This window comes from Frondihabitans sp. Leaf304 (assembly GCF_001423105.1).
In the GTDB taxonomy this organism is placed as follows: Bacteria; Actinomycetota; Actinomycetes; order Actinomycetales; family Microbacteriaceae; genus Frondihabitans.
Genome location: NZ_LMNV01000002.1, coordinates 1157486 through 1215156, shown reverse-complemented (window position 1 = coordinate 1215156; position 57671 = coordinate 1157486). Strand labels below are relative to the sequence as shown.

Sequence of the window (57671 nt, the reverse complement as noted above, 5' to 3'; positions counted from 1 at the left end):
GACGCCTACACGCTGCACGCGACCCAGACGGTCGGCGGCACGACGTCGGCCGAACTCGACCGCAGCTTCCGGGTCGTTGCCGGCGCCGAGGTCACGATCGCCACGCCTACGGTCGGACAGACCTACACGGTCGCCCGCGACGACTCGACGACCGACGTCGTGGTGCGCGGAACGGCCGAGCCACGATCGACCGTCACGGCCGAGATCGCCGGCGGTACTGCGGCGACGACGACAGCCACCGCAGGGGGTACCTATGAGCTGACGCTCGAGGACGTCCCCACCGGCACACCGACGATTGAGGTCCGCCAGACGATCGGCGGCACCACGTCGACCGATCCCGCGACGGTCCGCATCGTCGTGGCACCGGCTGCGCCCGTCACCATCACCGACCCCGCGACCGGCACGACCCTCCTGGTCGGCACCACCGGCGAAACGGTCGACGTGCCGTTCAGCGGCACCGGCCAGCCCGGCGCCAACCTCACGGTGTCGCTCGGCGGCGGTCTCACCGCCACCACGACGGTCGACGGCGACGGCAACTGGACGACCATCGTCCGCGACGTGACTGTCGGCGACAAGACCGCCACCGTCACGCAGACGATCGACGGAGTCGACTCGACCCCGGCGACCCGCGACCTGACCGTCGCCGTCGCGGATGGCGTGACCATCTCGGATCCTGCCGTCGGAGCCTCGTTCCCCGTCGCGACAGCCACCGGGCTGGTGGATGTGCCGGCCGCCGGCACCGCGCAGCCGAACACCACGGTGCGCGTCACGCTCGACGACGGCACCGCGGTGACCGTGACGTCGAACGACGACGGCCGCTGGAACCACACGTTCCAGGACGTCGCCGTCGGTGACCACACGGTCAGCGCCGTGCAGATCCTCGACAACGGCGCCACCCCGGCAGTCGTCCGCGCCTTCGAGGTGGCCGTCGCTCCGGCCGCGACCATCTCGACGCCCCGCCCCGGGCAGCAGTTCGCCGTGGCTGCGGGTGACACCGCGACGGTTCCCGTCTCGGGCACAGGGCTGCCGGGCGCATCGATCCTGGTGACGCTCGACGGAGGACGCGCGAGGACCGTCACGGTCGACGGCTCCGGATCCTGGTCGACGACCTACGCCGGCGTCGCAGTCGGCACGGGACAGGTGGTCGAGGCCACGCAGACCGTCGGCGGAACAGCGCAGGATCCGATCGATGTCACCTTCGACGTCGTGGTCAGCGCCGCTCCGGCGGCTCCCGTGGCGATCACCAGCCCCGCAGCGGGCGCCGTGATCCCCGACACGACCGGTGACGGCACGGTCGACGTGCCCCTCACCGGAACCGGCGAGCCGGGTTCGACCATCGACGTCGACCTCGGCGGCGGCTCCACCGCCACGACGACCGTCGGTACCGGCGGCGACTGGGCGGTCACCGTCTCGGACGTGCCGGTCGGACCGATCACGGTCGTCGTCACGCAGACGACCGACGGCGTCGTCACGGGCTCCGACAGCCTGGCGATCGTCGGCGAGACCGTCGCGCCGGCCGTCATCACGGTCCCGGATTCGGGGGCTTCGTTCCCCGTGGCGACCGCTGACTCGACCGCCGACATCACCGTAAGGGGTACCGGCGAGCCGGGAGCCCGGGTGACCGTGTCGCTCGGCGCCGGCCTCACCGGCACCGACACCGTGTCTGCCGGCGGCACCTGGTCCGTCATCGTGGCCGACGTCCCCGTGGGTCAGTTCACCGTCACGGTGAGCGAGACCGTCGACGGAGCCACGCTGCCCGATGTGACTCAGCCGCTCGAGGTGGTGGTCGGCGACGCCGTCGCGATCACGACACCGCGCGACGGATCGACCGTCGTCACTCCGGTGGGCAGCACGACGTCGAGCCTGCCGGTCTCCGGGACGGCCGACCCGGGAGCCCTCGTCAGCGTCACGCTCGACGGCGGCACACCGAAGACGGTCAACGCCGACTCGGACGGCGACTGGTCGGTGACCTTCACCGGCGTCGACAACGGCGACCACACGATCGCCGCAAGCGAGACGCTGGCCGACGGAGCCACGACACCGGTCACGAGCACCATCACGACGCGGGCCGCGGCCGCCGCAGCGATCACCTCGCCGCAGCGCAACCAGCAGTACGAGGTCATCGCCGGAACCACTCCCACGATCGTCGTGACCGGAACCGGTGAGCCCGGTGCCACCGTGTCGGTTGCGGTGACGGGTTCGCCAGCCACGACCGTCAGGGTGACCGCGCAGGGCACCTGGTCGGCAACGTTCGCGAACGTCTCGGCCGGAGATCACGTCGCCTCGGCGACGCAGACCTTCGGGGGAGTCGCCGGCGATCCCACGCGGGTGCCGTTCTCGGTCGTCGAAACCGCGACCCCGGTCGTAGGACCGACGATCACCAGCCCGACCACGGGTCAGATCGTCCGCGACGACGACGGTGACGGCTACTTCGACGTCACCGTCCGCGGAACCGGCGACCCCGGCTCGACCATCGAGGTCGACCTCGGCTCCGGGATCACCCGCACGGTCACGGTCGGCACCGACGGAACCTGGGCGACGACGGTCACCGCAGTTCCCGACGGCCCGCAGACGATCGTGGTCACGCAGACGACCGGCGGCGACGTCACCGGCTCGGCGAGCGTCTCGATCGAAGGATCCCAGGCAGCGCCGATCACCATCAGCGCACCGACTGCGGGTCAGCGCATCAACGCCCCGGCGACCGGACCGGCGACGATCACCGTCACGGGTCGGGCCGAACCCGGCGCCGCCATCCGGCTGCGACTCGACAACGGGACGGTCGTCACGACCACCGCCGCCGGCGACGGATCGTGGAGCATCCCGCTCGAGGGGGTCGGCGTAGGCAGTCACAGCGTCTCGGCCACCGAAACCGTCGGGGCCTCGACATCGGCTCCCGTCAGCGTCGCGTTCACGGTGGTCAGCGCGGCTCCGGCCGGCACGATCACGGTTCTCGCCCCGGCGCCTGACGCGCTGATCGTCGACCGCGACGGCAACGGCTCCGAGCCGGTCACCGTCTCGGGCACCGCGACCTCCGGCGCCCTGGTGACCGTGGTCCTCGACGACGGCGTCACCCTGACGACGACTGCGAGCGACGCGGGAGAGTGGAGCGTCCTGTACCCGGGAGTCTCGACCGGTTCGCACTCGTTCGTGGCATCGCAGACCGCTAACGGACTCACCACGAGCGCCCCGAGCCAGGACTTCCTGGTGCGAGCCACCGATCCGATCGTGATCTTGCAGCCGGCACCGGGCTCGACGTTCCTGGCTACCACAGACGGAACGGCCACCATCCGCGTGGCCGGGACGTCGGATCCTGGAGGTCTCGTGACGGTGTCCGTCGACAACGGCCGCAACTTCACGACCACGGCCGATGACAACGGTGCCTGGACGCTGGACATCTCGGGGGTCGCTCCCGGCCAGCACACCGTCACCGCGACGGAGACCGTGCTCGGATCCACCTCCGACCCGGTGTCGACCGTGTTCGGAGTGATGAGCCCGCCGTCCACCGGTGGCGGCCAGCCCGGCACCGGGGGCGGCGAGCCGGGCACCGGAGGCGGCGACCCCGGCACCGGTGGCGGTGACCCCGGCACCGGGGGCGGTGACCCCGGCACCGGGGGCGGCCAGCCGGGAACGGGTGGCGGTCAGCCGGGCACGGGTGGCGGCACAGGCGGCGGTACCGGCACCGGTAACGGCGGGACGGGCTCCGGCTCTGGTGGCACCGGAACGGGCTCCGGCTCGGGAACGGGCTCCAACCAGGATCCGGCTCTCTCGCCGGCAGGCACCGGCGGAACCGGCACCCCCGGGTCGCTGGTCGACGGCGCCCTCGCTTTCACAGGCTCGACCGTCCTCCCATGGGCGGCCGTAGGCGCAGGCATCCTCGCGCTCGGTCTCGGGATGTTGGGTGCATCCCGCGCACTGAGCACATTCAGGTCGAGGAGACGCTAGCGCCGTGAGGAGCGGCCTTCCCCCTTCGGGTGGGGGAGGGCCGCTCCGTTCGTGTTCCCGGGGCTCCGAGTGTCGGTGGCGACGGCTAGTCTTTCTCCGTGGTCACCGCTCTATATCGCCGCTACCGGCCCGAGACTTTTGCCGAACTCATCGGTCAGACTCAGGTGACCGATCCGCTCCGCACAGCGTTACGCACGAACCGCGTCAACCACGCGTATCTCTTCAGCGGCCCCCGGGGCTGCGGTAAGACGACGTCGGCGCGGATCCTTGCTCGCTGTCTTAACTGCGCCGAGGGCCCCACCGACACGCCCTGCGGCGTCTGCCCCAGCTGTGTCGAGCTCGCTCGCGACGGCAGCGGCTCGCTCGACGTAATCGAGATCGACGCCGCGAGCCACGGTGGTGTCGAAGACAGCCGCGACCTTCGCGACCGGGCGATCTTTGCGCCGGCTCGCGACCGCTACAAGATCTTCATCCTCGACGAGGCCCACATGGTCACGAACCAGGGCTTCAACGCCCTGCTCAAGATCATTGAAGAGCCGCCCGAGCACGTGAAGTTCATCTTCGCGACCACCGAGCCAGAAAAGGTCATCGGCACGATCCGGTCGCGCACCCACCACTACCCGTTCCGGCTGGTTCCGCCCGCGCAGATGCTCGACTACATCGGGTCGCTCTCCGAGACCGAGGGTGTCGTGGCCGCACCCGGCGTGCTGCCGCTCGTCGTCCGCGCCGGTGGCGGGTCTGTGCGCGACACGCTCTCGCTGCTCGACCAGCTCATGGCCGGGTCCGAGGCCGGGTCGATCGAATACGAGCGGGCCGTCGCGCTGCTCGGCTACACGCACGCATCGCTCCTCGACGGCGTGATCGACGCTCTCGGTGCCCGCGACGGTGCCGCGACCTTCGCCGCCATCGACCGAGTCGTCCAGACCGGTCAAGATCCGCGCCGGTTCGTCGAAGACCTCCTCGAACGCCTGCGCGACCTCATCGTCGTCGGCGCCACCAACGAGGGCGCCTCCGCCGTACTGCGCGGCATCACCGCCGACGAGCTCGACCATCTCGGCCGCCAGGCCCACTCGTTCGGTCAGGCCGAACTCTCTCGCTCGGCCGACGTGGTCAACCGGGCTCTCACCGACATGACCGGCGCGACCTCGCCGCGACTGCACCTCGAGCTCATGGTCGCGCGCATCCTCGTACCCGAGAGCGACGAGTCCGGCCGCGGCGCCCTCGCGCGGGTCGAGCGGCTCGAGCGTCGGGTCGGGGTGTCTGATTCTTCCGCTCCTGCCGGCTCTGCCGGGGCTTCTGTTGGCGGGGTGCCTGCTAGTGCTGCCCCTGCTGCTTCGGCTCCTGCTTCTCGTGTCGCCTCTGCGGCTGCCGGTTCTGCCTCTCCCGGTGCCACCGCATCCTCGTCCACCCCTGCCTCCGCAGCACCGACTTCGTCGACGCCTACCTCGTCCTCTCCGGCGGCCGCCGCCGACGCCTGGGCCCAGGTCGCGCCTGCTGCTGCGCCTGTCGTCTCTAGTGCCTCTGCTGCTGCTGCTGCTGACGTGCCTGCCGCCTCTGCTGCCGCCGTGCCTGCCGCTGCCGCTGCCGATTCGTCGCCCGCGTCGGCGTCGGCGTCGGCGTCGTCTCCGTCGTCCGCCGCTCAGCCGGATCCCGCCGAACCGTCGCTGCCTGGCTCGTCGCACTCCGCAGCCTGGGCGCAGACGCCCGAGGTCGAGAACGCGGTCGAGAAGCCCGGCGCCGGTGTCGCCGGGGGCACCGTCAGCCTGCAGCAGCTCCGCGACAGCTGGCCCGAGATCCTCGAGATCGTCGAGCGCGACAAGCTGTCCGCCTGGATGGTCGTCATGACCGCCACCGTCCGCGATTTCACCGGCGACGTTCTGACACTGCTGTTCCCGAGCCACAACGACGTCGAGCTGTTCAAGCGACCCGTGGGTGCCGGCGAAGGAGTCAGCGAATTCCTCCGACGTGCCATCCAGCAGGTCCTCGGCATCCGTGTCAAATACATCGCCCGCGTCGAAGAGGCGGGCGGCACCTCGCAATCGACGACACCGGCCCAGCCGTCAGCCCCGGCGGCTACGCCGGCGCCCGTCGAGTCGGCCCGCGCCAGCGACTCGCCCGCATCGGCACCGGCTACGGCCCCATCGGCCTCCGCCGCGTCGGCGTCGGCTCCCTCGGCATCGGCTCAGGCTACGGCGCAGTCCGCACCACGGGCACCGGCACCGGCGCCCAGCCCTTCGACGTCCGTGTCGGCACCGCCCAGCGCGTCCGCACCCACCACGGGCTGGGATGTCGCTGCCATCCCGCAGTCCGCTCCACCCGAGCCTGACGAGCCCATCGGCGACATTCCCGAGCCCGACCTTCCTGAAACGATCACGGAGGAGCCGGCCGGAGGAGTGCCCCCGTTAGGCGCGACACCGCCGATCGAGGGCGGGGCAAGCCAGTCGCAGCCCGACGCGGCGGGGCGGCAGCCGGATCCTTCGGTTTCGACTCCGGCCACGGCACCGCGAAGCGCCGGACGCACCATTCCTCAGACCTCGCGCTATGGCGAGGCGGTCGTGCGGGAGATCCTCGGGGCGCAGTTCATCCAGGAAGAGACGATTGCGCCGCGCGTGAGCCCGCTGTCCGCACCACCGAACGAGAGCAACTGACGTGTACGAAGGCATCGTCCAAGACCTGATCGACGAGTTCGGGCGCCTTCCCGGTATCGGGCCGAAGTCGGCTCAGCGCATCGCCTTCCACATCCTGCAGACCGAAACTTTCGACACGACGCGACTCGCCGAACTGCTGGTCGACGTCAAGACGAAGGTGCGGTTCTGCGAGATCTGCGGCAACGTGACCGAAGAAGAGCGGTGCTCGATCTGCCGCGATCCTCGTCGGTCGCCCGCGACCATCTGCGTCGTCGAAGAGGCGAAAGACGTGCAGGCGATTGAGCGCACCCGCGAGTTCCGCGGCCTGTACCACGTGCTCGGCGGAGCGATCAGCCCCATCGACGGCATCGGGCCCGACGACCTGCGCATCCGCCAGCTCGTGCAGCGCCTCGCCGACGACACCGTCACCGAGGTCATCATCGCGACCGACCCCAACCTCGAGGGCGAGGCCACCGCCACCTATCTGTCGCGGATGCTGTCGCCGTTCGGGCTGCGCGTCACCCGGCTCGCCTCGGGGCTGCCCGTCGGCGGCGACCTCGAATACGCCGACGAGGTCACGCTCGGGCGTGCGTTCGAGGGGCGGCGGGTCGTCAGCGACTAGCTGCGCGCGCGGGTTTGCTCGGGGCTCGGTGCTCGGCAACCTGACGCGAATCGGCCAAACTGACGCGGCGCGCCGCGTCTGGATGGCCGATCCGCGTCGGTTTGCGCAGCGTCTACCGTCACATCGAGTTATCCACAACTTGCTTGCAGGCCCTCCATGCGCATGCTCACTCCGTCATCGTTGATGTATGACATTTTCGCCGGCCGTCTCCCGCCTTATTCGAACGTCTGACCTGCTGCGGGCCGGTCACGACGACCACTCGCTCCGTCGCGCGGCCGATCGGGGCGAGCTCACGCGGATCGTGCCGGGGGTTTTTCTTCCCTCAAGCACCTGGTCCGGCCTCGACCTCAGAGTCCAGCATCTGCTCCGAGCCGAGGCCATCCGGCCAAGCGTGAGCGACAGCAGCGCCTTCTCACATCTCACGGCCGCGGCCTTTCATGGTTGGGCGTCACTCCAGCCGTGGCCCGATAGGCCGGCGGTGACCGATCCCGTCGTAGCTCGATCTCGCAAAGGGGCGACGCGGTTGGTGCACGCGTCTCCTTTGGCATCGAGCGACACGGAATGGCGCTACGGCTACCGCGTGACGGAGCCCGGTCGAACGGCGCTCGACTTGGCCACGAACCTTCCGTTTGCAGAAGCCGTCGTCTCACTCGACAGCGCTCTCCGCGATCCTCAGGAGCACGGTCCCGTGGTTCCCGACAGCGATGAAGCCGATAAAACCGTTCTGACTCTCGATCAGCTCGATGCGGCATCTCGTCGACGAGGCGCGATTCGAGCCCACCGCCGATTCAGAACCGTTCGATCGTTCGTGGATGGGCGGTCGGGGTCGCCAGGAGAATCGCTGAGTCGAGTGGTTCTCAACGAGCGTGGATGGCCGCCACCTGTGCTGCAGCAGCCTTTCGTCGATAAGTGGGGCCTGATCGGGTACGCCGATTTTTGGTGGCCGCAATTTGGCGTGATCGGCGAATTCGACGGCTATGTCAAGTACTCACAGGGGAACTACCTCAAAGGGGCGGCCCCTGCCGACGCTGTCGTTGCTGAAAAGCGGCGAGAAGATCGACTCCGGGCGCTCCCCGAAGTTCGTACCGTCGTGCGCTGGATGTGGAGTGACGTCACCCGTGCTGAACGCCTCGACGGGTTGCTCGCGGCCGCAGGCGTGCGAAAGGCAAGGTGATGTGACGCATTTCGGCCAAACCGTCGCGGCGAGCCAGGTCAGATTGGCCGAAGCGCGTCAGGTTGCACGCGCGGGGCGGACCGGGTGTACCGGCCACAGCGCCGTAACGCCGACGAAACGTCCCATACAATTTCAAGGCCAGTACCCCCGACCCCCCCAGGAGCCCTTCCGTGAGCTTGATCGTGCAGAAATTCGGCGGATCGTCCGTTGCCGACGCCGAGAGCATCAAGCGGGTCGCGAAGCGCATCGTCGAGACGCGCAAGGCGGGCAACGAGGTCGTCGTCGCGGTGAGCGCAATGGGCGACACCACCGACGAGTTGCTCGATCTGGCCAACGAGGTCACTCCGATCCCGGCCGGCCGCGAGCTCGACATGCTCCTGACCGCGGGGGAGCGCATCAGCATGGCCCTGCTCGCCATGGCGATCCGCGGTCTGGGTGTCGAGGCCCGCTCCTACACGGGCAGCCAGGCCGGAATGATCACCGACGCCCAGCACGGCAAGGCCCGCATCGTCGACGTCACTCCCGGCCGCATCCGCGAGGCGCTCGACCAGGGTGCGATCGCCATCGTCGCCGGATTCCAGGGCTTCAACCGGACGACGGGCGACATCACGACTCTCGGTCGCGGCGGATCCGACACCACGGCCGTCGCGCTCGCGGCAGCCCTCGACGCTGACGTCTGCGAGATCTACACCGACGTCGACGGAATCTTCACCGCCGATCCCCGCGTCGTGCCCAAGGCCCGCAAACTCGATCGGATCACCAGCGAAGAGATGCTCGAGCTGGCCGCTGCCGGGTCGAAGGTCCTCTACATCCGCGCGGTCGAGTATGCCCGGCGCCACGGCGTCACCCTGCACGTCCGCTCGTCGTTCAACAACAACGAGGGCACACTTGTCGTCAACCCGAAAGAGGGAGAGAACGTGGAAGAGCCGATCATCGCCGGCGTGGCCGGAGACCTCAGCGAGGGCAAGATCACGGTCGTCGGCGTGCCCGACAAGCCCGGCAAGGCGGCCGAGATCTTCCGCACCGTCGCCAAGACGGGCGCGAACATCGACATGATCGTGCAGAACGTCTCCGCTGCGGCGACGAGCCTCACCGACATCTCGTTCACCCTGCCGAAGTCAGACGGTACGACCGTCATGCAGGCTCTCGAATCCGAGCGCGAGGCGATCCAGTTCCAGAGCCTCCTGTACGACGACCAGATCGGCAAGCTCGCCCTGGTCGGAGCAGGCATGCGCACCAACGCCGGAGTCAGCGCAAAGCTCTTCACCGCTCTCTACGAGTCGGGCATCAACATCGAGATGATCTCGACCAGCGAGATCCGCATCTCGGTCGTCACGCGGGCTGACACCCTCAACGACGCGCTGCGAGTCGTCCACGCCGCTTTCGGCCTCGACAGCGACGAGATCGCGGTCGTGCACGGCGGCACCGGCCGCTGACGCGCCGGGAAGAAATAAGGATCCCACGGGGTTCAGCGAGCAGACACCACGCGACTCGACACCGGGCATCCACACGCACGACGCCCCGCGAGACGGCACCCCGCAGCACCCCGGCACCCCGAGATACCCGGCGACACGACACCCCCCGACACCCCGCTCTACGACACGAAAGAGACGAACCCATGGCTGAAGGACTCCGCGTAGGCGTTGTCGGCGCAACCGGCCAAGTGGGCGCCGTGATGCGCCGCCTGCTCGAGGAGCGCGAGTTCCCGATCGCCGAGATCCGTTTCTTCGCGACGTCGCGCTCGGCCGGCACGACGTTGCCGTTCCGCGGCGAAGAGGTCGTCGTCGAAGATATCGAGTCGGCCGATCCGTCCGGCCTCGACATCGCTCTGTTCTCGGCCGGTGCTACGGGGTCGAAGAAGCACGGGCCGCGGTTCGCCGACGCCGGAGTGCTCGTCATCGACAATTCGAGTGCGTGGCGCATGGATCCTGACGTTCCCCTGGTCGTGAGCGAGGTCAATCCGCACGCGATCGACGAGGCCGTCAAGGGCATCGTCGCCAACCCGAACTGCACGACCATGGCGGCCATGCCGGTGCTCAAGGTGCTCGACGCCGAAGCGGGCCTCGAACGCCTGACCGTCAGCACCTATCAGGCGGTCTCCGGGTCGGGCCTCGCCGGAGCCGAAGAGCTGCTGTCGCAGGTGACCGCGGCTGTCGCGCAAGACACGATCGGCCTCGTGCAAGACGGTTCGGCCGTGAACTTCCCCGAGCCGGTCAAGTACGTCGCACCGATCGCGTTCGACGTGATCCCGTTCGCCGGCAACCTCGTCGACGACGGCCTGAACGAGACCGACGAAGAGAAGAAGCTCCGCAACGAGAGCCGCAAGATCCTCGAGCTTCCCGACCTGCGCGTCAGCGGCACCTGCGTGCGCGTTCCCGTGTTCACCGGACACTCGCTGTCGATCAACGTCGAGTTCGCTCGCGACATCACGCCCGAGCGGGCCACCGAGATCCTCTCGTCTGCGCCGGGTGTCGTTCTCACCGATGTGCCGACGCCGCTCCAGGCTGCCGGGCAAGATCCGAGTTTCGTTGGGCGCATCCGCCACGACGAGGGGGCGCCGGGCAACCGCGGCCTGGCCCTGTTCATCTCGAACGACAACCTGCGCAAGGGGGCCGCGTTGAACGCCGTGCAGATCGCCGAGATCGTGGCTGAGAGACGAGCGAGCGCGACGGCTTAGAATCGGCGTCGTGACTGTTGCAACGGAGCCCATCGACGTCGCCCTCATCGGCGGCGGAATAATGTCTGCGACCCTGGGGGCGCTGCTGAAGCAGCTCCAGCCCGACTGGTCGATCGAGATCTACGAGGCGCTGAACGACGTCGCGCAGGAGAGCAGCAACCCGTGGAACAACGCGGGCACCGGCCACTCCGCTCTGTGCGAGCTGAACTACACCCCGCAGAAGGCCGACGGCTCGATCGAGATCTCGAGTGCCGTCAAGGTCAACGAGCAGTTTCAGGTCTCGCGCCAGTTCTGGTCGTTCCTGATTGGCGAGGGCGCGCTGCCCGAGCCGGATCACTTCATCAACGAGACGCCACACATGAGCTTCGTCTGGGGCGCAGCCAACGTCGAGTACCTCCGCAAACGGCACGTGGCTCTCGACGGCCACCCGCTCTTCAAGGGCATGGAGTTCAGCGACGACCCGGAGACGATCGCCAAGTGGGCGCCGTCGCTCATTCCCGGCCGCGCCGCGGGGCAGCCGATCGCCGCGACGCACATTCTCGCGGGCACCGACGTCGATTTCGGCTCCCTCACGCGTGAGCTGCTCGACTACCTCACGAGAAACGGCGCCGGGCTGTCGCTCGGGCACCGGGTCACGAACCTGACCAAGAATCGCGACCGCACCTGGACCATCGCCCTCAACCGCGGCGCGACCAACGAGCCCATCGAGGTTCGTGCGAGGTTCGTTTTCGTGGGTGCCGGCGGCGGCGCTCTCGGGCTCCTGCAAAAGTCGGGCATTCGCGAGATTCGAGGATTCGGCGGTTTTCCGGTGTCGGGGGAGTTCCTTCGCACCGACAACCCCGAGGTCGTGGCCACCCACCAGGCGAAGGTGTACGGCAAGGCGTCGGTCGGCGCCCCGCCCATGTCGGTGCCCCACCTCGACACCCGAGTCGTCGACGGCGAGGCGAGCCTCATGTTCGGGCCCTACGCGGGGTTCAGCCCGAAGTTCCTCAAGAGCGGCTCGTATCTCGACCTGTTCAAGTCGATCCGCCTGCACAACCTCTACCCAATGATCCGGGTCGGCCTTGCGAACTTCGACCTCATCAAGTACCTCGTGAGCCAGCTCGCCGCCTCCAAGCGAACCAAGTTCGAGGCCCTTCTCGAGTTCATGCCGAACGCCGACCCGAAAGACTGGTATCGCATCACCGCCGGTCAGCGCGTCCAGGTCATCAAGAAAGACGCCAAGAAGGGCGGGGTGCTGCAGTTCGGAACCGAGGTCGTCGCGGCGGCCGACGGCTCGATCGCGGGCCTCCTCGGTGCGTCGCCGGGTGCCTCTACCGCAGTCCCGATCATGCTCGACGTGCTCGAGCGTTGCTTCCCGGCGAAGAAAGACGAGTGGGCTCCCAAGCTCAAGCGCATGATCCCGACGGTCGGCGAGTTGCTTGCAGTCGACGAGCAGAAGGCGGCGGCGACCATGCATGCCACGGCGGAAACTCTCAGGATCCACGCCTAAGCCCGATCACCCCGACGCCGGGGTCCCTTCGGCGTAGGCGAAAGCCTCGGTCTCCGGCCCGTCTGGCGAGGTTGGGTCGCGCGCGCCCGGCCAGGTTGGGTCGTGCGCGCCGGGGGCCACTTCTTCGCAGAGACGTTTTGCGCGCGGTCACATTTGACGCGAATCGAAATGCGGGTGCGCTTCGAAATCGGTCAAATTTGACGCCGCGCAAAACGCCGTCAGCAAGGTGCCGCCTCCCGGAGCGAGGTTTTGAGCCCAGATGTCGAGCGACTGTGCCTCTGGCGGGCCCGTGCGGGCACCCCTGGACCGCGTTCGGGGCACAAATCCCAGGCAGGCGACAATCACTTTCGCCTCTGTCCCCTGAAACCGGGGTACACAGGGAGGCGCCGGGTTTGCCATACTTCGAGTAGCCCCCGGCACCCCTCGGCGGCTGCGATGCCTTGAGAGAAGGAGGATGCGTGCTGCTCGGCCTCCCGACCCACCTCGCTCCTCAAAGCTCGGCACGGGCCATCGCACGAGCCTGTCACGCGATCGCGACGGTCCTTCTCGTAGCTGCCACGGTCCTGCTCATCACGCTCCAGTTCGCGCGTCCGGCCCTGATCCTCTGGCCCGCTCTCATTGCGCTGGTGCCGATGCTCCTGCTGCTCGTTCTGGTCGAGCGGGTCCGGTCGACCCTTACGACCGTGGCGTACCTCGTCGTCGGGGGTGCCTCGGTCTACGTCTATGCCATCACCGTCCTCTCGCAGATCGCCAGCGTCGACTCTTCTGATGCGTTCACGGTCTCGCTCCCCAAGCTCGCGCTCATTCTGGTCGGAGGATCGGGGCTCTCCGCTCGCCGCGGCCCGCTCTGGGCCACGGTCGGTCTCGTGCTCGGGGAGGTGGCGACGCAGGTCGCGTCGTTCCAGACGGGGTCTGCTCACCGGGTCGATGTGGCGGCGCTGCTGTGCTTCCTCTTGATCGTTGCCACGATGGGCGGATCCTTGGTCGCTCGCGAACGGGCCTCGCGCCTGCAGCCGAACCTCCACCGGGCCGCACGCGAAGAGCAGGTGTCGGTCATGCGGTTCGAGATCGAGCAGCAGGCCTCCGCGCTCGTGCACGACACCGTCCTCAGCCATCTCGCGGCGCTGTCGCTGAGCGAGCCCGGGCGACTCGACCCTGAGCTTCGCGGGGCGATGGAGCGCGACCTGCAGGTGCTCATCGGGCAGGAGTGGCTGGAGCAGGCTGACTCCCGAGACAGCACGTTCGACGAGTGGGAGACCTCACCGCTGGGGGCGGCCGTCATCCGTGCCGAAGACCAGGGCCTCGACGTGACGGTGACGGGCGACGTCGCCGCTCTGACGAGGCTCACCGCCGAGCGGGCAAAGGCGCTCGCCCTGGCCGTGACCCAGTGCTTCGCGAACGTACTCCGGCACTCCGGCACGACCGAGGCGGAGCTGGTGATTCTCGGCGCCGGCCCCGACGTCTCGATCATGGTGATCGATAACGGCGTGGGCTTCACCGAGAGCGAGACCCCGCGAGACCGTCTCGGCGTGCGCAACTCCGTCAGGGCCCGCATCGAGCGCGTCGGCGGCACCGTGCAGATCTGGTCGTCACCCGGCAGCGGCACCTCGGTCATGATCGGACTGCCAGCCGACGCGCAGCCGGCCGACGCGCAGCAGGCCGACACGCAGCAGGCCGACAGGCAGCAGACCGACGCGGAAGACGCCGCGTGAGCGCCCGAGAAGACACCGCCCAGCAGATCGATCCGCTCGGCGCTCTGAAGCTGCGACCCATTCCGCTCGGTCTCGCGTTCTTCGCCGGCGCCCTCGCCCTGTGGCGAACGCTGTTCCTGAGTGATGCGAACGTCGACCACGCTCTCACCGTGCTCGCACTCGTGTTCCTCGCCGGGGCGATCGTCATCGTCGCAGTCGGCTCGAGCAGCATGCGCGCCCCGTTGCGGCGGTCGCACTTCATCGCGCTCGTCGTTCTCGCCATCGGTGCGATGGTCGCCGAAGCGCTCGCGTCAGCGGGTTCTGACGGGTTGATCCGCGACGACTGGGGGCCGACGGCCGTCGGGCTCTTGCTGCTCTCGTGCGCACCCTATCGACCGGCGCGCGACCTCGTCGTGGCGACCAGTGTCGGATCCTTGGTCGCTGCCGTTGTCGTCGCATTCGAGGTGCCGTACTTCGAAACTCCCGCGCCCCTGCTGGCCTACCTCGCCATCGGGGTCACACCGCTCTCGGCGCTGGGAGTGGGGGCGGCCGCCTACTCGTCGTCGTTCGTGTTCCAGGTGCGAGCGTGGATGGCCCGTGCCACCACGCTAAACGACGAGGATGCCTCGTCGCTCCGCCCCGGGATCGCCCGCTCGGTGCAGCAGGATCGCGTGACCGGACTGAACCGCGACGTCGTGCCGTTTTTCTCGCAGCTCGTCGAGAGCGGAGAGATCACCGCCGACGACAGTCGCCGCGCGGGCGAGGTCGCCACTGTGATTCGGCGTCGCATCGTCGACGACGCCGACCGCTCCTGGCTCGAGCAGGCCATGCTCGACGTCAGCCCGCGGGGCGAGGTGGGCACGGTGCTCGACCGGTCGCAGCTGGCAGTCCACATGACCGGCGATCAGCGCACGGCGATCCGAGCCATCGTGAGTGCGCTCGCCGTCGACGCCAGCACCCGCACCTCCAGTCTTAGCGTCGTGCTTCACGACGACGACCCGGTTGTCCGGGCACTTCTCCGCATCGAGAGCACCTCGCCCGACGTTGCCATCCGGCAGCGCTACGCCCCCTATTTCGCCGTCCTCCGCATCCTTTTCGCCGACCTCCATGTCGACGTGAACGGCTCCCTCCTGACACTAAGGTTTTCTTATGACCAGCACTGATTCGAACGGTAGCAACACTCTCCGGTCGGCTTCGGCGCGGCCCGTCCCGGTCGCTTCCTGGAACTCCCTCACTCCCGATGCCCCGTCTCAGCGTCGCGTTCGTCTGGCGATCCTCGACGACCACGAGGTCCTCCTCGACAGTCTGTCGAGCTGGATCAACGTGAACGCCTACGACTTCGACCTCGTGCTCACCGCGCACACCTGGCTGCAGCTGGTGCACAGCGACAACTTCCCGACCGACCTGGTGTTCCTCGACTTCCAGCTCAAAGAGCCGGTGTCGATTGAGGCGCGCGTTCGCACCTGCCGCGCCGCCGGTGCCAAGGTCGTCGTGCTCTCGAGCCTCGACACGCGAGAGTCGCGTGAGCGGGCCCTCGACGCCGGCGCCTCGGCCTTCCTCTCGAAGGCCCTGCCCATGCGCGAGGTGATGGATGCCGCTCGCCAGGTGATGGGTGTGGCCCGCGACAGCGCTCCCCAGCGCGACTGGCGCCCGCTGCCCGTCGGTGCGGCCAACCAGAGCCGCCCCAAGCTCAGCGCGGGCGAGGCCGAGGCCTTCCGCCTCTACGTCTCGGGCTTCTCGACGAACGAGGTCGCGCAGCAGATGAACGTGCAGTACGAGACCGCCAAGACGTACCTGCGTCGCGTGCGCGAGAAGTACGCCAAAGCGAACCGTCCGGCCTCGAAGAAGGCCGAGCTGATCCGCCGCGCGGCCGAAGACGGCTACCTGCAGTAGGGCGCTGTAACCTCTCGGGGTGGCGAAACTCTACTTCCGGTATGGCGCGATGAACTCCGGCAAAAGCACGTCGCTGCTCCAGGCCGCTTACAACTACGAAGAGCGCCACCAGCGGGTGCTCCTCGCGAAGCCCGACACCGACACCAAGGGCGACGACCAGATCGTCTCCCGGCTCGGCGTGACCCGCACGACCGACTTCCTGGTGCGCCCGGGCGACGACCTCGCCGAGACGTTCGCGGCCGCCCGTCGGGCCGTGGTCGCTGAGACCGGCACCGAAGGATCCAGCCGCGACGTCGCCTGCCTCCTCGTCGACGAGGCTCAGTTCCTCTCGGCACCCCAGGTCGACTCCCTGCTGCGGATCGCCGTCCGCGACGACATTCCCGTACTGGCCTACGGCATCCGCACCGACTTCCGCACGCACGCGTTCGAGGGGGCTGCGCGGCTGTTCGAGGTAGCCCACTCGCTCGAAGAGCTCAAGACGATCTGCCGGTGCGGCCGCAAGGCGATCTTCAACGCGCGTCTGTTCGACGGCCGCTACGTGTTCGACGGCGAGCAGGTCGCGATCGACGGCGAGAAGGTCACCTACGAGGCGCTGTGCGGGGCCTGCTACCTCGACGAGTCGGGCGGCGCGCTGGCCTAGGTGGCACCGGTCTAGCTGACCTGGATCTCGGCGTGCCCGGCGGAGTCAACGATCGTCACGTGCGCCGTCGTCGCAGTTCCACCCGCGACGACCACTCGGCAGCTGAACGACACGCTCACGGCAAGAGCCTCGGAGGCGGGGCACGCCACCCGGGCCGGTTCTGACTTCAGGGCCGACGTGTAGGCGGCGGCGATCGACGACTGGGCCTGGGTCCGCGAGTAGACAAGTGCTCCGTCGGGCTGTGGGATTCCGATCACGGGCGCCCGGTCAGGGGCCGAGGATCCGGCAGCCCCCGCGGGGCGCACCGCCACGGGCCCGTAACTGCCGGCCACGGCCAGCGCCGTCTCCGTCGTCTGGCCGAGCAGTGACACCGCACAGAGCACGAGCCCCGCGACGGCGCGCGCACGTCCGATCGGCACCAGCCCTCGGGCCTCCCACCCGTTCGCGCGGACGATGCCGACGATGCTGCAGATGAGACCGACGACGGTCCAGAGCGACCAGACGGTGTAGAGCCGGCCGGTCACGACCGTGGCGCCGACCACGCCGATCAGGATGAGGGTGCTGAGGATTCCCAGCGCGAACCCGTTTCGCGCAGGGCGGTTGATCGCCCGCACGAGCGGCACTCGCCGCTGCTGACGGGCGAAGGGCACCCCGGTGCCGTACACGGCGTGATCGGGCTGCTGCGGGGCGTTGGCGATCCAGGCTGCGGGCGTCGACCAGCGGGCAGTCGCCGGCGAGGCAGAGCCGTGGTGGGCGTTATCGTGCGCCAGAGGGTTCACCGGCACGTAAGTGGACTGCGTGCGATTACTCGCCGGTGGGCAGGGGGGAGCGGTGGGCGAGGTCGCTGTCACGCCGGATGCAGGGGCTCCTCCGACCGGACGTGCCCCGCGGAGACTGCGCCGGGTGGGGAGAGCGGCCTCGCTGCAGTCGACGAACGCCTCGGATGGGAGGCTTTCGAGCGTCTCGGTCGTCCAGTTCTCTCCACTCCACCAGCGGTACGGCGCCCGGCCCGAGGGGTCGACGTACCAGCCCGAAACGGGCGCCCTGGTGGTGGTGTCGGTCACGCGATTCTCCCCTGATAAGTCGCGATCACAGCCTAGGCAGGGCATCACAGCCGGGGGAGCCCCCAAGCGGGTCACGCGGCTACTTCGTGACGGTCAGGGTGCCGGCCGAGGCCTTGCTCGACGCCGTCGAGGTCGACCCACTGAAGCTCGTCGTGATCGTGTACTTCTTCGCCGTGGCGAACTTGGGCAGCGACAGCGTCACGCGACCCTTCTTCGCGCTCGTCAGGGAGTAGCGCTTGACGACCTTGCCGTTGGCCGACACGGTCACGGTTCCAGTCGGTGCTGTAACACCCGGGGCGCTGACGGCGACGGCCACCAGGGGCGTGCCACTGCGGGCGATCTTCGTGTGCGACAGCGAGGAGCGCGTCGTCGACTTCGCTTTCGTCACTGCCACCTTGACGGTCGACGATGTCGACGCCGCGAAGGCCTCCGACGTCGGCGCATACGTTGCCTTGAGCGCGTACGAGCCGGCAGCGAGTGTCTTCGGCAGTGTGTACGCGACGGCGCCATTCTTCGGCACAGCGCCCTTCGAGACGGTGGTTCCGCCGCGCTTGAGGGTCAGCGTGCCGTTGGGAATGCCGCCCTCGCGAGCCGAGACCGTGGCAGTCGCAGTGATGCGGGTCGACGAGCCGTAGGCCTGCGTGGCTCGGTTGACCTTCAGGGTCGTGGTGGTCGCCGCGGTGGCCGGCTTCTTGGCCGAGAAGGTCGGGGCCGTCCCGAGACGGACCGACACGACCGCCCCGGACGACGGGTTGAGCGAGGTGACCTTGAGCGATAAGCCGCTGCCGTAGTCGGTGAAGCTCTCGCCCTTGTCGAGGTGGGTGTCGCGGCGCGTGGGGTCGTTCTTCGAGTCGAGCCCAGCGGCGAGCACGACGGTGGCGGGGTAGGTGCGCGAGTCGTTCGAGTTGGGGAGGGTGCGCAGGATCCTGACGCTGCCGCTCGTGGCGCTACTTCCGAGCGCGCACAGCGTGAACCCGCCCGTGATCGACTCGCAGTTCTGTCGGTAGCCCGCGAACTCGGCATTCGACGCGTCGGCACCGGTCTTGGTGCGGTACTCCACGTAGTAGACGGCCTTGCTGACCGGGTCGACGATGCGGAGCGAGCGGCCCGAGGCGCTACCGGAAAGCGGCTTGATGGTGAAGCTCCTGGTGCCAACCGCGCTGTCGTCGGTCACATCGGTGATGTAGCCGGCGAGGGAGCGCTGCAGGCTCGAGAGCCCGGGCCTGGCACCGTTCAAGGAGTAGCCCATGATGTCGGCGTAGTCGCCGTACTCGCGGACGGGGCACTGGACGCTCGTGGTCGTGTTCGCGGGTACGAGGGAGAAGTCGTCGTCGGTTCCGTCGAAGACCTTGGCGCTGCGGCAGAAACCGGCGTTGGCGTGCTGGAAGCCGAGGTTGTGGCCGAACTCGTGCAGGAGGATCGGGACGGCCAGCGACTGCTCCGTGCCGTAACCGCTGAAGATCAGACCGCCGTTGCCGCCCAGGGTGCCGAAGGCCACGGTGCCGCAGGCCTCGCGGCTGAGCACGAGGAGATGGCGGTGCGTGTTGATCCAGGAGAAGTTGGCGAACGAGCCGCCGAACGCCTTGGCTGAGACGCCGTTGAGGGTGGTGTTGGCGTCACAGGTCTTCTGGGCGAGCGAGTCGTTCTCGATTCCGGCGAGCTGGATGTCGACGGTGTGCGACGACTGCTCCCACCAGTAGTCGTGGAGCGACGAGACGGCGGCCTTGATCGAGGCGTCGTCGAGCTTGAGGCTCGAGGAGTCGTCGGCCGTCGTGGTCGTGGCCGCAGCTCGGCTGACGTAGATCTTCTCGACGCTGACCGTGGACGCTGCCTGAGCTGACTGGGACTGCGCCGACTCGGACTGGACCGACTCGGACTGCGTGGATTCGGACTGCGTGGTCGCGCCGGTGCTTCGTCGGGGGGAGGGGGTAGAGACGGCGGGCGGCACGGCGATCATGTCGCCGGAGAGGTCGGCCGTGGTCGGAGCGGCGGCGGCCGTCTGTGGCTGGGGGACCTCAGCGGCGGTGGCCGCGGTGGGTCCGGTTGTTAGCACGCTCGCGAGTATCGCGGCGGCGGTCAGGGTGGTCAGGGCAGCGCGAAGCGCTGCCGGCCGGGGTTTCATCACTGGGGATCCTCGTGGTCATCGGGGTCTTTCCCCACAACGATCAAAACAGAGAACGGTCGTTCTCACGAGTCCCCGTAGTGGTCACGTGCTACTGCTTCTCGTGTCGTGGCTCCGAATTTGAAGGAGATCCGGCACTTCGCAACCCAAAACATCAGGATCCGACGGGGTCGCCCCCACGTTTCTCCTTCGAATTCGGCAGCGCACCGGGCCAGAAAGCACAAAGCAAAAGTGGCCAGCCCCGTAGGGAGTAGCCATTTCGCGCCGCCCGGAGGGCGGGCCCATGAGCACAACGAAAAATGGCCACTCCCGAAGGGAGTAGCCATTTTTCGTGTCGGGGTAGCGGGATTCGAACCCACGACCTCCTCGTCCCGAACGAGGCGCGCTACCAAGCTGCGCCACACCCCGAGGTGTGATGCCACGATCATGGGCCTAAACCCGCGATTGCGACTCCACTACATTAGCCCATGTTCGAGGCGGTCAGTGTCACGAGCACGGCCTCGGGGCGGCAGGCGAACCGGAACGGCGCGTAGATCGAAGTGCCGAGCCCGGCCGAGACTTCGAGGTGCGCGCTCTTGAAAGCGTGCGTCCACGTGCTGAGGCCGGAGACCTGCTTGCGGGGGATGTCGCAGTTGGTGACGAGGGCGCCGTAGCCGGGTACGCAGACCTGGCCCCCGTGGGTGTGTCCGCCGAAGATGAGCTGTGCGCCATTGGTCACGAACGAGTTCAGCACCTGCTGGTAGGGGGCGTGGGTGAGCGCGATGCTGACCGATTCGGGGCCGTCTTCGTCTTGCCAGCCGACGTTCTCGCGAAGCTCGTCGAGTGCCTCGGGGATCTTGTCGAGGCGAGCCCACTGCCGGTGGGCGTCGTTGACCCCGAAGAGTTCGAGGCGGGATCCTCGGATTTCGAGCGCGCGAGCGGTGTTGTTGAGGTCGAGCCAGCCGAGCGACTCGAAGAACGACGTGAGCCGGGCGTTGTCGAGATCGTCGGGGGCGCGGTGCGCCTTGCTCGGGCCGCTGAAGTAGGTGAAGGGGCTCTTGAACCGGGGCGCGACGTAGTCGTTGGAACCGTGGACGAAGACACCCGGGATGCCGCGGAACGGCTCGAGGGTGTATTCGATGGCGTCGTACGCGTCGTCGTGCCCCAGGTTGTCTCCGGTGTTGACGACGAGGTCGGGCTCGAACACGGCGAGAGAGCGGATCCACTCCTGTTTCGCCGTCTGCCACGGAGCCAGATGGATGTCGGAGAGGTGCAGGATCGTGAGCGGCCGGGATCCTGCGGGAAGGATCGCCAGGTGCTCGCGACGCACGGTGAAGCGGTTGCGTTCGACGAGCGCACCGTAGGCGAAGGCGCCGGCCGAGGCGACCGCCGCCGCCGTCGACGCGGCCAGGGCTACGTCGGCGGCGCGGCGGGACGTCACGAGCAGTTCCCGGGGTCACGACCGTCTTTGCCGCCGTTCACGGTCAGTGTGATGGTCGTGTCTTTGGATGCGGAGGTTCCGTCACCCGGATCGGACGAGATGACGTCGCACTTCTGGTCGTCGTCGCCCTGGGTGTACTTGACCGAGACGTTCGTGAAACCGGCGTCTTTGAGATCGTTCGCCGCGTCTCCGTAGCTCTTGCCCGAGACCGAGGGAACCTCGGCCGACTTCGAGCCGTCGCTGGTGTACACGGTCACCGACGAGCCGTCGGGGACGAGGCTGCCAGCGGTGGGGTTGGTCGCAGTCACCTGGCCGGCGGGCAGATCGGACTCTTGCGACCCGCCGTCGACGTAGGTGAGACCCACGCCGCTCAGGAGGTTCTTCGCCGAGTCGACGTCGGAGCCCGTCACGGTGGGCACGTTGACGCCGGTGCCCTGGACGAGATTGCCCGTGGGCGTCGGGAAGGCCGTGCCGGAGTAGACCGTGTTGTTGACCGCCTCGATCTCGCGGAAGAGGTTGGTTCGGCTCAGCGAGTAGAGCTGGCCGGAGGGTCCGGCATACTGCCTGAGGCTGTTGTGGTTTCCCGAAGTGTCGCCCATCCAGGTAACCGTGGTGAGCGCGGTGGTCGAGCCGTTGAGCCAGATCTGGTCGGCATCGTTGGTGGTACCCGTCTTGCCGAAGGTCGGCTGGGAGTCGGGCAGAGCGCCACTCGCGGTTCCGCCGGCCTGGAAGACACCCTGGAGCGCCTGAATCGCGGTCGCGGCTACATCGGGGTCGATGGCCTGCTTGCAGCTCTTGGGCTGCCCCGCGATGGTCTTGCCGTTCGGAGCCCGCACCTTGTCGACGACGATGGACTCGCAGAAGACGCCCTTGTTTGCGATTCCGGCGTAGGCCGTCGCCATGGTCAGAGGCGCGATCTCGTTCGTGCCGAGGAACGATGAGAAGTTGTCCTGCAACGGCGTCCCGTCAGCACGGTGAACGCCGAGGCTCTGCGCCACGTTCTTGATGTCGGCGAGGTCGAGCTGCTGGGCCATGTCGGCGTACGCGACGTTGACCGAGGCCGCGGTCGCCCGGGCAACCGTCATGTAGCCGGAGATGTACCCCTCGTCGTTTTTCGGCGTGTAGCCAGCGGGGGAATCGCCCGTCACCGTTGATTGCTGCGCCCCGTCGATGGTCATCGTCGGGAACGGGCGCGGGGTGGCGTTGACGAGCTCGTTGAGGCCGTGACCCTTGTCGAGCCAGTCGATGAGGGTGAACGGCTTGTAGGTCGAACCGACCTGGAACCCCTTCGAGGCGCCGTACTTATCGTCGACCGAGTAGTTGAGATAGGTGGTGGGCCCGGTCGTCGACGCCTTGTTGTCGGTCGTCAGGTTTTTGTTCTGCGTCATCACGATGACTCGGCCCGTGCCCGGCTCGACCGAGTCGACCACGCCGCCGAGCGGGAACCGGGTCTCGGTCGCCGGGGCGTACTGGTCGATCTTGCCCTTGGCATTCGCCGTGAGGTCGAGGTTGATAGTGGTGAAGACCTTGTAGCCGCCGGTCTTCCAGGCGGCTTCGCGCTTGTCCGCGGTGGAGCCGAGGAAGGCATACGACTTGATCATGTCGGGAGAAGTCACGTAGTCGCAGAACTGCTGGGCCCCGCCGGCCGTGACAGCCGCACAGCCCTGGACGGCCGGGGTGAGGTGGACGGAGGTGCCGACCTTCTTCGCGAGGCCGGCTTTGAGCACGGCGTCCGAGATGTAGCCCTGAGCGTTCATGGCCTTCAGGATCACGTTGCGGCGAGCGACGTTGTTCTTGTAGTTCTTCGGCGTCGACAGGTCACGACTCTCGGGGTACTGCACGATCGCGATGAGGCTCGCGGCCTCGGTCGGCGAGAGGTCTTTCGCGCTCTTGTCGTAGTAGTGCTGAGCCGCTGCCTGCACACCGTAGGTGGCGTCGCCGAAGTAGGCGATGTTGAGGTAAGCCAGGAGGATCTGGTCTTTGGTGTATTTCTTCTCGAGGCCGATGGCGAACTTCATCTCTTGCAGCTTGCGCGAGACGGTCACCTCTTTGGCATCCTTGATAGCAGCGGCCTGCTTCTTCGGGTCCTTGATGTCTTGCGCCTCCGCGAGACGGATGTTGCGAACGAGCTGCATTGTCAGCGTCGAGCCACCGCCGCTGTCGCCGAGGCCCCCCGCAACCGAGCCGACGCCGGCGCGCACGATGCTGGTCAGGTCGACGCCGCCGTGCTGGTAAAAACGACGGTCTTCACCGGCGACGACCGCGTGCTTGAGGTTGATCGAGACCTGATCCCAGGTGAGGTTGACCCGGTTCTGGGAGTAGACGGTCGCGAACGGCACCTGGTGGCCGTTCGACTTGCCGTACAGCGTGTTGCGCTGCTGGAGCTGCCCGATCGAGATGAATTCGGGGAGGCCTTCGAAAATACCGATCGACGACGATGCGGTCACACTCGAGACGGCGAGAGCCGGGGTCACACCGATCGTGACGAGGAGACCGGCGAGGGCGCTGAATCCGACGAAGCCGAACAGGGCGCCGACCACGGAGGTAGGCCTCTTTTTTTGGGCAGACATAAGATCAGGGTAAGTGATTCATAACCGCAACTGACTGAACGGACGCCCAATATGGTCCTCTGGGAGTACTTCACCGCTCCGCTGATCGTGCACAACACGACAGCCATCCTCAACAACTTCGGCTCGGAGGGCTGGGAGCTCGTCCAGGTGCTCCAGACGCCCGAAGGCGGCCTTGTCGCCTACCTCAAGCGCCCGGTGCAGCAGGCATGACGTCGATCGACGCGCGTCTCGCCGAACTCGGCATCGAGCTCCCCGAGGTAGCGACCCCGGCCGGCTCCTACGTGCCCGCCCTCCTCGTGGGCTCGATGGTCTACACGTCCGGTCAGCTCCCGTTCGTCGAGGGCGCACTGCCCGCCACCGGCAAGGTCGGCGCGGCTGAAGGCCTGGTGTCGGCGGACGACGCCCACGCCTACGCGCGACAGGCGGCACTGAATGCTCTGGCGGCAGTGAAATCGGTGCTCGGAGACCTCGACCGGGTCAAGCGGGTGGTGAAGGTGACCGGGTTCGTCGCGTCGGATCCTTCGTTCTCGGGTCAGCCCGGCGTGATCAACGGCGCCTCGAACGTGCTCGGCGAGATCTTCGGCGAGGCGGGCGTGCACGCGCGCAGCGCCGTGGGTGTTGCGGTGTTGCCGCTCGACTCGCCTGTCGAGGTGGAGATCATCCTTCTGGTTGATTGATTCTTCTTAGCGCGCCGTAGGGATGTGCGTCAGTGGCACCCAGCTCTAGCGAGCTCTCGCCAGGCGCGTCGCGGGTCGCTGTGCCGGACGACCGAGGCTTGTCCGAGGTCCGGCACCGCGACCCGCTGAGCACCAATAAGGTCGGCGCGTAGCGGGTCGCTGTGCCGGACGACCGAGGCTTGTCCGAGGTCCGGCACCGCGACCCGCGGAGCACCAATCAAGCCAGTGCACCAATCAAGCCAGTGCGCCAATCAGATACGAATCGCGTTCATCACGCTGGTGTCGGCGAGAGTCGTCGTGTCGCCGGTCTCGCGCCCCTCGGCCACATCGCGCAGAAGACGGCGCATGATCTTGCCGGAGCGCGTCTTCGGCAGCTCCTGCACGATCATGACCGTCTTCGGCTTCGCGATCGATCCGATCTCGTGCGCGACGTGACCCCGGAGTGCCGACGCCGCCTCTTCCGGCGACATCGAGCCCGCCTGCGAGGTGCGGAGGATCACGAATGCGACCACCGCCTGCCCGGTCGTCTCGTCGGACGCCCCCACGACAGCGGCCTCGGCCACCAGCGGGTGCGAGACGAGTGCGGATTCGATCTCGGCCGTCGAGAGTCGGTGGCCGGAGACGTTCATGACGTCGTCGACGCGGCCAAGCAGCCAGATGTCGCCGTCTTCGTCTTTGCGCGCCCCGTCGCCGGCGAAATAGACGGTCGGGCCGAACTTCGACCAGTAGGTCTCGACGTACCGGTCGGGGTCGCCCCAGATGCCGCGGAGCATCGACGGCCAGGGCTCGGTGATGACCAGCAGCCCGCCCTCGCCGTGGCCGACGGGCACACCGGCGTCGTCGACGACGTCGATCGCCACGCCGGGGAGGGGAACCTGGGCGGCGCCCGGCTTCAGCGTCGTGAGCCCGGGCAGCGCCGAGATCATGATCGAGCCGGTCTCGGTCTGCCACCAGGTGTCGACGACGGGCGTCTTTCCGCCTCCGATCACGTCGCGATACCAGACCCAGGCCTCCGGGTTGATCGGCTCGCCCACGCTGCCGAGCAGTCGGAGCGATGAGAGGTCACGTGTCGCCGGGATCTGCCGCCCGGCCTTCATGAAGCCGCGGATGGCCGTCGGGGCCGCGTAGAAGAGCGTGACGCCGTACTTCTCGATGATGTCCCACCAGCGCCCGGGCTCGGGGGAGTCGGGGGTGCCCTCGTAGAGCACCTGCGTCGCCCCGTTGGCGAGTGGGCCGTAGACGACGTAGGTGTGCCCCGTGATCCAGCCGACGTCGGCCGTCGACCAGTAGACGTCGGTCTCGGGGTGAAGATCGAAGACGTTCTTGTGCGAGTACGCGGCGCCGGTCAGGTAGCCGCCCGAGGTGTGGAGGATCCCCTTCGGTTTTCCGGTCGTGCCGCTCGTGTAGAGGATGAAGAGGGGATGCTCCGCTTCGAAGGCCTGGGGCTCGTGCTCGTCACCGGCGTCGGCCAGGAGGTCGTGCCACCACGCGTCGCGGGAGTCGTTCCAGTCGATGTCGTTGCCGCCGCGCTTCACGACGACGACCTTCTCGACGCTGCTCGAGCCGTGCAGGGCCTCGTCGAGCGCCTCGTCGACCGCGGGCTTGAGGGCCGAGACGGCGCCCCGGCGCCATCCGCCGTCGGCCGTGATGACCACCTTCGCTTGCGCGTCGTCGACACGGGCACGAATGCTCTCGGCGCTGAAACCGCCGAAGACGACGGAGTGCACGGCGCCGATCCGCGCGACGGCGAGCATCGCGACGACGGCCTCGGGAATGAGCGGCAGGTAGATGATCACGCGGTCGCCGGCCACGACGTCGAGCGCCAGCAGCATGTTGGCGGCCTTCTTCACCTCGGCGGTGAGCTCGGCATACGTCAACGTCCGGGTGTCGCCGGGCTCACCCTCCCAGTGAATGGCGACTCGATCGCCGTTGCCGGCCTCGACGTGACGATCGAGGCAGTTGTAGGCCACGTTGAGTGTGCCGTCGTCGAACCACTTCGCAAAGGGCGGGTTGGTCCAGTCAAGGATCCTGGTGAACGGTTTCGACCACGACACCGACTCGCGGGCCTGCTCGGCCCAGAATTCGAGTCGATCCTGCTTCGCCCGGGCCACCAGGTCTTCCGTCGCGACCGCCGATCGGGCGAACTCGGCAGAGGGGGAGAACCGCCTGGTCTCGGTGAGGAGATGGTCGATGTTGTCCGGCATGGATCCTTCTTTCGCGACGGTGCGAGGTATCGACACACGACACGTGTGGCTCCCGGGAACGATACTCCGGGTCGGGATTCGGATCGACGCGAAATCGCCGATGCCAGCCGGTTGCGCCGCGCGCGTTTTGGGGTACACTCGTTCTTGTCGGACTTGTTCCGGCAGGTACCGCCCACGATTCCCCCCAATCGCGCGGTACCGTGGCGGCACCCGTTCCCCCCAACTGGTGCCGCCCCTCTCGTTTAACCCGTCGGTCGGTTTTCGCCGCCCGCGGGTGATGGTCACAGTGGTGCGTAGCGCTTCGCTTCTTACTGGACGAACCGCCAAGAAGCTCAGCTGCCCCGGTCTCCACAAGCGCGCTGGAGCGCGGAATTCTCCACCCCCGCGGCCGACGTGCGCTCGAGCCGCAGCGGCGATTTACCGTCGACCATGAATTCACCTCAGCACCGGTCGCCTACCGGGTCAGCAGCCGTGTCGTTCCTTCCCGAGCACGACCGACCGCCCGGTCACTCACCCGTCCGATTCGTGCCGTCACCTCTCGGCTCGTCGACCGCCGACCGGGGGACGACTGATCAGATCGGGGTACGAAACGGGGTACGCCGAACCGTACCCCGCCAGTTCGGCCCGCTCCGCCCGCTGATCGCCGATCCGAGCGTCACCGACCTCTTCGTGAACGCGACCGGCGAGGTCGTCGTCGACCGGGGCGCCGGTCAGGAGGTCCTCGACGATCTCGTTCTCGGAGAACCGGCCGCCCGGGCGCTCGCGACCGCTCTCATCGGCGCGGGCGGCCGACACGTCGACGAAGCGAACCCCTGCGCCGACGTGCGTTTGGCCGACGGGATCCGGGTGCACGCGGTGCTCCCTCCCATCTCGACCGGTGGTGCCCTGCTGTCGATACGCGTGCCCGCACTCGAGCCGCTCTCGCTGGACGACCTCGAGGCCTCCGGCGCCTTCGCGACCGTGCCCCGTGCTCTGCTCGTCGACCTCATCCATCGCCGAGTCAACCTGCTCATCACCGGTGCTGCAGGCTCGGGCAAGACGACACTCCTCTCGGCGCTCCTCGCCGAAGCCTCACCCACCGATCGCATCATCACGCTCGAAGACGTCGCCGAACTCCGTATCGATCACCCCCACGTGGTGTCGCTCGAGACTCGGCAGGCCAACCTCGAGGGCGCCGGAGAGATCGGTCTGGCCCGGCTGGTGCGCGAGGCCCTACGGATGAACCCGGGCCGGCTGATCGTGGGGGAGTGCCGTGGGCCCGAGATCAGAGAGCTGCTGACAGCGCTCAACACGGGGCACGACGGAGGCGCCGGCACCCTGCACGCCAACGGGCTCGATGCCGTTCCGGCGCGACTCGAAGCCGTGGGCGCTCTCGCCGAGCTCTCGCCGGCGGCGGTCGCCCGCCAGGCGGTGTCGGCGTTCGGCGCAGTCGTCCACCTGAGCGTCGGCCCACTCGGGCGTCGGGTCTCCGGTGTCGCGCGCCTGACCCTGGACGATGAAGGCCGCCTCACCACGGAGGCGTACCGGTGAGTCGTCGCGCACATGGCCCCGGTTCATCGACGTCCGGGGCGTCGGCCGTGCGGTCGCTCGAGAGGCTCGCAGTACTGCTCGAGGCGGGGATCGCACCGGCCGCCGCGTGGAGGCACCTGGCCGAGTCGACTCTCGAACCGGACGAGCGCAGGATCCTGGCGCTCACCGCCGACTCCCTCCGCCGCGGGCTCGTCGGCTCGGCGGCGATCTCCTCCGCGTGGTCCGACGCGCGCGCACCGGTGGTCGCTCGCGCGCAGTGGCTGCAGGCCGCGGCGGCGTGGGAGGTCGCGGAAGCCTCCGGCGCCCCGCTCGCGCACTGCCTGCGGTCGAGCGCCGAGTCGGCGCGGGTGCTCGTGCAAGCCCGTCGAGATGCCCGAGTCGCTGCCAGCGGGCCGGTGGCGACGGCACGGATCGTGCTCGCTCTGCCGGCGTTCGGGATCCTCGTCGCTTTGGGGCTCGGAATCGATACGGTGCGGGTGCTGGCCCTGACGTCCATCGGCTGGGTCTGTGTGGGTGGGGCCGGTGCCCTCGTGCTGGCGGCCCGGGCGTGGAACAGGCGGCTGCTCTCCGCTGCGGCGCCGCCCGACGGGATTCCCGGGCTCGACCTCGAGCTGATCGCGCTGGCGATGCAGGGTGGCGGCGCCTGGGGAGAGGCCCGGGCCCGGGTGAGCGCGGCGCTCGAGCGGCACTGCGCGGGGCTCACGATCCCCACCGCTGCGGCCGAGATCGATGCGCTGGTCACCCTGTCGGAGAACGCGGGGGTGCCGGCGGGAGGGCTGCTCCGGTCGGCCGCCGACGAGCTGAGGCGCGACTCACGCGCAAGGGCCGAAGAGGCCAGCGAGCGGCTGGGCGTTCGACTCATGCTGCCGCTCGGCGTGTGCATCTTGCCGGCGTTCCTCCTGGTCGGAGTCGTGCCGCTGATGGTGGCGCTCCTCGCCTCCACAGGGCCGATCGGGTGACGGGTTCTCCACCTCGTCGACCGGAGCAGCCGGATCCTGCCCCCGCCTCGATCAGGCTGGAGTCACCGACGAAAGGACATCCGTGCTCATTCCTCCTCTTCCTTCTTCTGTTGCCCTCCACTTCTCGCGGGGTCGAGCTGCTTTACGGCGGATCGATCTCGCCGACGACACGGGTGCCGCGACCGCCGAGTACGCGGTCGTGATCATGGCCGGCGTCGCATTCGCGGGCGTGCTCGTGTCGATCGTGCGCTCGGGTCAGGTGCAGGCCATGCTGACCGACCTCGTGCAGAAAGCGCTGACGGTCGCGTGAGCGCGACGATCGAGTTCGCGCTCGTGGCGCCAGCGGTCGCCGTCATGATCGGCGTCGCCGTGGCGGCGGTCGGCGCGGCGGGGGAGTCGATGAGGCTCGCCGATGCGGCAGGCGCCGCGGCCCGCGCAGCCGGTCGTGGTGACGACCCGGGTGCCCTCGCGCAACGGCTCGTGCCCGGGTCACGGGTCGAGGTCGCGGGCGACGATCCCGTGTGCGTTCGGCTCGGCCGCACCGTCGCTCTCGGCTGGTTGACGAGTGGCGTCGACCTCTCAGCTAGAAGCTGTGCTCCTGGTGGCGGCCTCTAGCGCGGTGCTGCTCGCGAAGGTCGCGGCGCGCCCGGTTCGTTCCGCTTATATGCAGTGCTCGTTCTCGGGGTGGGCCGACGCGCGCGGCAGCGTCTCGGTCGTGCTCGCGGGGGCGATCGCCGCGGCGACCCTCCTCGTGCAGGGGGTGGTGGCCTCAGGCGCTTTGCTCGTGGCGCGACACGCCCTCGCGGCGACCGCCGACTCGGCCGCCCTCGCGGCTGCCGACGCCGCCGTGGGCCTTCGCGCGGGGCCGCCGTGCGACGCCGCTTCGGCGCTCGCCGAGGCTCAGGCGGCCGGGCTCGATGCCTGTCAAGTGGAGGGCGACACGGTCACCGTGCGCGTGTCGCGCGGGGTGGGGCTGGTGCCTCTCGCCGCGGTCGCGACGGCCGGTCAGCCACCCGGTTCTCTCGGCGCGCCCATGGTCGGCTCCAAGAAATGAGGAGCAAGACCCCGGCAGTAGGTGTGTATGGTGTGGCTGTCGGATGCGGCGACTCGCTCGATCTCTCGGATCGGCAGGCGACGAGGCCGTCGCGCATCGCGAACGACGTGGGCCCAACCAGGCCGACACCGCGTCTCCAAGCCGTCTGCACCGTTTGCAGGCAGTCCTTCTGTTCCACCATTCAAGGAGTCCCGTGCCAGGCACGAAGAAACTGGTAATCGTCGAGTCGCCCGCCAAGGCCAAGACGATCGGTCAGTATTTGGGCAGTGACTACGAAGTGCTCGCCTCCGTCGGCCACATTCGCGACCTCGTCGAGCCCAAGAACCTCCCCGCCGACAAGAAGAAGGGCTCGCTCGGCAAGTTCTCCGTCGACGTCGAGAACGGCTTCGAGCCCTACTACGTGGTCTCCGACGCGAAGAAGAAGACGGTCGCCGACCTCAAACGCGCGCTCAAGGGCGCCGACGAGCTCTACCTCGCCACTGATGAGGATCGCGAGGGCGAGGCCATCGCGTGGCACCTCCTGCAAGAGCTCAAGCCCAAGGTTCCCGTCAAGCGCATGGTCTTCCACGAGATCACCAAAGATGCGATCCAGAAGGCCCAGGAGAACACCCGCGAGCTCGACACGGCTCTCGTCGACGCCCAGGAGACGCGCCGCATTCTCGACCGTCTCTACGGCTACGAGGTCTCGCCCGTTCTCTGGCGCAAGGTCGGGCCGGGTCTCTCCGCCGGTCGTGTGCAGTCGGCCGCCACCCGTCTCGTCGTCGACCGCGAGCGCGAACGCCTCGCGTTCGTCTCGGCCAGCTACTGGGATCTCTCCGGCATCTTCAGCCCCACCGAAGAGCGCTCGCCCTTCCCGGCCCGCCTGGTGCGGGTCGACGGCAGCCGGATCGCCACCGGCCGCGACTATGACGACCGCGGAAACCTCAAGGGCGAGGCAGTGGCCCTCGATGCCGATGCAGCTCAGGCGCTCGCCGCGGCCCTTTACGCTCCCGGCGTCGACGTGGTCGTCCGCTCGGTTGAGGCGAAGCCGTACACGCGTCGCCCCGCTGCCCCGTTCACGACTTCGACCCTGCAGCAGGAGGCCGCCCGCAAGCTTCGCTTCTCGGCCCGCCAGACCATGAGCGTGGCGCAGTCTCTCTACGAGAACGGCTACATCACCTACATGCGAACCGACTCGCCGTCGCTCTCGCAGCAGGCGATCACTGCGGCACGCAACCAGGCCTCGTCTCTCTACGGGGCCGACACGATCCCCGAGAAGCCGCGCCTCTACACCGGCAAGAGCAAGAACGCGCAGGAGGCCCACGAGGCCATCCGCCCCTCGGGAGACACCTTCAAGACGCCGCAGCAGCTCGAGGGCACACTCCGTGGCAACGACTGGAAGCTCTACGACCTGATCTGGAAGCGCACGGTCGCCTCGCAGATGGCCGACGCGAAGGGCTCCACCGCCTCCGTGGTGGTCGCGGCAACGACCGAGGCGCCCGTCACCGGTATCGCCAGCTCCGGCCCGAAGGGCACGATCGCCGAGTTCGTCGCGACCGGCACCGTCATCACCTTCCGCGGCTTCCTCGCGGCCTACGAGGAGGGGCGAGACGAAGACCGTCATTCCACTGACGCCTCGAAAGACGACGCCAAGCTCCCCGTGCTGAAAGAGGGCCAGAAGCTCTCCATCGACGACGTCGAAGCCAAGGGTCACGACACGTCGGCACCCCCGCGCTACACCGAGGCGAGCCTCGTCAAGACGCTCGAAGAGCTCGGTATCGGGCGCCCCTCGACCTACGCGGCCATCATGTCGACCATCGTCGACCGTGGTTACGTGACTCCCCGGGGCACCGCACTCGTTCCGAACTGGATCGCCTTCTCCGTGGTCCGGTTACTCGAGGAGTACTTCGGCGACCTCGTCGAGTACGACTTCACCGCGGGCATGGAAGACGACCTCGACCTCATCGCCGGCGGAGAGGCCGACCGCGTCGACTGGCTCAACGGGTTCTACTTCGGCAACGAGTCGCACCGCGGCCTCCGCAAGGTGATCGACAACCTCGGCGAGATCGACGCGCGTGAGATCAACTCGATCGCTCTCGGCGAAGGGTTGACGTTGCGCATCGGTCGCTACGGGCCCTACCTCGAGACTCCGAGCGACGACCCCGAGACCCCGCGTCGCGTCAACGTGCCCGAAGACCTCGCTCCCGACGAGCTGACACCGCAGCGTGCCCGCGAGCTCATCGACGCTCCCGTCGTCGGCGACCGGGTGCTCGGCCTCAACCCCGAGACGGGCAAAGAGGTGCTGGCGAAAGACGGCCGCTTCGGCCCCTACGTGACCGAGCGCACCCCCGAGGTGCCCGAGGCGGAGCCCGCCGTCGACGCGGCCACCGGCGAGGTGCTCGAGAGCGCACCCGAGACCGACACTTCCGCGACCGCCGCTGCCACCGAGACGGCTGCTGCCGCCGGTGCGACCACGGCGAAGGCCCCGGCCAAGAAGGCGCCCGCCAAGAAGACGCCGAAGAAGGCCGCCCTGCCGAAGGAGCGGACCGCCTCGCTGTTCAAGTCGATGGACGTCGACTCGATCGACCTCGCCACCGCCCTGCGCCTGCTCGACCTGCCTCGCACCGTGGGTCTCGACCCGGAGTCAGGCGACGAGATCCAGGCTCAGAACGGCCGCTACGGCCCCTACCTCAAGAAGGGCACCGACACCCGGTCGCTCACGAGCGAAGACCAGATCTTCGACATCGACCTCGCGGGTGCGCTCGAGCTCTACGCGCAGCCCAAGTACGGAGCGAAGCGTGCCTCCAGCGCCCTGAAGGAGTTCGAGGCACCCGACCCGGTGAGCGGCAAGGCGATCAAGATCAAAGACGGTCGCTTCGGTGCCTACGTCACGGACGGTGAGACCAATGCGACGATCCCGCGCGGCGAGACCGTCGAAGAGGTCGACTTCGATCGCGCCGTTCAGCTGATCGCCGACAAGCGCGCCAAGGGGCCCGCGGTCAAGAAGGCCCCGGCGAAGAAGGCACCCGCCAAGAAGCCCGCGGCGAAGAAGCCCGCAGCCAAGAAGCCGGCCGCGAAGACGTCGGCTGCCAAGACGACCGCTGCAAAGACGACAGCCACGAAGACGACGGCTGCTAAAACCGCCGCGGCGAAAAAGCCGGCGGCGGCAAAGACCACCGAGTCTGACTAGTGGCGGGTCTCTTCATCACACTGGAGGGGGGCGACGGGGTCGGCAAATCGACCCAGGCCGCCCTCCTCGAGGCGTCTCTCACCGGGGCCGGGTACACCGTCGTCCGCACCCGCGAACCCGGCGGCACCGACCTCGGCGGTGAGATCCGCTCGATGGTGCTCCACCGACGCGGCCACATTGCCCCGCGCGCCGAAGCCCTCCTCTACGCCGCCGATCGCGCTCACCACGTGGACACCGTCGTCCGGCCGGCACTCGATCGCGGCGAGGTCGTCCTCCAAGACCGGTACCTCGACTCCTCCGTCGCCTACCAGGGGGCCGGCCGTGTGCTCGGAGCCGACGAGGTCCGTGACCTGTCGCTGTGGGCCGTCGAGGGGCTCCTGCCCGACCTCACCGTGCTGCTCGACCTCGACGAGACCGCGAGCCGATCGCGCCTCGACTCGTCGCGCACCGAATACGACCGGCTCGAGGCGGAGGCCGCCGACTTCCACGCGCGAGTCCGCCACGCCTTCCTCGACCTCGCCGCGGCCGAACCCGACCGCTTCCTCGTGCTCAACGCGTCCCTTGACCGCGCCGACATCGCCCGCGCCATCGGCGACCGAGTCAGAGAGCTGCTCGGCTGACATGGGCGTCTGGAGCAACCTCACCGGCCAAAACGAGGCCATCCGCACGCTGCAGGCCGCAGCCAGCCACGATCCGGGCAACCGGGCCATGGCGCACTCCTGGTTGATCACGGGCCCCCCAGGATCCGGCCGCTCCAACCTCGCCTACGCCTTCGCGGCGGCGCTCCTCTCCCGGGGCCCCGACGACGAAGACGCGACTCTGCGGCAGGTGCAGGCTCGCTCGCACCCCGACCTGGCTGTGCTCGCCACCGAGCTCGTCATCATCACCATCGACCAGGTGCGCGAACTCGTCAAAGCGTCGTACTACTCGCCGAGCGTCGGCCGCTACCGCGTCGTCGTCGTTGAAGACGCCGACCGCATGAGCGAGCACTCGTCGAACGTGCTGCTCAAAGCGCTCGAAGAGCCACCCGTGTCGACCGTGTGGATCCTCTGTGCCCCGAGCGAGGCCGACCTGCTGCCGACCATCCGGTCACGGGTCCGGAGCCTCGGCCTGCGCGTGCCCTCCATCGACGACGTGGCGGCGCTGCTTCGCGACCGAGACGGCGTCGACCCCGAGACGGCGGTCGTGGCCGCCCGGGAGGCCCAAAGCCACATCGGGATGGCGCGGCGTCTGGCCACGGATCCTGAAGCGCGTGCCCGTCGCCGCCAGACCCTCGAGACAGCCCTCTCGATCCGGTCGACCTCCGACGCCGTGATCGCCGCGGCGACCCTTCTCGCGGTCGCCGGCGAAGACGCCAAATCGTTCACGGCCGAGCACGACGAAGAAGAACGCAAAGCGGCACTCCGATCGCTCGGCGTCGCCGAGGGCGGCACAGTGCCGCCAGCACTGCGCGCACAGCTGCGGGCGATGGAAGACGACCAGAAGCGTCGCGCAAAACGGGGGCTGCACGACGGGCTCGACCGGATCCTTGTCGATTTGCTCTCGCTCTACCGCGACGTGCTGCTGCTGCAGCTCGGAGCCGCGGGGGAGCCGATCAACGACAGCATCCGCCCGGCCCTCGAAAGCGCCGCCGGAGCCTCGACCCCGGCGACCACCCTCAAGGTGCTCGATGCGATCAGTACGGCCCGCACCCGGGTCGACCGCAACGTGTCGCCGGCTCTCGTGCTCGAGGCCATGCTGATCGCTGTCAGCCGCCACGCCGTCCGGTAAGCAAAGATAGGCACATGCCCGAAGCACAACCCGGACTCCGCGAACGTAAACGACTCGCGACACGTCGAGCCATCCAGGTCGCAGTGCTGCGACTCGTCCGCGACAACGGCTACGACGCCGTCACCGTCGACATGATCGGTCGGGAGGCCGACGTGTCGCCGCGCACCTTCTTCAACTACTTCCCCTCGAAAGAAGAAGCGGTCGTCGGCGACCCGCCGCACATCCCCGACGGGCCCGAGATCGACCACTTCGTCGCCGGGGGAGGGCGCGACCGCCTGCTGGCCGACCTCGTCGACCTCGTCGAGCGCGCCATGGAGGTGCTCGTCACCGACCGCGAGCTCGTGCACTGGCGCCGAGCCGTGCTCCGCGACCACCCCGAGCTCTTCGCACGGCGCAGTGCCGGGTTGCACGAATTCGAAGCGCAGCTGCTCGACCTCCTCGAACGCCGCTTCGCCGTCGACGACCCGAGCCTCGCCGCCGACCCTGCGGCGCTCCGGGCAGAAGCGGGCCTCGCCTCCCTCGTCGTCATGGCGACCCTCCGCCACGCCTGGACCGCCTGGATCGACCCCGCAGTCACCCCGGCGCGCGACGACAACCCCGAAAAGAGCCTCCGCGCGCAACTCGACGCGAGCTTCCAAGCCCTCGGCACCCTGTGGTCACGGCAGAGCCCCGCGATCGGGTAATGTATCTGACTGTGCGTTCGGGCTAACCCCCGAAACCACGCCGCCTTAGCTCAGTCGGTAGAGCGTCTCACTCGTAATGAGAAGGTCGTCGGTTCGATTCCGACAGGCGGCTCACCTCCCTGTACCGTGTTCGCAGCCCCTTCGGGGCGCTCCCCGATGTCGGTGTTCGTGCCTGTCTGGCGGCTCTCGCCGCTGCGGCATCGCTTCGCTCGCCGCGGAGACGCGGGAGGCGGGGATGCGCTGGGCCCCGCCAGAGACGCGGGCCCTCAGCATGCGAAAACCGGGCTTGGCGGCTCGAAGGCGGCCCATTTGCCCGAATTCGTAGGGTGAAGGCCCGGGCGCCGCAGCCGGATTGCGAGCAAGGATCCGGCACAGACCCTCGCGGTCGGCCACGGCGACGGGCCTAGGGCCGCCGCGGACGCCGAACCCGAGGGTCTAGCGCGCCCGGTCGCCTAGAGGCGAGTGGCCGCCGCGAAGATGGCCCACGCGATGGCGCTGACCGCCAGCCAGAGAATGAAGAAGAGTGCCCCGATACCCAGCGACACGAGGCCAATCGAGCTGAGAAGGAGCTGGGCCGCGACGTTGTCGGTGCTCGCAAGCCCGGCGATGACCAGCAGTGCGCCACCTCCGACCAAGCCGAGAAGGGCGAAGACCATGAGCACGGTCGAGTACGGGTTGCGCCGGTGTTCCATGCCCAGAGCCTAAATCGATTGACGCTCAAATTAGCTTTCACCGCGCGGGCCTGCGGCGAGCCGGGCGCGTGCCTCTCGGCACGCGAAGTACCCCGCAATAGCGCCGTTGGTCCCCCAAAACACCGACTGTTCACCATCGGGACGGGTCGACGTCATCAGTTGATCCCCATCGGATCCTTATCGAACTGCCAGGTTTAGGCGTCCCCGGGAGGACGCCCCGGCAGCGGAGCGAGTGAGCCCGGGACGACCCACCGCCGTTCCGGCCTCGCCGGCGGCACCGCACCTCGAAGGACACCGTGTCAACCGATTCCCCCCGCCTCCTGAGCGTCGTGCGCGACCCCGCTGACCTCCGGTTCCGGCTCGCCGCCCATGCCGGCGGTGTCACCGTGCTCGCGATCATGTCGCTCGTCGGCCTGTTCCTCGCGTTTCGCGCCGCGCAGGCGATCGGCGTCGCGAAGTTCAGCTTCTTCACCGAGCAGGCCTGGGAGCCCGACGCCGGCAAGTTCGGCATCGCCGCCGTGCTGGTCGGCACGATCCTGATCGCACTGGTCGCGATCTTCTTCGCCGTGCCGCTCGCCCTCGGCACGGCGCTCTACATCACCGAGTACGCGCCCATCCGTGTCCGGGGCTTCCTGATCGGCCTGGTCGACCTGATGGCCGCGATCCCGAGCGTCGTCTACGGCCTCTGGGGCTTCTTCTTCTTGCAGGGGCAGATCACGCCGGTGTCGAAGTGGATCTCGCAGTACTTCGGCTGGATCCCCCTCTTCCGGGTCGACGGAACAGACCTCAAGGATCCGCTGGCGAGCCCCACCGTCTACACGTCGTCGACGTTCATCGCGGGCATCGTCGTCGCTCTGATGATCACGCCGATCATCACCTCGATCATGCGCGAGGTCTTCTTGCAGGCGCCGCTGGGGGAGCGCGAGGGGGCACTGGCCCTCGGCTCGACGAAGTGGGGAATGATCCGCTCGGTCGTGCTGCCGTTCGGCCGGGGCGGCATCATCGGCGGAACCATGCTCGGGCTCGGCCGCGCGCTCGGCGAGACCATCGCCGTCTACATGATCATCTCGCCGATCTTCGTGATCCAGCCGCACATTCTTCAGGCCGGTGCGAGCTCGGTGTCGTCGCTGATCGCGCTGCGCTACGGCGAGGCGACCCCGTTCGGCACCTCGGCCCTCATGGCTGCCGGGCTCACGCTCTTCTTGATGACGCTGTGCATCAACTTCGCCGCGTCGGCTGTCGTCGCCCGATCGCGATCGGGGGCGAGCAGCTGATGACCGACCTCCTCGAAGCACCGACCCAGCCGGAGACCGAGCTGCCCTCTCGGGAGTCGCGCCGTGACGAGCGCGCCCGGCCGGAGGTGCGCCGTACCATCGGCGTCCGCATCAGCGACGTGCTCGCAATGGCGGGTGCGGCCGTCGCCTCGCTCAGCGTCACGATCGTGCTGTTCTCCTGGATCGCCCCGCTCACCGGCGGCATCGCCTTCGTCGTGGTCGGCTACGTGCTGTTCCTCGGCTTCTACGCGTTGCTCGTCGCGATCGACGAGAGTGCCGCCGTGGTTCGCGACCGGTTGATCGCGGCCGTCGTGCACAGCCTCGCGTTCCTCGTCATCGCGACTCTTGTCTTCGTCGTCGTATTCAGCTTCGTGCGGGGCGCGAAGGCGATTCCCCATCTCAACTTCTTCACCCAGGACATGGCGCTGACGGGGCCGCTCGATCCGCTGACACAGGGTGGTGTGCTGCACGCCGTCGCCGGATCCTTGATTCAGATCACCATCGCGCTGATCATCACGATCCCGCTCGGCCTGACGACGGCGCTCTTCCTCGGTGAGATCCCCGGGCCGTTCTCGAGGTTCGTGCGCACCATCGTCGAGGCCATGACGGCGCTGCCGTCGATCGTGGCCGGCCTGTTCATCTACGCGAGCGTGATCCTCTTCCTGGGCGTCGACAAGTCGGGCTTCGCCGCCTCGCTCGCCATCAGTGTGATGATGCTGCCGATCATGATCCGCTCGGCCGACGTCGTGCTGCGTCTCGTGCCCGCGACGCTCAAAGAGGCGTCGCTCGGGCTCGGCGCGGGGCAGTGGCAGACCGTCTGGCGTGTGGTGATTCCGACCTCGCGCTCCGGGCTGATCACGGCGATCATCCTCGCGACGGCTCGCGGAATCGGTGAGACCTCGCCCGTCCTGCTCACCTCGGGCTTCACTGCGGGCCTCAATCTCGACCCGCTACACGGTCCGATGCTCTCGCTGCCGCTGGCGATCTTCGAGTTCGTCAAGTCGCCCGAGCCGACCATGATCGCCCGCGGTTTCGGCACGGCGATCGTGCTGATGCTTCTCGTGCTGGTGCTCTTCGTGATCGCCCGTCTGATCGGCGGCGAGACGGTTGCGCGTCGCGAGAGCCGCCGCGACTTCCTGCTCAGGATCCGGGCCGCAGCCGCACGGCTCCCCGTCTCTGCCCGCCTCCGCCCCCGCAGCACCCGCCCCTCGAAGGACACCACCCGTGATCTCTCCTAAGCGCTCCGTCGCCGCCCTCCTGATCGGCGTCGTCGCCGCGGCCGCGCTGCTCGCGATGACCCCGTCGGCCGCCCAGGCCGATACCTACAAGGCCATCTCGGGCGCCGGCTCGTCGTGGAGCTCGAACGCGATCGCGCAGTGGGCGGTGAACGTGCAGCAGTACGGGCTGAAGGTGAACTACGCCAGCACGGGCTCGTCGGACGGCCGCAACCAATTCAAGAACGGCACCGTCGACTACGCCGTGTCGGAGATCCCCTACGGCATCAAAGACGGCGGCGTCGTCGACTCGGCACCGACAGTCGGCTACGCCTACATGCCGATCGTCGCGGGTGGTACGGCGTTCATGTACAACCTCACGTCGGGCGGCAAGCAGGTGACGAACCTGCGGCTGTCGGGCGACGTCGTCACCAAGATCTTCACCGGCAAGATCACGAGCTGGAACGACAAGGCCATCAAGAAAGACAACCCCGGCCTCGACCTGCCGAAGCGGAACATCGTGCCGGTGGTGCGCTCCGACGGCTCCGGCTCGACGGCGCAGTTCTCCACCTGGATGAGCCAGGAGCACCCCTCCGATTGGAACAGCTACTGTGCCGCGGCCGGGCGGCCCACCCCGTGCGGTGTGACGTCTAACTACCCGACGATCCCCGGCAAGGGCTTCATCGCTCAGCCGAACTCGCAGGGCGTCTCGGGCTACGTCGCCCAGAAGGCGAACGTCGGCACGATCACCTACGTCGAGTACTCGTACGCCCTCAAGACCGGCTTCCCGGTCGCCAAGATCCTGAACAAGTCGGGCTACTACGTCGAACCGACCGCCTCCAACGTCGCCGTCGGGCTGCTCGGAGCGAAGATCAACCAGGACAAGGGTTCGGCGCAGTACCTCACGCAGATCCTGACCGGCGTCTACAACAACCCGGACCACCGCGCCTATCCGCTGTCGTCGTACTCGTACATGATCATTCCCACCGAGATCTCGTCGTCGCGCAGCTTCACGAAGGACAAGGGCAAGAGCCTCAGCACCTTCGCGAACTACTTCCTCTGCGAGGGGCAGCAGCAGGCCGAGGTGCTCGGCTACTCGCCGCTGCCGATCAACCTCGTGAAGGCGGGTCTCAGCCAGGTCAAGCGGATTCCCGGCACGGTCTCGAAGGCGATCGACGTCAAGAACTGCAACAATCCGACCTTCTCCAAAGACGGCACGAACACCCTGGCCAACAACGCCCCGCAGCCCTCGGCCTGCGACAAGATCGGCGTCACGCAGTGCACGGTCGGCACGGGCGGGGCTAAGGCGGTCTCGACGCCGACCAGCGCAAACGCCTCCAGCGGCGGATCGGGTACGACCAAGTCGACGGCAGGGAAGGCAGGATCCGGCTCGTCGTCGGCGGGATCCTCGTCGTCTGGCTCGTCATCGGGCTCCGGGTCGTCGGGCGCAGGATCCGACGGCACGGCCTCGGGATCGGGGTCCGGCAGCGCCTCCTCCGCCGGAGCGGCTGGCCAGGGCACCCTCGTCTCGTGCGACGCCGACTCGGGAGTCTGCTCGAACGTGGTCGCCCTCCCAGTCGAGAGTGACGCCGGAACGGGCTTCGGGTCGAAACAGTGGTTGATGATCGGCTCGGTGGCGGCGCTCCTGGCACTCGTGTTCGTGCCCGCGGCCATCGGCATCGCCGTGGCGAAGAAGCGAGGCCGTCGATGAGAAACCGCACCCTCGTCCGCGTCGGCAACGGCGTCATGGCCTTCGGCATCGTCGTCGTGACGGCCTCCGCTGCCCTCTTCGTCTCGTCGATCCCCGCCGCCGCGACCGCCGTGCCAGCGGGCTCCGACTCGGCGAAGACGGTCAGCTGGGTCGAGGCCCAGACCGCGCTCGGGCAGACCGACAACACCACCGAGGCGGGCGGCAACGCCGACCTCGACTCGTTCAAAGACCTCTCGTTCACCGTCAGCCAGACGGCCAACCTCCTTGACCAGGCCGTCACGGTGACCTGGAAGGGCGGTCACGAGACCTCGCAGGGCGAGTACGCGAACGACTACGTGCAGCTGATGCAGTGCTGGGGCGACGAGGCCTCCGGGCCCTCGCCCGAGCAGTGCGAGTGGGGCGCGCCCTCGACGGCGCTGAGCAGCCTGCTCGGCGTGAATACCGCCAAGCGTGACCTGGTGCGGGGCGACGACCCCGCCATGGACCCGGTGCTGAGGGGCGATGCCGCGGATCCTGATTACCTGCTCGACCCGCCGCTCGAGAACCCGAACCTCAAGGCCTACCGGGTGCCGTTCCGGAGCGTCGACGGCACGCTCGCGAAGTCGACGGGCGATCTCTCGAAGATCTACGACGCGTCGACGACGAACGAGGTGACCGCCGCCCGTACCGCTGCGAACGGCTCGGGCCAGGTGCAGTTCGAGACCCAGTCGAGCCTCGACGCGCCCCAGCTCGGCTGCGGGGCCGACCAGAAGACGGCGACCGGGACAGCGCCGCGGGCGTGCTGGCTCGTGATCGTGCCCCGCGGCACGCACAACCTCGACGGCAGCCCCCAGACCGAGACGGCGTCCGGCCGCATCTCGGGCTCGCCCCTGTCGACGACCGCATGGAAGAACCGCGTCGTCGTGAAGCTGGCATTCCAGCCGGTCTCGCAGGCCTGCCCGATCGGCAACCCGGAGCAGCGACTCGTCGGCTCGGAGCCCGTGCTCGAAGCGCTCACCTCGTGGCAGCCGGCGCTGTGCCGCCTCGGCACCACGTATGGCTACTCGCAGATCGGCGACGCCGAGTCGCGCCGACAGATCGTCTCGACCATCACGGGAGCTTCCCGGCTGGGCGTCGTCGACGGCCCGCTCGATCCGGCCACGACGACGGGAACGACCATTCGTTACGCGCCGGTCGCGCAGAGCTCGATCGTCGTCGCGTTCGACATCGACTACCGGCTCTATCCGGACGCCCCGGCGGCCGACCGCAACGGGCTCCAAGCCACCGATCTCACGTTGAACGCGCGGCTCGTCGCCAAGCTGCTGACGCAGTCGTATCCCATCGACGTTCCGGGTCTCGGCAAGGGCGATGCCACGCTGGAGGCGAATCCGGCGAGCATCATCCAGGATCCCGAATTCGTGCAGCTGAACCCCGCGTTCACGAAGTCGACGAGCGACAACTCGCCGGCCGGCCTCATGGTCGCGCTCGGGTCGTCGGACGCCTCCTCTGCGGTGTGGAGCTGGCTGCGCGCCGACCCCGACGCGAAGGCCTTCCTCTCGGGCTCGGCCGACCCGTGGGGCATGAAGATGAACCCCTCGTATTCGAAGCTGAACCTGGCGACCGACGCGACCCTCGACTCGTTTCCGAAGGCCGACCTCACCATCGCGAAGGGCGGCGACCCGGACGAGACCGGCTACGGCACGCTCGACATGCGTCCGTACATGAACGACATGCACGAGGGGGCCTATCGCACCCTGCGCGCCGACCCCAACGAGAAGGATTCCTGGAACCCGTTCGGTCAGCCGAAGGGCTACACCTCGACCGGTCCGCAGGTGCCCGGTCACCGGTTCCTGCTCTCGATCACCGACTCGGCGTCGGCGGAGCGCTACGGGCTGTCGACAGCGAAGCTCGTGAACGCGAACGGCGAGGCTCTGGCGCCGACGAGTGACTCGGTTACGGCTGCCGTGGCTGCGATGAAGACCACGAGCGTGCCCGGTGTGGTCGCGACCGATGCCGTAGCGAAGACGCCGGGGGCCTACCCGCTGACGATGCTCAGCTATGCCGCGGTCAATGTCTGTGCCGCATCGACAGCCGAGCTGAGCGACTACGCGAAGTTCATTCGCTACGGGGTGGGCGCGGGCCAGGTGTCAGGAGACGACCGTGGGCAGCTGCCGCGGGGCTACGTGCCGCTGAGTGCGACGCTGACCGCCCAGGCGGTCGCCACGGCGAAGGCGATCTCGACTCCGGCTACCGTGACCGCGGAGTGCCCGAAGCCCGCCACGCCGCCGACCGCCGCGCCGGCCGCGCCAACCACGAGCGAGAGCTCGCAGCCGGCAGCAACCGTCGACGAGACCCCCCAGGGCACCGCCGATCTCGGCGACTCGTCCGCGGCAGTCGCCGATGAGAGCTCGACCGATACCGGGGGAACCGCTGTCGCGGTGGCTCAGGATCCGGATGCGGCCGGGCCGTCGGGGACGACTCCCGACACCTTGCTCGGGCGCGGGCGACTCGGGCTTGTCGGAGCTCTCGGATTCGGCGTACCCGCCCTCATCGCCGGGCCGTTGCTCGCGCGCTGGGGCAGACGGCTCGCTCTGCTCGGCGGCTAATGAGAACTCCTCGAGAGTTGTCGGCAACTGCTCGCTGACCGTATGGCAACTGTTAACACAAAAACTCCTCACATCACCCTCCACATCTCCTAGCTTCATGATCGACCCGAACACGAGCGCTATGAGGCACTCGGGCGGGCCCACCACGAAAGGACCACCCACCATGAAGGTCACCACCTTCTGCAAGGCCGGAGTCGCCCTCGGCGCCGCCGCCCTGCTCGTCGGCGGCATCGCCGTCCCCGCCATGGCGGACCCCACTCCCGTCGGCTCGTTCGGCACCCTCGTCGGCCTCGGGTCCGACACCACGCAGGACGTCGTGAACGGCCTCGCCACCTCGATCGGCTCCGGCAGGATCGCCTCCTACGACGCCAACCAGGGCGCCGCTCAGATCATCACGCGCAAGGGCGCGACCGCCATCCCGCGCGTCTCCGGCTCCGGCGCCGGCCGCGACGAACTGCTCGTCGCCATCGGCGCCCTCGGCTCGAAGTCGGGCATCGCCCTCTCCGACGGCACGAGCGCCACGATCACCACCCCGGACGTCGCCGGCAAGATCGACTTCGCCCGCTCCTCCGGCGGCCCCGGCGCCTCCGACCAGAACGCCTCGGGCGTCGTCACCTACGTGCCTTTCGCGCGGGACGCCGTCGACGTCGCGTACTCGAACCCCGTGCTCGCCAAGGTCCCCCTCTTCGTCGGCAGCAACGCGGATGCCGTCAACGCTCCCTCGCTGTACCGCATCTACGCGGGTGACGTGCGCTTCGCCTACATGAACGCCGACGGAAGCTACAACTCGGTGGGAAAGACGGCGGACGCTGCTCCGACCGGGACCACCGCCTACAAGCTCCAGCCCCTTCTGCCCAAGTTCGGCTCGGGCACGCGCTCGTACTTCGCCGGTCAGGTCGGCATCACCGACGCGAGCGGCTACGTCGCCACGCACGACTGGATCAAAGACACGTCGGCCGGCGCACCGATCGAGGAGCACAACGGCAAGGCCATCGCCGACGAGACCAGCGGAAACACGATCGCGATCGCGCCGTTCTCGATCAGCCAGTGGGTCGCCCAGGCCAATAAGGTCTCGGGCGTCACCGACCGCCGCAGCGGCGTCACCCTCGCTGCGCTGAGCAAGACGGCCACCGGCCAGGTCGCTCCCGTCACCGGCAGCGGCACCGACTACGCGACCAACGCCGCCTACGGCGCCATGGTCCGCGACGTCTACAACATCGTGCCGTCGAAGCTGGCCGACGACCCCACGAGCGACATCTCGAAGACCTTCATCGGCAAGTCGTCGCTCGTCTGCACGCAGACGGCCGTCATCACCAAGTACGGCTTCCTCCCGGAGCCCGGCACCAGCGCCGCCACCACCTGCGGGTACGACGGCCTCCGTGCGTTCACGGCCTCGGCCAGCTCGACCACGCTCAGCGTTCCCGCCACGGGCACGCAGGGCAGCACCGTCTCGGCCACCGCCACGGTCACCTCGAACGGTGACCAGGGCGGCACGGTCAACTTCGTGATCGCCGGCAAGATCGCCAAGACCGCCGCGATCAAGGCCGGTGCCACCAGCGTCACCGCAGCGGTTCCGCTCACGGCCGCGGGCAAGCAGGACGTCACCGCCGTGTTTGTGCCCGCCCTCGCCGGTATCGGCGCCTCCACGAGCGCGCCGGCCTCCGTCGACGCCGCTGCCGGGGCCACCGCCTCCTCCGTGACGTTCTCGGCTCCCGCCGAGACCGCCGGCAAGTCGACAACGGTCACCGCGACAGTCAAGGGCGTAGACGCCCAGGGCGGAACCGTCAAGCTGCTGAGCTCCGGCAAGACCGTCCTCGCGACCGCGAAGGTTGCCGCCGGATCGACCAAGGCGTCGCTGAAGTTCGTGCCGCTCAAGGCGAGCTACTCGCTGTCCGCCTCCTACACCCCGGCCACGACCGCGGTGAAGGCGTCGACCAGCGCTGCGAAGACCGTGAAGGTCGCCAAGGGTGCAGCAACGATCACGACCAACAAGGTCGCGACCACGCACTCGACCAAGGGCGCCGCGCTCACCGTCAAGGTGGCCGTCTCGAAGTCGACGGCGACCGGCACCATCACGGTCAAGGAGGGCACCAAGACCCTCGTGGCGAAGAAGGCGCTGAAGAGCGGCAAGCTCTCGGTCACGCTGCCGAAGCTCAAGGTCGGCACCCACAAGCTGACCGTGAAGTACAGCGGCAGCTCCATCTGGAAGACCGCCGCCAAGTCGGTCTCCGTGAAGATCGTCAAGTAGCACCCCGTGCGGGCCGGTCGCCTCGTGCGACCGGCCCGCTTCCCCCGTTCCTCCTCCCGACTGGCACACCACATGACCACCACCGTCCGCCCCTCGAGCGGCCCGAGCGCCCTCCTGCGGCGTCTCCGTCGGCCGACCCGCCCCGCCTCCCGGGCAGCCCGCTCGGCCGCCTCGTCCGCGGGCTGGTCGGATCTCGACACCACGAGCCCCGCCGCCCAGTCGTTCCCCGCGCTGTCGACACCCGACCGCCTCCGCTTCTCGGGCTCGGCCGTCATCGTCGTCGGCCTGCTCGCGGTCGGCTTCGTCGCCCAGTTCGCCGGCGTCTCGCAGATCAGCGCCGTCCGCGACCAGCAGCTGTCGGTCTCGGATTTCCGTTACCAGCTCGCGAACGCCACCGCCCCGGTCGGCCAGACCGGCACCGACGGGCACCTGCTCGCCCTCGGCACCCCGGTGGCGATCCTCGAGATCCCGTCGATCGGCCTGAACCAGGTCGTGCTCGAGGGCACCTCCTCGTCGGTTACCGAGGGCGGGCCGGGTCACCGCCGCGACACACCGCTGCCAGGCCAGCAGGGCGCCAGCGTGCTCTACGGCCGCCAGGCCTCGAACGGTGCGCCCTTCGCCCACCTCGCCTCGCTCAAGGCCGGCGACGTCATCGTCGCGACGACCGGACAAGGATCCGCGAAGTACTCCGTGATCGGTGTTCGCCACGAGGGGGATCCCGTGCCGAAGGCGATGGCGTCGGGCGGCGGCCGACTGACCCTGGTCAGCGCCGAGGGGATGCCGTTCTTCCCCGATGGGATCGTCCGCGTCGATGCGACTCTCACGTCAGCCGCTCAGCCGACACCCCAGACCGTGCTCGACTACGCCGCGCTCGGCCAGGAGGAACTCCCGATGGTCGGCGACGGCGAAGCCTGGCCGTTCCTGCTGCTCGGGCTGATCCTCCTCTTCGGCCTGATCACGCTCTTCGCACTGAGCACACGCTTCTGGGGACGACGGCAGACCTGGGTCGTCGCCGTTCCGGTGCTCCTCGCCGTCGGGCTCGTCGCCGCCCGACAGACCATGATCCTGCTTCCCAACCTGATGTGATTCGAGAACTCCCATGACTACTGCACCCGTTCCCGCACCGGTGTCCGGCACGGCCCCGCTCGACGCGCCCTCCGGTCCGTCCGCCGGTATGCCGACCGGCCTCTCCACCACCGCCGAGTTCGGCGCCTGGTTCGACGAACCCGCCGTCGACACGGCCGCCCTGCCCACCCTCGCCACCCTCGACGCTCGCGCGATCTCCGCCTGGTTCGGCGACCGCAAGGTGCTCGACCGGGTGTCGCTGACCATGCAGCCGGGGGAGGTGACGGCGCTGATCGGACCCTCGGGGTGCGGTAAGAGCACGTTCCTCCGGATCCTCAATCGCATGCACGAACTGGTGCCGAGCGCCTCACTCGCCGGCGAGGTGCTGCTCGACGGCGTCGACGTGTACGACGCGAGCCGCCGCATCACCGACGCCCGTCGTCAGATCGGAATGGTCTTTCAGAAGCCCAACCCGTTCCCGGCGATGAGCATCCAAGACAACGTGCTCTCCGGTCTGGCGCTGACCGGCGTCAAGCTCGACAAGTCGGCGAAGGCGGATCTCGTCGAGGAGACCCTCCTCAAGGCCGGCCTCTGGACCGAGGTGAAGGACCGCCTGCGCCAGCCGGGCGGCGGCCTCTCGGGCGGCCAGCAGCAGCGGCTCTGCATCGCGCGCTCGCTCGCCGTGCGCCCGCGAGTGCTGCTGATGGACGAGCCGTGCTCCGCACTCGACCCGACGTCGACGCGCCGCATCGAGCAGACGATCACCGAGCTCGCGACCGACGTGACCATCGTCATCGTGACCCACAACATGCAGCAGGCCCAGCGTGTCTCGAAGCGCTGCGCCTTCTTCCTCGCCGAGGCGGGCACCCCCGGTGCCATCGTCGAACACGGGCTCACCGAGGCCATGTTCGACCGCCCCCAGGATCCCCGGACTTCCGACTACGTCAACGGCCGCTTCGGCTGACGGGTCGTCCGGGCGAGGGAGCACCGGTGCTGGTGCGCCCTCCGGGTCCCGTCTCGCGCGAGCAGTTTCGGGACGGCGAGACGGGACCCCACCAACCGCGCCGAGCGCGGCAGCTCGGCGCGGCTGTTCGGCGTGGGGCTCGGTGAATTGAGGGCGGGATCGTGACAGTCTTGACGGCGTGAACAGCTCGCGCGTCATCGTCGTCGGATCAGCGAATCAGGATTACCTCGTCCGCACCCCGAGGTCACCCCGGCCCGGTGAGACGACCATCGCGACGAGCCTCGCCAAGCAGCCCGGCGGCAAGGGTGCGAACCAAGCCGTCGCCGCCGCGCGGTTGGGGGCAGACGTCCACTTCGTCGGCGCAGTCGGTCGGGATGACGACGGCGCGCGGATCCTCCGCTCCCTTCAGACCGACGGCGTCTCGATCGACGACGTCTCGATCATCGACAGCCAGCCGACCGGCCTGGCCTTGATCATGGTCGACGACGCCGGCGAGAACTCGATCACGGTCGTCTCGGGGGCCAACAGCACCGTGACGGCCGACCGCGCCTCGCGGGCCGTGCGGCGCCTGGCACAGCCCGGGGCGATCCTCTCGCTCCAGGGGGAGCTCTCCGTTGCGGTGCTCGAGGCCAGCGTGCGGGCCGCCGCCGACACGGGGCTCCGCGTTCTGATCAACCTCGCGCCCTTCACGTCGATCGCGAGCGACGTGGTCGCGCTCGCCGACCCTCTCGTGCTCAACGAGGGCGAGGCCGCCGAGATGACGGGGCTTCCCGTCGCCGACAGGGCGGGGGCCGACGCGGCTCTCGAGGCCCTTCGGTCGCGGGCACGATCGGTCGTCATCACGCTCGGGCCCGAGGGAGCGATCTGGGCGACATCCGACGCGACCGGGCACGCACCCGCGGAGGCGACCGGCGAGGTCGTCGACACGACCGGGGCAGGCGACGCCTTCACCGGCGCGATGGCCTCGGCGATCGCCCGTGGCAGCTCGCTCGCCGACGCGGTGAGCCTCGGCACCCGTGCTGGCAGCTTCGCGATCCACGGCCTCGGGGCGCAGTCCTCGTACGCGAGGGCCGCCGACCTCGGCATCTGACAGGATCGACCCATGTCACGTATTCGCTGGGGAATCCTCGGTCCGGGCGGTATCGCCTCCACCTTCGTCGCCGACCTCGTCGGTGCTCGTGAACAGGGCGTCGACCTCGACGTGACCGCGGTCGGCTCGCGCACGCTGGCCACCGCACAGAAGTTCGCTGACGAGTTCGGCATCGCCCACGCGCACGGCAGCTACGAAGCTCTGGTGGCTGACGACACCGTCGATGCGATCTACATCGCCACCCCGCACGCTTTCCATCGAGACCAGGCCCTGCTCGCCATCGCCGCCGGCAAGCACGTGCTGATCGAGAAGCCGATCACGTTGAACGCCGACGAGGCACGCGAGGTCTACGCCGCGGCAGAGCAGGCTGGCGTGATCGCGCTGGAGGCGATGTGGACGCGATTCCTGCCGCAGAATCGGGAGCTCCGTCGGATCCTGCGCTCGGGCGCCATCGGCGACCTCCGTCTCTTCACCGGCACGCACGCGCAGAAGCTGCCGAGCGACCCCGACCACCGTCTCAACGACCCGGCACTCGGTGGCGGGGCTCTGCTCGACCTCGGGGTCTACCCGGTGGCGTTCGCGCTCGACGTGCTGGGTGCGCCGACCTCGGTCAGCGCCAGCGGAGTGTTGAGCGACCGCGGCGTCGACCGGTCGTCAGGCGTCGTGCTGTCGCACGACGGGGGAGCGACCTCGCTGATCTACAGCGCCCTCGACGTCGCGCTCGTCAACAGCGCCCGGATCGACGGCACCGACGGCCGTATCGAGATCGACGACACGTTCTTCGCCGCGTCGGGGTTCAGCGTCTACGCCGCCGACGGGTCGCTGGTGACGCGGTACGACGCCGTCGACGACGGGCTGCGCGGAATGCAGTTCCAGGCGTTCGAGCTCGCGCGGCTCGTCGACGAGGGCTGGAGCGACGACGCCGCCCTCACGCCGGCCGCATCGATCGCGGTCATGGAGACGATGGACGAGGTGCGGCGCCAGCTCGGTGTCGTGTATCCCGGCGGCAGGTAGGGGCCAGCCTCGCTCGGGGGCTGGCGTTCTCGCTGACGTTTCGTAGGATGGCCTGGATGACTTCCGACGACGAGGCCACCTCGGCCGGCCCGCTTTCCCGCGCCACCGCCTTCATTCGCTCCCACCCCCGCGGCTCCGCGATCACGGGAGGGGCCCTGGCGCTGGTGCTGTTCGGCGGCTCCGCGCTCGCCGCCGGTGCGGCGACGGCCCCGACGGCGCCCTCGACGCAGGCGGGTGCGGTCGCCGACTCCGCGCCGTCGCCGTCCGCTTCGTCGTCGAGAAAGGCCACCCCCAAGGCCACCTCGACCCCAAAAGCGACCGCGTCGGCCGAGCGTGCCAAACCGTCGCCCGTCGCCTCGCCCGTGCCGCTGCGCACCTGCTCCGTCGCCTCCGCGGCCGCCGACGGCCGCCTCGGCACCTTCGAGGGCACAGTCGTGAATGCAGCGACCGGCGCGACCCTCTTCGACCGCAACGGCCAGACCCCGGCGCGCACCGGAAGCGTGATGAAGACGCTCACGACGGCGACCGCGCTCTCGGTGCTCGGCCCCGACTACCGCTTCACGACCAAGGTCGTCGGCAAAGACGGCGACATCACGCTCGTCGGCGGCGGCGACGCCACTCTCTCGGCCACGCCGGCCGGTTCCGAGAGCGTCTACAGCGGAGCGCCGAAGCTCAGCGACCTCGCCACGCAGGTCAAATCGCGCCTCGGCACGAAGGCGCTCAAGTCGATCCAGCTCGACGACAGCTTCTGGAACGACGCCGACCGCTACGACGCCAGCTGGCCCCTCACCGAGCGCACCATCGGCTACCAGCCCGAGGTCGTCGCGCTCATGGTCGACGGCGATCGTGCCAACCCCGCCCTGGCGACGAGCCCGCGCAGCACCGACCCCGTCGGCCGTGCCGGTGAGGCCTTCCGCGCGGCCCTCGCCGCGGCCGGGGTGAAGGGCGCCTCGACAGCCCCGCTCACCCGAGGCGTCGCGACCAGCAAGACCGTGCTCGGGCAGGTGCAGTCGCAGCCCGTGTCGACCCTCGTCGGGCAGATGATCCCGAACAGCGACAACACGCTGGCCGAGATGTTCGCTCGCGTGTCGTCAAAGGTCTCAGGATCCGACGGCTCGGCCGCATCCCTCACCAGCGTCTACCAGGCGGCCCTGAAGAAGTCGTACAGCCTCGACTCGTCGAAGATCAAGATCGTCGACGGCTCGGGCGAGAGCGCCAACAACGGCGTTCCGACGGCTTTCGAGGCGAACCTGATGATCAAGGTGCTGAACCGCGAAGGATCCCTCGGGGTGCTGTACGACGCCCTCCCCGTCTCGGGCCAGAGCGGCACCCTGGCGACACGGTTCACCGGCGCGAACGCCGTCGCCCGCGGGGCCGTCCACGCCAAGACCGGCTGGATCGACAGCGCCTACACGCTCGCCGGAACCATCGACGCGAAAGACGGAACCAAGCTGGCGTTCGCGTTCTACGCCATCGGCAACGTCACCGGCACAGCCCGCGAGGCGCTCGACACGCTGACCACCGCCGCGTACTCGTGCGGCGCCAACCTGACCAACTCGTGACCCGCGCGCTCCTCATCGTCGACGTGCAGAACGACTTCACGGAGGGCGGGGCGCTCGGCGTCGACGGGGGAGCGGCCGTCGCGCGGGGGATCACGGCGTTGGTACGGGGTGGTGCCGTGGGTACTGCCGGGGGTGCTGGTGCTGGCGGTGCTGGCCGTGCCTCGGGTGTGTCTGGCGCTTCTTCCTCGGGTGCGTCTGCCGCTTACGACCTCGTGGTGGCGTCGCGGGACTGGCACGATGCGGGGAACGACAACGGTGGGCATTTTGCGGGGGGCGCGGATCCTGATTTCGTTACTACCTGGCCTGTGCACTGCGTGGCCGGCACAGTCGGCGCGGACTACCACCCGAGCCTCGACACGGCTCTGATCGATGTGCACGTTCGCAAGGGCATGGGCGAGCCCGCGTACTCGATGTTCGAGGGCGTGACCGACGACGGCTCGCGCGTGGCGTCGGTGCTGGCCCGAGCCGGCGTCGACTCGGTCGACGTGGTCGGCATCGCGACCGACTACTGCGTGCGGGCCTCGGCGCTCGACGCGGTGGCGCTGCTCGGGGCGGGCGTGGGTGGCTTGCGTGGTTCGCGTGGTGCTGGTGCTGGTGCTAGCGGTGTTGGTGCTGGGCGGGTACGCGTCCTCGGCGACCTCGTCGCGGGCGTCAATGCCCGCTCGAGCGCCGCGGCTCTCGACGAGATGCGTGCTGCGGGCATCGAGGTCGTGTAGTCGCGCTGCGCCGGTCTCGCTTCTGCCCGCGCCGAGATCGCACTTCGCGTCGGGTGCGGGCGACCTCAAGTGCGATCTCGGCGTCGTGGGCGGCCCGGGCCCGCCCGCACGCCGCGAGATGGCCCTACCTACGTCAAGCGTGGCTAGCTCCCGTCGATCAGGCCATCTCGTTGAGACTCGTTGGCTGCGCCGAGATCGCACTTGGCGTCGGGTGCGGGCGACCTCAACTGCGATCTCGGCGTCGTGGGTCGCCCGGGCCCGCCCGCCCGCCGCGAGATGGCCCTACCTACGTCGAGCGTGGCTAGCTCCCGTCGGTCAGGCCATCTCGTTAAGGCTCGTCGCCCGCGCCGAGATCGCACTTGGCGTCGGGTGCGGGCGACCTCAACTGCGATCTCGGCGTCGTGGGCTGCCCGGGCCCGCCCGCACGCCGCGAGATGGCACTACCTACGTCGAGTGTGGCTAGATCCCGTCGATCAGGCCATCTCGCGGGGCAGCGATCGCCGTTCGCGCGTGCACCCTGGGCCATGGCCCGCACCATCGGCCCAGACCCGCAAGAGCGGCGTACACCCGCCGGCTAGGGCGGCTGCCTAGGCCGATCGTGCGGGTGTGAGCCGGCCGGGCGGGTGTGAGCCGGTCGTGCGGGTGTGAGCCGGTCGTGCGGGTGTGAGCCGACCGTGCGGGTGTGAGCCGGCTGGGCGGGTGTGAGCCGATCCTGCGGATGTGAACCGACCGTGCGGGTGCAGCCGAAGCCAGCACGCAGACGCGAACTACACGAGCAGCTGGTGCTTGGCGAGATCGCGGTAGAGCGGCGTGGACTGAACCAGCTCGGAGTGCGTGCCGACACCAACGACGGAACCCTCGGCGAGCACAACGATCTGGTCGGAGTCGACCACCGTCGAGAGGCGGTGGGCGATGATGATCAGCGTGCGGTTCTCGGCGACGGCGTCGATCGCCTCGCGGAGACGCTGCTCGTTGATGCCGTCGAGAGACGAGGTCGACTCGTCGAGCAGAAGGATTGGCGGTGCCGCGAGAAGGGTGCGAGCTATGGCGAGGCGCTGCTTCTCGCCACCGGACAGCATCACGCCGTCTTCGCCGACCTGAGCGTCGAGGCCGTGCTCGCCGCGCTCGAGAACGGCGGTGAGGTTGACGGCCTCGAGCACGCGGCGGCAGTCGTCGTCGGTGGCGCCGGGAGCGCCGAGCACGAGGTTGTCTCGGATGGTGCCGGCGAGCACGGGAGCGTCTTGCTCGACGTAGCCGATCTGAGCTCGGAGCTCGAAGCGGTCGAGAGCCCGGATGTCGACGCCGCCGAGTCGGATCACGCCGGCTGTCGGGTCGTAGAAGCGTTCGATGAGCGCGAGGATGGTCGACTTGCCGGCACCGGACGGCCCGACGAGCGCGGTGCGCTTGCCCTGGGGTGCGGTGAACGAGACGCCGCGGAGCACTGTCAGGTCGGAGTCGACTCCTGATGACGGCGCGGCCTTGGGGGTGACGGGGGCGAGGAGCTCCTCCTCGCTGGGAGGAGCGGTCGGGTAGCTGAACTCGACGCCCTCGAAGGTCAGCGAGTGGTCGGCCTCGGCCACGGTCCCGATAGTCGCAGCCGCTCGGGCCAGAGTCTCGTCATTCGCGGTCTCACCGGGGAGATCGATGATCTCTTGGATGCGGCCGAGAGCACCAAGCGCGGAGTTGACGCTTGTGACGGCGCCGAACGCCTGGCCGAGAGGCATGATCATGAGGAACAGGAACAGAATGAACGACACGAGGTCGGCGATCGTGTCGGCACCGGTCGCGACGCGGTAGCCGCCCACGCCGAGGACGACCAGGAACGACACCTGCATGGCGATGCTGGCGATCGGTACGACGACGGCGGAGGCGCTCGCCACCTCGAGACCGCGGTCGTAGGCGCCGCGGGCATCGACGTCGATGGCATCGATTTCGCGTTCCGTGGCCCCGGAAGCGCGGACGGTGCGAATAGACGAGATAGCCCGCTCGACGGCGGCGGTCAGGTCGCCGACCTTGCGCTGGGCCCGCTGGCTGGCAACGCGGATGCGACGCGACAGCGTCACGACGACCACGACCGAGATGGCCACGATCAGCACCGTCAGGGCCAACAGCACGGGATCGATGATGGCCATGCCGATGATGGCGCCGATGAAGGTGAGCGAGCCGCCGACCGCATCGACGAGCCCCTGCGTGAGGACGGCCCGGAGCAGGGTGGTGTCGGAGCCGACGCGCGACACGAGGTCGCCCGTCCGTCGCGCGTCGAATTCGCTGATCGGAAGGTTGAGCATCCGTGCGACGAGTCGACGGCGGCTCGAGAGGACGACCGCCTCGCCGGTTCGTTGCAGGAGGTAGTGCTGGAACCCGTTGACCAGTCCCGAGACGACCACCAGGGCGACCAGAGCGAAGACCAACGGCCCCAGAGGCTTGTTGGCCTGGACGAAGCCGATCACCTGCTGAACGAGCAGCGGCTGCGCCAGCGATGCGGCCGCACCGAGAACACTGAGCCCGACGATCACGAAGAGCACCGGTTTGTTCTCGAAGAGGTAGGGCAGCAGCTGGCTGAACTTCGCTCTCGGCCCCTCGGGGATGGGCCGCCCGTTGCGGTCGAGACGCGGCGGGCGAGGTCGACGCGCGCGCTTCTTCGTGCCGGACGCCGAACCCGACGAACCCGCAGCAGACGAAGACGCCGAGTCGGCAGAGGGCACCGACGCGGTCGGAGAAGCGGTGGGGCGCGAGTCGGTGTCGGAGCTCATTCTGTCCTTCTGATGGGTGCTTCGTCGATTTTAGCCTCGGCGTCCGACACCGCTCACGAATCCCTCGGGTCTGTGGATAACAGCCCGACGGCTAGCTCAGGTTGTCGCCGTAGTCGACGTCGCGCGTCTCTTTGCTGAGCACCAGCGCGACGAACGTGATGAGCGCCATCGCCGACAGGTAGACGCCGACGAGCCAGGTGCTTCCCTCGGCTGCTTTCCAGAGCGCCACGGCGATGAAGGGGGCGACTGCGGCGCCCAGGATGCTCGCAAAGTTGTAGCTGATGGCGGATCCTGTGTATCTGACGTTCGCGGGGAACAGCTCCGGCAGCACCGCACCCATGGGCCCGAAGGTGAGCCCCATCAGGATGAACCCGACGATCAGCAGACCCTGCGCACCGGCGAACCCGGCCCCGAAGAGCGGGGTGAACAAGAAGCCGAAGACGAGGATCCCGCTGGTCACCGCGAGCAGGAGGCGTCGCCGACCGAAGCGCTCGGCCAGCGGCCCCGACACGAGCGTGAAGATGCCGAAGAACGCGACCCCGACGATGAGCATGAGCAGGAACTTCTCGCGGGTGTAGCCGAGCCCGGCCACGGGGGCGTCGGCCGGCGTCGTGCCGTAGGTGAGCGTGAACGTCGTCATCAGGTAGAAGAGCGTGTAGGTCGCCAGCATGATGAACGTGCCGAGGATCAGCTGACGCCAGCTTGTGCGGAACACGCGGCCGAGGGGGAGCTTCGACACGTTTCCGGTCTCGATGACCTTGGTGAAGGCGGGGGTCTCGACGAGCTTGAATCGGGCGTAGAGGCCGACCGCGACGAGCAGGGCCGAGCCGAGGAACGGGATGCGCCAGCCCCAGCTCGCGAACGCCTCGGCCGACATCGACACGTTGAGCACGAGGAATAGCCCGTTGGCGATCATGAAGCCGATGGGTGCGCCGAGCTGCGGGAACGTGCCGTAGATGGCGCGCTTGCCCTTGGGGGCGTTCTCCGTCGCGAGCAACGCCGCCCCGCTCCACTCGCCGCCGAGGCCGAAGCCCTGGGCGAAACGGAGGATGACGAGGAACGTCGGAGCCAGAATCGACCATCCGGTGGTTGTGCCGGCGGGAATGAGTCCGATCAAGAACGTCGCGATGCCCATCGTGAGCAGCGATGCGATGAGGGTGTTCTTCCGACCGATGCGGTCACCGAAGTGGCCGAAGACGATCGAGCCGACCGGTCTGGCGACGAAGGCGACGCCGAAGACCGCGAACGACTGGAGCAGAGCGATCGTCGGGTCGGAGTTCGCGAAGAAGAGGGTGGGGAACACCAGCACTGCCGCGGTCGCGTAGACGTAGAAGTCGTAGAACTCGATCGAGGTGCCGATGAGGCTTGCGACGATGACGCGGGAGCGCGAGTTCACCGGCGCGGCGTCGGATCCGGTCGCGGTGGGCTTGCCGGGTGTTGCGGGCGTGGTGGTGCGGGCTGACATGCGAGTGTCTCCGTCGCTGACGTGCAGGGTGCGAGCCCGAGAGATCGCACCGCGAGAGGCGGCGGAGAGGCGCTTCGAGAGGCGGCGCGGGGTGAGGCGGGGCTCCCGAGCATCGTCGCCACCGGGGAAGTGATCGGCCGTTTGTAACAGCCGAGTGGCAGATTACTACGACACGCCCGGCCCGTCGAACCGCACGGCACGGTTTCGTGAGCTCAGACGGTACCGAGCGACCCCGGAAGCTGGTGTCCCATCCTGTCGCGCTTGGTGTCGAGGTACGACTCGTTGAACGTGCCGACGCCGACGACGAGGGGCACCATCTCGCTGACCTCGATGTCGTGCTGCGTGAGCTGCAGACGCTTGTCGGGGTTGTTCGACAGCAGCCGCACCGATGTGATGCCGAGGTCGCGCAGGATGTCGGCGGCCGCGACGTACTCGCGGGCATCGGCGGGGAGTCCGAGCGCGAGGTTCGCGTCGAGCGTGTCGAGGCCCTCCTCCTGCAGCTTGTAGGCGCGCAGCTTGTTGATGAGGCCGATTCCTCGGCCCTCGTGGCCCCGGAGGTAGATCACCACGCCGCCGTGGTCGCGAATGGTGTCGAGGGCGGCGTCGAGCTGGGGCCCGCACTCGCATTTGAGCGACCCGAACGCTTCACCGGTCAGGCACTCCGAGTGCACGCGCACGATCGCCCCGTCGCCGGGACGCCCCGACACGATGGCGATGTGGTCGGCTCCGGTGTCGAGGTCGCGGTAGGCGCGCATGCGGAACGTGCCGTGCGTCGTCGGAACGGTGGTCTCGACTTCGAATGAGACGTGCGGTCGAACCGCGGGGGTGTCGGTCATGAAGAGCTCCCGCTCCGGGTGCGGGCGAGGATCGCGAGATCGTCGCCGAGGGGTGTGACGTGCGTCACGGTGAGACGGTGCTGCCCGTCGATCGTGTCGACGCCGAGGTCGCCGAGGGCGAGCCCGGGGCCGCCGATCAGCGTCGGCGCCAGGTAGACGAGGATGTCGTCGGCGAGACCCCGACGGATGAATTCGGAGGCGACCGTCGGCCCGCCCTCGACGAACACGGTGCGGATCTCGCGGGCGTACAGGTCGGACAGCACCGCGTCGAGGTCGCGTGTGCCGATGACGATCGCTTCGCGAGGGTGCTTCAGGATCCGACTGGTCGCCGGCAGGGACCGTTCGCCAACCACCACCGGCACGGGCTGGCTCGCAAGCAACTCGCCGCCGTCGCCCCGGGCGGTCAGGCTCGGGTCGTCGCTGAGGACCGTGCCTGTTCCGACGAGGATGGCGTCGTGCTCCGCACGCTGCTCGTGCACGTGCTGGCGAGCGGCCGCGCCCG

The 57671-nt window shown here is 68.6% G+C and carries 42 protein-coding genes, 2 tRNA genes and 1 pseudogene (2 of these 45 running past the window's edge); 34 read left to right on the top strand and 11 right to left on the bottom strand.

Features of this window, described 5'->3' with window-relative positions:
• The 11 genes from ASF54_RS05375 to ASF54_RS05325 form a co-directional block, all read left to right on the top strand.
• On the top strand, positions 1–3942 hold the end of the coding sequence (locus tag ASF54_RS05375) for a choice-of-anchor G family protein (protein ID WP_055959578.1). 5205 nt of this gene lie to the left of the window's left edge; the window shows 3942 of its 9147 coding nt (coding positions 5206–9147); its start codon lies beyond the left edge, outside the window; the stop codon is at positions 3940–3942.
• A 98-nt stretch (positions 3943–4040) separates the two neighbouring features.
• A complete protein-coding gene (locus tag ASF54_RS05370) occupies positions 4041–6590 on the top strand; it encodes a DNA polymerase III subunit gamma and tau (protein WP_055959577.1) in 2550 nt (849 codons plus the stop codon).
• A gap of 1 nt (position 6591) precedes the next feature.
• Positions 6592–7191 (top strand): recombination mediator RecR, encoded by a 600-nt coding sequence (recR, locus tag ASF54_RS05365; RefSeq protein ID WP_055959575.1) that lies wholly within the window; start codon positions 6592–6594, stop codon positions 7189–7191.
• 478 nt (positions 7192–7669) lie between these two features.
• Entirely contained in the window at positions 7670–8365 is a 696-nt protein-coding gene (locus ASF54_RS16300; RefSeq protein WP_157510033.1) for a hypothetical protein, read from the top strand.
• Positions 8366–8535: 170 nt separating this feature from the next.
• Positions 8536–9801, top strand: coding sequence for an aspartate kinase (locus ASF54_RS05355; protein WP_055959571.1), 1266 nt, complete (start codon positions 8536–8538; stop codon positions 9799–9801).
• Between the two features lie 182 nt (positions 9802–9983).
• On the top strand, positions 9984–11042 hold the full coding sequence (locus ASF54_RS05350) for an aspartate-semialdehyde dehydrogenase (protein ID WP_055959569.1): 1059 nt from the start codon (positions 9984–9986) through the stop codon (positions 11040–11042).
• Between the two features lie 10 nt (positions 11043–11052).
• Entirely contained in the window at positions 11053–12534 is a 1482-nt protein-coding gene (locus ASF54_RS05345) for a malate:quinone oxidoreductase (protein WP_084815966.1), read from the top strand.
• 458 nt (positions 12535–12992) lie between these two features.
• A complete protein-coding gene (locus ASF54_RS05340) occupies positions 12993–14246 on the top strand; it encodes a sensor histidine kinase (protein ID WP_055959565.1) in 1254 nt (417 codons plus the stop codon).
• On the top strand, positions 14243–15388 hold the full coding sequence (locus ASF54_RS05335; RefSeq protein WP_055959563.1) for a hypothetical protein: 1146 nt from the start codon (positions 14243–14245) through the stop codon (positions 15386–15388). The genes ASF54_RS05340 and ASF54_RS05335 overlap by 4 nt, the downstream gene beginning before the upstream one ends.
• Positions 15375–16118, top strand: a complete 744-nt coding sequence (locus tag ASF54_RS05330) for a response regulator transcription factor (RefSeq protein WP_084815965.1) — start codon at positions 15375–15377, stop codon at positions 16116–16118. Before ASF54_RS05335 ends, ASF54_RS05330 begins: the two co-directional genes overlap by 14 nt.
• Before the next feature lie 19 nt (positions 16119–16137).
• Positions 16138–16758, top strand: coding sequence for a thymidine kinase (locus tag ASF54_RS05325; RefSeq protein ID WP_055959561.1), 621 nt, complete (start codon positions 16138–16140; stop codon positions 16756–16758).
• 11 nt (positions 16759–16769) lie between these two features.
• On the opposite strand, the gene ASF54_RS05320 is transcribed toward ASF54_RS05325, so the two are convergent.
• The 5 genes from ASF54_RS05320 to ASF54_RS05300 form a co-directional block, all read right to left on the bottom strand.
• Positions 16770–17822, bottom strand: coding sequence for a DUF4333 domain-containing protein (locus tag ASF54_RS05320; RefSeq protein WP_162237123.1), 1053 nt, complete (start codon positions 17820–17822; stop codon positions 16770–16772).
• Between the two features lie 79 nt (positions 17823–17901).
• Positions 17902–19944: an Ig-like domain-containing protein gene (locus tag ASF54_RS05315; protein WP_055959558.1), complete on the bottom strand. Its 2043-nt coding sequence runs from the start codon at positions 19942–19944 to the stop codon at positions 17902–17904.
• 334 nt (positions 19945–20278) lie between these two features.
• Positions 20279–20352 (bottom strand) — tRNA-Pro (locus tag ASF54_RS05310).
• A gap of 52 nt (positions 20353–20404) precedes the next feature.
• Positions 20405–21370, bottom strand: coding sequence for a metallophosphoesterase (locus ASF54_RS05305; RefSeq protein ID WP_442855782.1), 966 nt, complete (start codon positions 21368–21370; stop codon positions 20405–20407).
• A complete protein-coding gene (locus ASF54_RS05300; RefSeq protein WP_084815962.1) occupies positions 21361–23934 on the bottom strand; it encodes a transglycosylase domain-containing protein in 2574 nt (857 codons plus the stop codon). Before ASF54_RS05300 ends, ASF54_RS05305 begins: the two co-directional genes overlap by 10 nt.
• 51 nt (positions 23935–23985) lie before the next feature.
• On the opposite strand from ASF54_RS05300, the gene ASF54_RS16745 reads away from it, so the two are divergent.
• The gene (locus ASF54_RS16745; protein ID WP_194603375.1) at positions 23986–24144 is read left to right on the top strand and encodes a hypothetical protein; all 159 of its coding nucleotides are present in this window, start codon (positions 23986–23988) and stop codon (positions 24142–24144) included.
• Positions 24141–24611, top strand: coding sequence for a RidA family protein (locus ASF54_RS05295; protein ID WP_055959554.1), 471 nt, complete (start codon positions 24141–24143; stop codon positions 24609–24611). The genes ASF54_RS16745 and ASF54_RS05295 overlap by 4 nt, the downstream gene beginning before the upstream one ends.
• A 251-nt stretch (positions 24612–24862) precedes the next feature.
• Here ASF54_RS05295 and acs read toward each other — a convergent pair whose 3' ends face one another.
• The gene (gene acs, locus ASF54_RS05290) at positions 24863–26815 is read right to left on the bottom strand and encodes an acetate--CoA ligase (protein WP_055959552.1); all 1953 of its coding nucleotides are present in this window, start codon (positions 26813–26815) and stop codon (positions 24863–24865) included.
• 429 nt (positions 26816–27244) lie between these two features.
• Between acs and ASF54_RS05285 the strand changes: the two genes are divergently transcribed.
• The 10 genes from ASF54_RS05285 (at position 27245) to ASF54_RS05240 (ending at position 36092) form a co-directional block, all read left to right on the top strand.
• Entirely contained in the window at positions 27245–28345 is a 1101-nt protein-coding gene (locus ASF54_RS05285) for a TadA family conjugal transfer-associated ATPase (protein ID WP_084815961.1), read from the top strand.
• Positions 28342–29304 (top strand): type II secretion system F family protein, encoded by a 963-nt coding sequence (locus tag ASF54_RS05280; RefSeq protein WP_084815960.1) that lies wholly within the window; start codon positions 28342–28344, stop codon positions 29302–29304. Before ASF54_RS05285 ends, ASF54_RS05280 begins: the two co-directional genes overlap by 4 nt.
• 151 nt (positions 29305–29455) lie before the next feature.
• A complete protein-coding gene (locus ASF54_RS05275) occupies positions 29456–29614 on the top strand; it encodes a DUF4244 domain-containing protein (RefSeq protein WP_235481014.1) in 159 nt (52 codons plus the stop codon).
• The gene (locus ASF54_RS05270; RefSeq protein WP_055959548.1) at positions 29611–29919 is read left to right on the top strand and encodes a TadE family type IV pilus minor pilin; all 309 of its coding nucleotides are present in this window, start codon (positions 29611–29613) and stop codon (positions 29917–29919) included. The genes ASF54_RS05275 and ASF54_RS05270 overlap by 4 nt, the downstream gene beginning before the upstream one ends.
• Positions 29906–30358 (top strand): Rv3654c family TadE-like protein, encoded by a 453-nt coding sequence (locus ASF54_RS05265; protein WP_157510031.1) that lies wholly within the window; start codon positions 29906–29908, stop codon positions 30356–30358. Before ASF54_RS05270 ends, ASF54_RS05265 begins: the two co-directional genes overlap by 14 nt.
• A 193-nt stretch (positions 30359–30551) precedes the next feature.
• A complete protein-coding gene (topA, locus tag ASF54_RS05260; protein WP_055959544.1) occupies positions 30552–33527 on the top strand; it encodes a type I DNA topoisomerase in 2976 nt (991 codons plus the stop codon).
• Positions 33527–34147: a dTMP kinase gene (tmk, locus tag ASF54_RS05255; RefSeq protein ID WP_055959542.1), complete on the top strand. Its 621-nt coding sequence runs from the start codon at positions 33527–33529 to the stop codon at positions 34145–34147. Before topA ends, tmk begins: the two co-directional genes overlap by 1 nt.
• Position 34148: 1 nt before the next feature.
• On the top strand, positions 34149–35297 hold the full coding sequence (locus ASF54_RS05250) for a DNA polymerase III subunit delta' (RefSeq protein WP_055959540.1): 1149 nt from the start codon (positions 34149–34151) through the stop codon (positions 35295–35297).
• Between the two features lie 14 nt (positions 35298–35311).
• Positions 35312–35980, top strand: a complete 669-nt coding sequence (locus ASF54_RS05245; protein ID WP_084815958.1) for a TetR/AcrR family transcriptional regulator — start codon at positions 35312–35314, stop codon at positions 35978–35980.
• Positions 35981–36019: 39 nt separating this feature from the next.
• Positions 36020–36092, top strand: a tRNA-Thr gene (locus ASF54_RS05240).
• A gap of 340 nt (positions 36093–36432) precedes the next feature.
• On the opposite strand, the gene ASF54_RS05235 is transcribed toward ASF54_RS05240, so the two are convergent.
• Positions 36433–36672 (bottom strand): hypothetical protein, encoded by a 240-nt coding sequence (locus ASF54_RS05235; RefSeq protein ID WP_055959536.1) that lies wholly within the window; start codon positions 36670–36672, stop codon positions 36433–36435.
• 296 nt (positions 36673–36968) lie between these two features.
• Between ASF54_RS05235 and pstC the strand changes: the two genes are divergently transcribed.
• From pstC to ASF54_RS05180, 11 genes are all read left to right on the top strand, one after another.
• On the top strand, positions 36969–37946 hold the full coding sequence (gene pstC / locus ASF54_RS05230; protein WP_055959534.1) for a phosphate ABC transporter permease subunit PstC: 978 nt from the start codon (positions 36969–36971) through the stop codon (positions 37944–37946).
• Entirely contained in the window at positions 37946–39184 is a 1239-nt protein-coding gene (pstA, locus tag ASF54_RS05225) for a phosphate ABC transporter permease PstA (RefSeq protein ID WP_084816142.1), read from the top strand. The genes pstC and pstA overlap by 1 nt, the downstream gene beginning before the upstream one ends.
• Positions 39171–40871, top strand: coding sequence for a phosphate ABC transporter substrate-binding protein PstS (gene pstS / locus ASF54_RS05220; RefSeq protein WP_235480945.1), 1701 nt, complete (start codon positions 39171–39173; stop codon positions 40869–40871). Before pstA ends, pstS begins: the two co-directional genes overlap by 14 nt.
• The gene (locus ASF54_RS05215) at positions 40868–43456 is read left to right on the top strand and encodes a hypothetical protein (protein WP_055959532.1); all 2589 of its coding nucleotides are present in this window, start codon (positions 40868–40870) and stop codon (positions 43454–43456) included. Before pstS ends, ASF54_RS05215 begins: the two co-directional genes overlap by 4 nt.
• Positions 43457–43619: 163 nt before the next feature.
• Positions 43620–45704 carry an Ig-like domain repeat protein gene (locus ASF54_RS05210; RefSeq protein ID WP_055959530.1) on the top strand — a complete coding sequence of 695 codons (2085 nt, stop codon included), beginning with the start codon at positions 43620–43622 and terminating at the stop codon, positions 45702–45704.
• A 72-nt stretch (positions 45705–45776) separates the two neighbouring features.
• Positions 45777–46790 carry a sortase gene (locus ASF54_RS05205; protein ID WP_055959527.1) on the top strand — a complete coding sequence of 338 codons (1014 nt, stop codon included), beginning with the start codon at positions 45777–45779 and terminating at the stop codon, positions 46788–46790.
• Between the two features lie 13 nt (positions 46791–46803).
• Positions 46804–47733: a phosphate ABC transporter ATP-binding protein gene (locus ASF54_RS05200; RefSeq protein WP_084815957.1), complete on the top strand. Its 930-nt coding sequence runs from the start codon at positions 46804–46806 to the stop codon at positions 47731–47733.
• A 178-nt stretch (positions 47734–47911) separates the two neighbouring features.
• Positions 47912–48823, top strand: coding sequence for a ribokinase (locus tag ASF54_RS05195; RefSeq protein ID WP_055959525.1), 912 nt, complete (start codon positions 47912–47914; stop codon positions 48821–48823).
• A gap of 12 nt (positions 48824–48835) precedes the next feature.
• Positions 48836–49837, top strand: coding sequence for a Gfo/Idh/MocA family protein (locus tag ASF54_RS05190; protein ID WP_055959523.1), 1002 nt, complete (start codon positions 48836–48838; stop codon positions 49835–49837).
• Positions 49838–49893: 56 nt separating this feature from the next.
• Positions 49894–51399: a D-alanyl-D-alanine carboxypeptidase/D-alanyl-D-alanine-endopeptidase gene (locus ASF54_RS05185; protein ID WP_055959521.1), complete on the top strand. Its 1506-nt coding sequence runs from the start codon at positions 49894–49896 to the stop codon at positions 51397–51399.
• The gene (locus ASF54_RS05180; RefSeq protein WP_055959519.1) at positions 51396–52115 is read left to right on the top strand and encodes an isochorismatase family protein; all 720 of its coding nucleotides are present in this window, start codon (positions 51396–51398) and stop codon (positions 52113–52115) included. The genes ASF54_RS05185 and ASF54_RS05180 overlap by 4 nt, the downstream gene beginning before the upstream one ends.
• A gap of 767 nt (positions 52116–52882) precedes the next feature.
• Here ASF54_RS05180 and ASF54_RS05175 read toward each other — a convergent pair.
• The 4 genes and pseudogenes from ASF54_RS05175 to ribD form a co-directional block, all read right to left on the bottom strand.
• Positions 52883–54868, bottom strand: coding sequence for an ABC transporter ATP-binding protein (locus tag ASF54_RS05175; protein ID WP_084815956.1), 1986 nt, complete (start codon positions 54866–54868; stop codon positions 52883–52885).
• A gap of 91 nt (positions 54869–54959) precedes the next feature.
• Positions 54960–56333 (bottom strand): MFS transporter, encoded by a 1374-nt coding sequence (locus ASF54_RS05170; protein WP_055959517.1) that lies wholly within the window; start codon positions 56331–56333, stop codon positions 54960–54962.
• Between the two features lie 212 nt (positions 56334–56545).
• Positions 56546–57139: pseudogene (ribA, locus tag ASF54_RS05165) on the bottom strand (GTP cyclohydrolase II); the annotation flags it as partial.
• Between the two features lie 26 nt (positions 57140–57165).
• Positions 57166–57671: the 3' portion of a bifunctional diaminohydroxyphosphoribosylaminopyrimidine deaminase/5-amino-6-(5-phosphoribosylamino)uracil reductase RibD gene (gene ribD / locus ASF54_RS05160; protein ID WP_055962114.1), read on the bottom strand. 496 nt of this gene lie beyond the right edge of the window; the window shows 506 of its 1002 coding nt (coding positions 497–1002); the start codon falls outside the window, past its right edge; it ends in the stop codon at positions 57166–57168.

Bases quoted from the DNA above. Each gene is read 5' to 3' on its own strand.
- ASF54_RS16745 (WP_194603375.1), top strand. From the start codon at position 23,986: ATGGTCCTCTGGGAGTACTTCACCGCTCCGCTGATCGTGCACAACACG.
- ASF54_RS05295 (WP_055959554.1), top strand. From the start codon at position 24,141: ATGACGTCGATCGACGCGCGTCTCGCCGAACTCGGCATCGAGCTCCCC.
- ASF54_RS05190 (WP_055959523.1), top strand. From the start codon at position 48,836: ATGTCACGTATTCGCTGGGGAATCCTCGGTCCGGGCGGTATCGCCTCC.
- ASF54_RS05185 (WP_055959521.1), top strand. From the start codon at position 49,894: ATGACTTCCGACGACGAGGCCACCTCGGCCGGCCCGCTTTCCCGCGCC.
- ASF54_RS05175 (WP_084815956.1), bottom strand. From the start codon at position 54,868: ATGAGCTCCGACACCGACTCGCGCCCCACCGCTTCTCCGACCGCGTCG.
- ASF54_RS05350 (WP_055959569.1), top strand. From the start codon at position 9,984: ATGGCTGAAGGACTCCGCGTAGGCGTTGTCGGCGCAACCGGCCAAGTG.
- ASF54_RS05205 (WP_055959527.1), top strand. From the start codon at position 45,777: ATGACCACCACCGTCCGCCCCTCGAGCGGCCCGAGCGCCCTCCTGCGG.
- ASF54_RS05250 (WP_055959540.1), top strand. From the start codon at position 34,149: ATGGGCGTCTGGAGCAACCTCACCGGCCAAAACGAGGCCATCCGCACG.
- pstA (WP_084816142.1), top strand. From the start codon at position 37,946: ATGACCGACCTCCTCGAAGCACCGACCCAGCCGGAGACCGAGCTGCCC.
- ASF54_RS05235 (WP_055959536.1), bottom strand. From the start codon at position 36,672: ATGGAACACCGGCGCAACCCGTACTCGACCGTGCTCATGGTCTTCGCC.
- ASF54_RS05285 (WP_084815961.1), top strand. From the start codon at position 27,245: ATGAATTCACCTCAGCACCGGTCGCCTACCGGGTCAGCAGCCGTGTCG.
- ASF54_RS05245 (WP_084815958.1), top strand. From the start codon at position 35,312: ATGCCCGAAGCACAACCCGGACTCCGCGAACGTAAACGACTCGCGACA.
- ASF54_RS05210 (WP_055959530.1), top strand. From the start codon at position 43,620: ATGAAGGTCACCACCTTCTGCAAGGCCGGAGTCGCCCTCGGCGCCGCC.
- ASF54_RS05315 (WP_055959558.1), bottom strand. From the start codon at position 19,944: ATGAAACCCCGGCCGGCAGCGCTTCGCGCTGCCCTGACCACCCTGACC.
- ASF54_RS05170 (WP_055959517.1), bottom strand. From the start codon at position 56,333: ATGTCAGCCCGCACCACCACGCCCGCAACACCCGGCAAGCCCACCGCG.
- acs (WP_055959552.1), bottom strand. From the start codon at position 26,815: ATGCCGGACAACATCGACCATCTCCTCACCGAGACCAGGCGGTTCTCC.
- ASF54_RS05300 (WP_084815962.1), bottom strand. From the start codon at position 23,934: ATGTCTGCCCAAAAAAAGAGGCCTACCTCCGTGGTCGGCGCCCTGTTC.
- ASF54_RS05215 (WP_055959532.1), top strand. From the start codon at position 40,868: ATGAGAAACCGCACCCTCGTCCGCGTCGGCAACGGCGTCATGGCCTTC.
- ASF54_RS05330 (WP_084815965.1), top strand. From the start codon at position 15,375: ATGACCAGCACTGATTCGAACGGTAGCAACACTCTCCGGTCGGCTTCG.
- ASF54_RS05200 (WP_084815957.1), top strand. From the start codon at position 46,804: ATGACTACTGCACCCGTTCCCGCACCGGTGTCCGGCACGGCCCCGCTC.